Raw genomic sequence first — 56,191 nt, 5'->3', positions numbered from 1 at the left:
CACCCCGAAGGCCTTGGCGCGTTCCTTGGGTTCGGCGAAGGTGACCGCGAGCAGGGACAGGCCCGCCGGTGCCAGCAGGGCGCCGAACGCGCCCTGGAGGGCCCGTGCGGTCAGCAGCATGCCGGCGTCGGCCGCCAGGCCGCCGAGGGCGGAGGCCGCTCCGAAGCCGATGACCCCGATGAGGAAGGCGCGCTTGCGGCCGATGGTGTCGCTGATCCGGCCGCCCAGCAGCAGCAGTCCGCCGAAGGCGAGCATGTAGGCGGTGACGACCCACTGCCGGTTGCTGTCGGAGATGCCGAGCGCGTGCTGCGCGGACGGTAAGGCGATGTTCACGATGGTGCTGTCCACGGAGACCATCAGCTGGGCGAGGGCGATGTAGACCAGGGCCTGCCAGCGCCGGGGGTCCGGGGCGGCGGCGCCCGGCGTACCGGACGCGGTGAGGTGCTCTTGAGCCATGACGGGGTTCCCACTTCTGTGACGGCAGGACGCCGGGTCTCGGGCAGGTCCGACGTGCGGGGGCGGGCCGGTCACATATGTTGTGCCGACCAATGTTGTTCGACATAACAATAAGCATGAACCGTTGGTCGGCACAACACTGTCGCGTAGACTTCCGGGCATGACCCTGTACGGACGCCTTGCCGAACTGGATGTCTGGCTGCTCTCGGGGGCCGCACTGCGCGCCCAGCGGCTCCTCTGCGACCACCTCGACACCACCGGGCTGCGGATGCAGCACTACCGCGTGATGGCGGGCCTGGCCGAACTGGGCGAGTGCACCCAGGCCGACCTGGGGCGCGCGCTGGGCCTGGACGCGGGGAACCTGGTCGCGATACTGGGCGACCTGGAGGGCCGGGGAGCCGTCACCCGGCGGACGGACCCCGCCAACCGCCGTCGCAACCTGGTCAGCAGCACCGAGGACGGCCGCACGCTGTTCGAGGAGATGGACCGGGCCGTCGAGAAGGCCAACGAGACCATGTTCGCGGCCTTCTCCCCCGCCGAGCGCGAGCACTTCCACAAGGTGCTGACGCGTCTCGCGCAGGGCGAGGAGTAGGGCCGGGGCGGGTTTCCGCCCGTGGGCCGCCGGTCCGGCCGGCGACCCGCGGACGAGGGACGTTACGCCCCGTACGGGCGCTGCGCGCGGGCCTCGCGCAGCGAGACGCCCCACCACACCAGCTGGTCCAGCAGGGCCTTGGCGGCGGTGGCCGCGGCGGTCGGGTCGGTGAGCGCCCCCGACTCGTCGAACTGCCCCCACACGTTGTGGAAGCTGACGCAGTCGCGCACGGTCACCGCGTGCAGCTCGGCGAAGACCGGGCGCAGGTGCTCCACCGACCGCAGGCCGCCGGCCAGACCGCCGTAGGAGACGAAGCCGACCGGCTTGGCCTGCCACTGGGTGGAGTGCCAGTCGATGAGGTTCTTGAGCGAGGCCGGGTAGCTGTGGTTGTACTCCGGCGTCACCACGACGAAGGCCTCGGCGGACGCCAGGCGCGGCGACACCCGGGCCAGCTCCTCGGCCACCGCGTCACTCGGGGCGTGCGACATCGCGTGCGGCAGCGCGTGCTCGGTGAGGTCGATCAGGTCGACCTCCACGTCCGCGCGCTGACCGGTCTGCGAGACGAACCAGTTGGCGACGGTCGGGCCGAACCGGCCTTCCCGCACACTGCTGTTGATCACGGCGAGGCGCAGGGGTGTGGCGGACATACATCTCCTCTAGTACCTGTCCGGGCGGAGCCGGCCGGGGCCTCTCCGTCCGGGTCCGAAGGTCGGACCGCGGCTGACGTCAGGACCGGCCCGGTGATCCCATCCGGCCCGGGGAGCTCGCCGCGGGGATGCGACCCGTGCCGTGCTCACGGCCCCAGCCGCGGGCGCCGCTGTGGCGGAGCGCGCGTTCCAGACGGTGCCAGTTGGGTGAGCGGCGGCGGGACGGCCGAAGGGGCTGGGACGCGGCGGACCGAGCCATCAACACCACGACAAGAGCAGCGAGTTCCTCGGAAGTAGCGTAACCGCGGATGACCCGGATGTCCGACATGATTCTCCGTCACAGAGGGGGGTTGCCGTGTTTGCGGGAGGGAAGTTCGGCGTGCTTCTCGCGCAGCATCGCCAGCGATCCGATGAGGATGGAGCGGGTGTCGCGGGGGTCGATGACATCGTCGACGAGACCGCGCTCGGCGGCGTAATAAGGGTGCATGAGCTGGGTGCGGTACTCCTGGATCTTCTGCTGCCGCACCGCTTCGGGGTCGTCGGCGGCGGCGATCTCGCGGCGGAAGATGACGTTGGCCGCACCCTCCGCACCCATCACCGCGATCTCGTTGCCCGGCCAGGCGAGGGCCAGGTCGGCTCCGATGGATCTTGAGTCCATCACGATGTAGGCCCCACCGTATGCCTTGCGGATCACGACCGAAACGCGAGGAACGGTGGCGTTGCAGTACGCGTAGAGCAGCTTCGCGCCGTGCCGGATGATCCCGTTGTGCTCCTGGTCGATGCCCGGGAGGAAGCCGGGCACGTCGATCAGCGTGACGATCGGGATGTTGAAGGCGTCGCAGAACTGGACGAAGCGGGCGGCCTTCTCGGAGGCCTCGATGTCCAGCACACCGGCGAGGGACTGCGGCTGGTTGGCGACGATGCCGACGACCTCGCCGCCCAGCCGGGCCAGGACGCAGAGGCTGTTGCCCGCCCAGCCGGCGTGGACCTCGAAGAACTCCCCGTTGTCGACGATCTCCTCGATGACCGCACGCATGTCGTAGACCCGGCCGGGATCGTCCGGGACGAGGTCGAGCAGGGCCTCGCTCCGCCGGTCGTGCGGATCGTCGACCGGGACGGCCGGGGGCAGCTCCCGGTTGTTCTGGGGGAGGAGGGAGAGGAGGTAGCGGACTTCGGCGATGCAGGTCTCCTCGTCGTCGTACGCGAAGTGCGCGACGCCCGAGGTCTCGGCGTGGACGTCGGCGCCGCCGAGCCCGTTCTGCGTGATCTCCTCGCCCGTGACGGCCTTGACGACGTCGGGGCCGGTGATGAACATCTGCGAGGTCTCACGGACCATGAACACGAAGTCGGTCAGCGCGGGGCTGTAGGCGGCGCCGCCGGCGCACGGGCCGAGCATCACGCTGATCTGCGGAATGACCCCGGACGCCCTGGTGTTGCGCTGGAAGATCCCGCCGTACCCGGCGAGCGCGGAGACACCCTCCTGGATACGGGCCCCCGCACCGTCGTTCAGCGAGACCAGCGGGGCACCGGCCGAGATGGCCATGTCCATGATCTTGTGGATCTTCGTCGCGTGGGCCTCGCCCAGCGCCCCGCCGAAGATCCGGAAGTCGTGCGCGTAGACGAACACCGTCCGCCCCTCGACCGTCCCCCAGCCGGTGACCACACCGTCCGTGTACGGCTTCTTCGCCTCCAGACCGAAACCCGTCGCCCGATGCCGCCGCAACTGCTCGATCTCCTGGAACGAACCCTCGTCCAGCAGCAGCGCGATCCGCTCGTACGCCGTCAGCTTGCCCTTCGCGTGCTGGCGTTCGGTGGCGGCGGGGTCCGGGCCGTGCCGGGCCTCGTTCCTGATCAGGCGGAGTTCCTCCAGGCGCTCGTAGAGCGTCCAGTCGGAACGCCGGGCCGGAGTCGTATCGATAACGGACATCAAAGCCTCACTCTTCTGTGGTTGGTGTCGCGCCCCGGGCCGGACGGGTCCGCAGACCGCCGAGCCCGGCCGCCAGCCCGGCCACGGCCACGGCGGTGACGAGCAGGAACGCCGGGCGGTCGTCGGAACGGCCGACGGCCAGGGCCGCCACCAGCGCCGGTACGACGGCGGCGGCGAGCTGGACGGCGCTCTGGTAGAGGCCGACGGCGGCGGGCCGGTCGACGGCGGCCAGCCGGGACGTCGCCTGGGTGTTCAGCGCGGCGAAGGACAGGACGAAGCCCGCACCCACCAGCAGCAGCGTCGGCAGGACGTCCGTGACGTAGCGCTCCGGGGCCGGATGCCGCAGGCACAGTGCCGCGCCCAGGACCGGGCCCAGCGCCCCCAGGGCGATCAGCCGGGCCGTGCCGTACCGGGCGATCAGCCGCCGGGAGAGCAGTGCCGTGACGGCCAGCGGCACACTGGCGGGCAGCAGCGCCAGCGCGGTGCGCAGCGGGGACCAGCCCAGACCGGTCTGGAGCCGTACGGTCAGGATCAGCAGCAGCCCGAGGTTCACCCCGTTCAGCGCGGCGGCCCCGGCCATCGAGCGGACCAGGGTGCGGTTGCGCAGCAGCCGGCCCCGGATCAGCGGCCGTGCTCCGGTGCGCTCCACCACGGCCAGCACGGTGCCCAGCACCGCGGCGAGCAGCAGCGGCCCCGCGGTCCGCGCGTCGGACCAGCCGTGGTCCGGCACCGAGACGATCCCCAGCACCAGGCAGAGCAGGGCACTTGTCAGGGCGAGCGCCCCGGCCGTATCGAAGCGGCGCGGTTCGCCCGGGGGCGGGGCGGCGGGCGCCGTGCCGCGCGGGATCAGCCGTACCGCGCAGACGAACAGCACCAGGACCACCGGCGCGGGGAAGGCGACGGTCCACCGCCAGCTCACCTCCGTCAGCAGCCCCGACACCAGCAGGCCCGCGGCGAACCCGGACCCGCCGAACAGCGCGTAGACCGACACCGCGCGCTCGCGACTGCGCCCCGCCGGGAACTCCGAGGCGATGATGGCCAGTCCGGTCGGCGCGGTCAGCGCGGCGAAGAAGCCCTTCAGCACGCGGGCGGCCACCAGTACGGCCGGCTCGTCCGTCACCCCGCCCGCCAGCGAGGCCGCGGCGAAGCCGAGCAGCGCCCACAGGTAGACCCGCCGCCGGCCGAGCAGTTCCACCAGGCGCCCGCCGAAGAGGGTGAGCCCGCCGAAGCCGACGGCGAAGCCGGTGATCAGCCACTGCGCCCCGGTCAGCGAGAGCCCGAGCGCCTGTCCCGCCACCGGCACGGCCACGACCATGGCCGACACCTCAAGGGCGTCGATCAGCATGTTCCCGGCCAGGACGAACAGCAGCCCCCACAGGCGCGGGCTCCACCGCCCGGCACCGGCCGCAGGGGCGGCGGAACCGAGGGATTCCTGAGGTGGTGCCACGGGTTTCATCGCGCTCCTTCACTCCGTCCTGTCCCACTGCCGTACGGTGCCGGTGCCGGTGCCGTTCAGCCGAGGAGCGTGCCCCCGGTGGCGTCGAGGAACGCTCCGGTGATCCAGCGGGCGTCCTCGCTCGCCAGGAACGCGACCACGTCGGCGACGTCCCGGGGTTCGCCCACCCGTCCGAACGCCGAGAGCGCCGCCATCTGCTCGACGGCCTCCGGGATGCCGAACACGGGGTTGTCGTTGCGCGTGATGCCCGGCGCGACGCTGTTGATGGTGATGCCGCGCGGTGCGAGGTACTTCGCGAAGTGCAGGGCCAGTTGCTCGACGGCGCCCTTCGTCATCGCGTAGGCGATCTCCTCCGGATTGGCGAAGTGGGTCAGCCCGGAGGTGATGTTGACGACCCGGCCGCCGTCGGTCAGGTTCCCCAGCGCCCGCTGGATGAGGAAGAACGGCGCCTTGGCGTTGACGGCGAAGAGCCGGTCGAACTGCTCGGGCGTCGTGGCGTCGGCCGCGACACCGCCGCCCATGATCCCGGCGTTGTTGACCAGGATGTCCAGATCGGTGGTGCCGGTGCGCTCCTTCAGGCCCTGTTCCAGGTCGAGGAAGAGCGCGTCGGCGTCGCCGGGCACGCCCAGTTCCGCCCGGACGGCGAAGGCCCGCCCGCCGTCCTTCTCGATCGAGGTGACCACGTCGTCGGCGGCCTCGCCGCCCCGGGAGCTGTGCACGGCGACCAGGGCGCCTTCCCTGGCCAGCCGCAGGGCGATGGCTCGCCCGATGCCCCGGCTGGAACCGGTCACCAGCGCCGTCTTGCCCGTGAACCTGCTCATACCTGCGTCTCTTTCCTGTGAAGGGGTCGGTGAGGGTGCGCCGGCGGCCGGGGACGGGGATTGCGCCCGCGCCGGGGTGCGGGCCGGTGCGCCGGTGAGGGCGTACGGGCCGTCCGGGGTGGCCGGTGCGCCGAACCAGCGCCGCAGCGCCGTGCGCAGCCCTGCCCCGTCGTCCTGTCCGCCGCCCTCCGGGCCGGCCCAGACGACGTGGCCGTCCGGCCGGACCAGCACGGCGGCGCCCGGCTCCGGGACCGCCGTGCCCGCCCCGCCGCCGGGGACGAGGTCGACCCGGTCGCTCCACGGGGCCAGCGCGCGCCGCCAGGTCTCCGCCGGGCCGGGGGCGCCGGGGTGCGGCAGCAGCAGGCCGTGGGAGCCGTGCCCCCGCTGCCCGTGGGCGAGCCGGTGGCCGAGCAGCGGATGGTCACCCGGGCCGGTGTCGTAGCGGATGTCGAGGCCGCAGATCATCGCGGCCAGATGGGCGCGGACCGGTTCCTCGCGGACGAGTTCGGCCACGACGGCCCGGACGGGCTCCACCTCGGGGCCGCCCATGAGCAGCATCGCCTGGGCCCGGATGTTGCCCAGGGCCCGGGAGCCCACGGCGTGCCGTTCGGTGTGGTAGCTGTCGAGAAGGCCGTCGGGGGCCCGTCCGGCGACCTGGAGGGCGAGCTTCCAGCCGAGGTTGGCGGCGTCCTGGAGCCCCAGGTTGAGGGCCTGGCCGCCGATGGGCATCTGCTGGTGGGCGGCGTCGCCCGCGAACAGCACCCGCCCGTCCCGGTAGTGGGCGACCTGCCGGGCGGCGTCCGCGAAGGTGTTCACCCAGAGCGGGCGGCCGTGCCCGATGTCCTCGCCGGTGAGCCGCTGCCACAGATCGCGGATCTCGGCGAAGACGGGCGCCCCGGTCCGCTCCCCGACCGCGCTGCCGAACTCGTGCGCCATCACCCGGGTCACGCCCTGGGCGTTGCGGGCCGCGACGGCCAGCCCCCGGGGCAGCCGCTGGAAGCGACGGGCCGGGATGTCGATGCCGGCGACATCGGCCCGGACCAGCTCCCGGCGCGCGGCGTCGCCGGGGAACGCGGCCCCGGTGAGCCGTCGTACGGTGCTGTCCTCGCCGTCGCACGCGACGAGGTACCGGGCCCGGACCCCGACGGTCCGGCCGCCGGTCACCGCCTCGGCCGTCACCCCGTCCGGGCCGGTGCGCACCCCGGTCACCTCGTGGCCCGTCCGCAGCTCCGCGCCCAGCGACAGCGCCCACTCCCGCAGGGCCGCCTCCGTCCCGGTCTGCGGGATCTTCCACTGCCCCGGATACGGGGTCGGCAGCGTCAGATCGAGCGGGATACCGCCGAAGTGGCCCCGTACGTCGTTCGGCAGCTCCCCCAGCGCGTCCAGCAGGCCGCGGCTGTCGAGGATCTCCATCGTGCGGGCGTGCAGGGTCGACGCGCGTGACTCCGTCCCCGGCTCCGTGCGGCGCTCCAGCACCACCACGGCCGCCCCGCCGAGCCGCAGCTCCCCGGCGAGGAGCAGCCCGGCCGGGCCCGCTCCGACGACGACGACATCGCAGTCCAGGGCGGTCACGGTCAGCCCGTGCTCTCGGCGTGGTCCTTGGCGTGTCCGAGCGTGGCGCGGCTGTTGGTGCTGAGCGCGCCGTGGACGTAGGCACGGGCGTCCGCGACGGTCGCGCCGGCGCCGAGGACCTTCTCGATGGTGGCGGTGTTGAGCACCACGGTGTGCTGGGAGACGGCGGTGACGGAGCCGTCGTCCTCCTCGGTGAAGGTCCAGCAGCCGGTGTGCAGGGTCATCAGCGCGGGCAGCGTGATCTGCTTGTACGCGATCTTCTGGTGCGGGAACGCCACCCGGTAGGACTTGGTGGTGTGGGTCGAGCCGTCCCGGGCGCGGGTGTCCATCTCCAGGGTCTGGAGACCGGGGACGTCCTCGTCGAAGCGTACGGACGCCACGTGCGGAAGGCGCTCCGCCCAGAGTCCGGCCTCGTTGATGAAGTCGAAGGCGTCCTTGGCGGAGCCGTCGATGCGCACGCTGTCCTCGAAGGAGAACGTCAGTTCCTTGTCGGCGTGCGCGCGCTCCACATTGGTTTTGAGGGCGGCCAGTTCGGAACGGGAGTTGCGGTCGACGGCCTCCTCGATCCACTTCAGGCCCTCGGCGTCGTCGTCGACGGCCCGGTAGTCGTGCAGCAGCCGGACGCGGGAGTCCCCGCCGGGCAGCGGTTCGATGATCCAGGTGCCGCCCATCGCGGCGACCGGAGGCGTGGACACCTCCTGGCGGAAGTCGATCCGCAGCCCCTCGGGGTCCAGGGTGCGGCGCGAGGTCCAGTTCTTGGCGGCGCCGTTGGCGGTGGCCCAGATCCGGATGCGCTCGCTGTCGCCGTCCCGGTCGGCCACGTCGACGTGGATGGTGGGCGGGAAGATCTGCGGCCAGTTCTCCACCTCGGCGATCAGGCGGTAGACGTCGGCCGCGGGCGCGGCGACGGTGATCTCGTGCTCGACGTGCTGGGTCGTCATGTCGGTGTCTCCTCGCGAGGGGGGTCCGGGACGGTCAGAAGTTGCCGAGTCCGCCGCAGACGTTCAGTGCCTGGGCCGTGATGGAGGCCGCGGTGTCGGACGCCAGATAGCCGACGAGACCGGCCACCTCCTCGGGGGTCGAGTAGCGGCCGAGCGGGATCTTCGCCGTGAAGCGCTCCATGATCGCGGCCTCGTCGGTGTCGTACGCGGCCGCGTAGCCCTGGCGCACCCGCTGGGCCATGGGGGTCTCCACATAGCCGGGGCAGACGGCGTTGACGGTGATGCCGGTCGGGGCCAGCTCGTTGCCGAGGGCCTTGGTGAAGCCGACGACACCGTGCTTGGACGCCGAGTACGGGGCGCCGAGGACCACGCCCTGCTTGCCCGCCGTGGAGGCGACGTTGATGATCCGGCCGCGGCTCTTCTCCCTCATGCCGCCCGCGTTGAGCACGGCACGGGTCATCCGGAAGACGCTGTTGAGGTTGGTGTCGATGACGTCGTCCCACAGCGCGTCGTCGATGTCGGCGGTGACGCCGCCGCCGCTGCGGCCCGCGTTGTTCACCAGCACGTCGACGGTGCCGTACCGCTGCACGGCGGCGCGGACGAAGCTCTCGACGCCCTCGGCGGAGCGCACGTCGAGCGGCGCCCCGTCGACGTCCAGGCCCTCCTCGCGCAGCTCCTTCACGGTGGACGCCACGTTCTCGGCGGTGCGCGCGCCGATGAAGACCCGGTGCCCCTGACCGGCCAGCAGCCGGGCGGCGGCGAGCCCGATTCCGCTGGTGGCGCCGGTGACGACGGCGACCCTGGTGTCCTGGCTGTTCTGTGGCATGGCTGACTGCTCCCGTGATCGGTGGGGTGAGAGGCGTACGGAAGTGCGGGTGCGGTGGGGGCCTGTCCGGCTGGTCCTCGTGGGACGGGCCTCAGGCCGCCGCGTCCTGGATCAGGTGCTCGTTGACGGCGCCGACCAGGGCGCGCGGGGTCGTCGCGTCGGCCAGGATGGTGTCGGAGATGGTGATGCCGTAGGCGCGCTCGATGCGGCTGCTGGTCTCCAGCAGCGCCAGCGAGTCGTAGCCCAGGTCCTCGAACTCGTGGTCCGCGATGTCGGAGTCGAGGTCCACGTTCTCCGCGGCGCCGGAGCCCTCCAGCAGGATCCGCTTGAGGTCGTCGATCGTGAACGGCTGTGTGGTCATGCGTCCGCCCTGCCTTGTGTCGGGGTCTGAACCGGTGGAATGGGAAAGGAGAGAACAGAGAAGGGGCCGCCCGCCCGGTCAGGCGGTGGCGGCGCGCAGCAGCACGGCCGAGTTGAACCCGCCGTGGCCGCGGGCCAGCACCAGTGCGGTTCGGATCCGGGCCGTCCGGGCCGTGGTGACGAGGTCGAGGCCGAGCGCCGGATCGGGGTCGGTGTTCGTGCTGGGCGGGATCAGCCCGGACCGCATCGAGAGCAGTGCGGTGGCCAGGTCGAGCGGCGCGGCCCCGGAGTAGAGGCGGCCGGTCATGGTCTTCGGCGCGGTGACGGGGACGCCGTGCCGCCCGAAGACCGTGCGGAGCGCCTCGGCCTCGGCCCGGTCCAGCTCCGGTACGGCCGCCGCGTCGGCGAAGACCACGTCGACGTCGCCGGGGGCGGCGCCGGCCTCGGCCAGGGCCAGTTCGACGGCCTTGCGCAGCGCGGGCTCGCCGCCGCTGCCGGGCCGGGGGTCGAAGGTGGCGCCGTACCCGGCGACCTCGCCGTAGATCCGGGCACCGCGCCTGCGGGCCTTTCCGGCCTCCTCCAGGATGAGCATCGCGCCGCCCTCGCCCGCCACATGGCCGCAGGCCCGGCGGTCGAAGGGCAGATAGGCGCGGGCGGGGTCGTCGACCGTGCTCAGCCGGCCGCTCGCCAGCTGCGCCACCCAGCCCCAGGGGCAGACGGAGGCGTCGATGCTGCCGGAGACGATCATTCCGGTGCCCTTGCGGATCTGGCGGCGGGCGTGGGCGACGGCGTCGAGGCCGCCCGCCTGGTCGCTCACCAGGACCCCGCTGGGCCCCTTCATCCCGTTGCGGATGGAGATCTGGCCGCTGTTGACGGCGTAGAACCAGGCGAAGGACTGATAGGCGCTGACGTGCTGGCTGCCCTTGCTCCACAGCTTCTGGAGCTCGTTCTGGCCGAATTCGAAACCGCCGGAGGAACTGGCCGTCACCACGCCCATGTCGAAGCCCTCGGCCTCCTGCGGCTTGATGCCGGCGTCGGCGAGCGCCCAGTCGGTGGCGACCAGGGCGAGCCGGGTCATCCGGTCGGTCTGCGGCAGCAGCCGGCTCGGCAGGTGGTCCTTCGCCTCGAAGCCGGGCACCTCACCGGCCAGCCGTGCCGGATAGCCCGAGCCGTCGAAGCGGGTGAGCGGGCCGATCCCGCCGCGGCCGGCCCGGGTGGCCGCCCAGTAGTCCTCCTTGCCCAGGCCGTTGGGGGCGGCGACGCCCAGTCCGGTGATCACGACCGACGCGGTCATCGTGTGCTCCCTTCGACCCGTTCCAGCACCATGGCGCTCTGGAATCCGCCGAAGCCGCTGCCCACGGTGAGCACGGTGTCCGTGCGGTGGTCGCGCGCGGTGAGCGGCACGTAGTCCAGGTCGCATTCGGGGTCGGGTGTGTGCAGATTGGCCGTGGGGGGCACGACGTTGTGCTCCATGGCGAGGGCGCAGGCGGCGATCTCGATCGAGCCGATGGCGCCCAGTGAGTGGCCCACCATCGACTTGATGGAGCTGACCGGGGTGCGGTGGGCGTGGTCGCCGAGGCTCTTCTTGAACGCGGCGGTCTCGTGCCGGTCGTTCTGCTTGGTTCCGGAGCCGTGCGCGTTGATGTAGTCGATGCGGTCGCCGGGGATCCGGGCCTCGTCGAGCGCCACCGTGATGGCCTCCGCCATCTCGGCCCCGTCCGGGCGCAGCCCGGTCATGTGGAAGGCGTTGCAGCGGGAGGCGTAGCCGGAGATCTCGGCGTAGACGTGTGCGCCGCGCCGCCGGGCGCTCGCCAGCTCCTCCAGGACGAAGACGGCGGACCCCTCGCCCAGGACGAATCCGTTGCGGGTGCCGTCGAAGGGCCGCGAGGCCTCGCCGGGCGCGTCGTCGCGCGGGGTGGTCGCCTTGATCGCGTCGAAGCACGCCATGGTGATCGGGGAGATCGGCGCGTCCGAGGCCCCGGCGATCATCACGTCCACCGAGCCCTCGCGCAGCAGTTCGACCGCGTAGCCGACGGAGTCCAGGCCCGAGGTGCAGCCGGTGGAGACCACGGTGCTGGGGCCCTGGGCGCCGACCGCCCAGGCGACCTCGGCGGCGAAGGAGCTGGGGACGAAGTAGTTGTAGAGGTGCGGGGCGGCGTAGGCGGGGTCGACCAGGTCGAGCCGGCCGCCGTCGCTGACGATCCGGTACTCCTCGTCGAGTCCCATGGTCGCGCCGACCGCGCTGCCGATCGTGACGCCGAGGCGGTACGGGTCCAGGGCGGTGGTGTCGAGACCGCTGTCCGCGACGGCCTCCCGGGTGGCGACGATCGCGAGCTGGGCGGCCCGGTCCATCCGCCGGATCTCCTGGGGGCTCAGCCCGCTCGCCTCGGCGTCGAAGTCGATCTCGGCGGCGACCCGGGACCGGAACGGCGCGGGGTCGAAGAAGGTGATGCCGCGGGTGGCGGTGCGCCCCTCGCTGAGCAGGCTCCAGAAGTCCTTGACGCCGATGCCGCCGGGGGCGACCACGCCGATGCCCGTGATGACGACCCTGCGCCCGGTCACGCGGAACCGTCCCAGTGGTAGAAGCGGGTGGCCATGGCGTCGGCGGGCGAGCGCCAGGTGGCGGGGTCGTAGGCCTGGATGAACGGCTTGAGATCGTCGCTGATCCCGATGAACCGGGGGTCGGTCTTGGCCTGTTCGATCAGCTCGCCGCCGTTGTCCTCGTCGAACTCCTGGAGGTGGAAGTACAGCCCCCGGTAGGAGAACAACTGACGGCGCCGGGTGCCCATCAGGTGCGGCATCTCGGTCCGGTCGAAGGCGTCGAACAGCCCGGCGACTTCGGATCCGGTGCCCGGTGCCATCCGGGCGACGATCAAGGTGCTGTGCATGGTCTCTTCTCTCTCTTCTCGGGGGGTGTACGGGAGTCAGCGCGCCGGTCCGAACCAGCGCTCCAGGGCCATCGGCAGATCGCTGTGGCTGCCCGGTGCGGCCCAGGCCACATAGCCGTCGGGGCGGACGAGCACGGCGGCGGTGCCGTCCAACGCCCCGTCGCCGGGAAGCTCCTTGGGCGCCGCGGTCACCACGTCCACCCGGTCCGTCCAGCCGGACGCGCGGCGGCGCAGTTCGGCGTTGTCCGCGAGGTCCAGGAGCACGCCCCGGCCGCCGTGCAGGGCTTCGGTGGAGCTGCCGGGGGACGTGGTGCCGGTCAGTTCCAGATGCGGCATCCGGCGGCCGAGCAGGGGGTGGGCGCCGCCGTCGACGGCGTAGTGGATCTCCAGTCCGCTGACCATGGCGGCCAGGTGCCGGCTGACCGGCTCGTAGCGGATGAGTTCGCTGAACACATCGCGCAGCGGCTGTACTTCGGCGCCGCTGAGGAAGAGGAGACCCTGGGCGCGGGTGTTCATCAGCAGGCGCTGTCCGACGGGGTGGCGTTCGTCGTGGTAGGTGTCCAGAAACGTTTCGTCCATTCGGCCCCGGGCCACGGCCGCCAGCTTCCAGCCGAGGTTGACGGCGTCCTGGATGCTGGTGTTCATGCCCTGTCCGCCGGCCGGCAGATGGATGTGCGCGGAGTCGCCGGCCAGCAGGATGCGGCCCTGCCGGTAGTGGGTGGCCTGGCGGGTGGCGTCGCCGAAGGAGGAGACCCAGACGGATTCGCCGTGACTGATGTCGTCCCCGGTCAGCCGCTTCCAGGCGGCGGCGACCTCGTCGTACGAGGGCGGGGTCTCGCGCCGCTGGGGCGGGGTGCCGCGCTCGCACACGATCAGCCGGGTGATGCCGTCCGGGAGCGGGCCGACCATGACCATGCCGCCGGGCAGGGTCTCGCCGATCATCCGCGGGGGCAGGTTCAGCCCCTTCACGTCGGCCAGGAACATCTCCATGGTCGAGGCGGTGCCGGGGAACTCGAATCCGGCCTGTTTGCGCACCAGACTGCGGCCGCCGTCGCAGCCCACGAGGTAGGGGGCGGTGAGCCGGTGGACCCCGTCGGGGCCGCGGACCTCCGCCTCGACGTGGTCCCCGGCGTCCTTGACGGAGAGCAGTTCGTGGCTGCGCCGGACGTCGGCGCCCAGCGAGGTGACCCACTCCTCCAGGACGGTCTCGGTCTGGGACTGGGGGATGGTCTTGGCGGCCTGGTGGGCCCCGTCCAGGACGGCGAAGTCGATCGGCAGCCCGCCGAAGTGGCCCTGGTTGCTGACCTCGATGTCGCCGAAGCGGGAGAGCAGGCCGCGCTGGTCGAAGACCTCCATCGTGCGGGCGGTGAACCCGAGCCCGCGTGATTCGCCGGTGCGCCGGGCGAGCTTTTCGAGGACGACGACGTCGACCCCGGCCAGCCGCAGTTCCCCGGCGAGCATCATTCCGGCCGGGCCGGCCCCGACGACGATCACTTGAGTGTCCATGCACCCTCTCCATGCTCGATGCGTACGAATGACCTGAAGGAATTTGACCTGCACCTGACAAAGCCCGGGACGCGGTGGTGCGCCACCGGAAACGTGACGGGAACGGCGAACGGCCCAGGTCATCGACCTGGGCCGTTCGGGAGGAGCTACGGTCTCCCGCGTCAGCGGGTCACGGCACCCGCGAGGACGTACCGTTTGCCACCGATGCCGCGCACACCCGGCATCGTGATGGCCTCCAGGCACTCCTTGGGACGGCTGCTCTTCATGAAGCCGACATGGGCGTCCTCGTCGACCCACTCCGCCCAGTTCATGACGCGGGTGCCGTCGAGGCTGATGTGGAAGTGGGAGGCGACCAGACCGGGGAACGGCGTGCCGAGCGGTCCGTCGATCAGATTGTCGATCGAGCGCCGCTGCCGGTCCCGGCCGTCCACGTCGAAGACCGGCGCCACCAGCGCGGTGGGCACGCTGCCGGGCTCCAGGACCCGGCCCCGGTAGAGCCGGTAGCGGACCGGTTCGGTGGTGTTCTCGTCCGGTTCGCCGAGACCGCCGCCCGCCACGAACGCGCGGTAGGCGTCGTCCGAGGTCCACTGGGCGTACGTGAGGACGTTCTCGCCCTCGGTGCTGGTGAAGACGCTCACCGAGAGGAAGCCCTCGGGCAGCGGCCCCTTCCGGTACGGCGCGAGGACCCGCTCCGCCTCGGCCCGCTGGTGCTCCGGCCCGCCCACGTACAAGGGGGTCACGAGCGCGACCCCCGCATCGGCGCGGGCGACGTCCGGAAAGGGGCTGGGGGCATCGGCCATGGGGCTTCTCCTTCGTACCGTCACTGTCGGACCGTCAACCATCATGGCAAGGTCCGCAGTTCGATGATCGGACAGTCACCCTGTCGGCCGGGACGTCACCCGTCGATGGCGCGATACAGGTGGTAGCGGGTGAAGCCGATCGGCCGGACGCCCGGGGTGCGGGTCGCCAGCCGCAGCGAACGGTGCCGGGTGGCCCCCTCCAGGAACGCGATGTGCTCCTCGTCGCTCGTCCACTCCGCGTAGTTGATGACCCGGGTGCCGTCCACGCTGAGGTGGAAGTGGGAGGCGATCAGCCCGGCCTGGTCGGAGCGCGGGGACGCCTCGATGTTCGCCGTGACGGAGGAGACGATGTGCTCCTGCCGCTCCCGCCCGTCCACATCGAAGCTGGCGATCACCACCGAGGCCGCCGGACCGCTCTCCGGGGCCAGCGGCACGCTCCGGAACAGGCGGTACTCCACCGGCTCCACCCGCGCCGCCGCCGACGGCAGCGAGCGGACGAACGGCCGGTAGGCGTCCGGGCCGGCGCACTGGGCGTACGTCATCACCGTGACGTCGTCGCCGCCCGTGCTGAGGTAGCAGGAGAAGGACAGGACGTCCCCCGGCCGCTCCGCCGCCTCCCAGGCCTCCGCGATCTCGTCGAGGACCGCACGGCCCTGCTCCTCCCCCGCCACGTACCAGTGGCTCATGAAGACGGCGCGGGAGTCCGCGCGGTCGATGGCCGGTACGGCGGCTGCCTGCCGGGCTCCTGTGCTGGTCATGTCGTCTCCCGTGGTCTCGTGGGGCGGGCCCGGCTCAGTGCGCGGGCTCCCCGAAGCTGCGGTGCAGGGCAGTGGCGAGGTCGCCGGAGCCGGACACCCAGGCCACATAGCCGTCGGGGCGGACCAGGACGGCGTCCGCGTCCACCTCTTCGCCGTCCGCGCCCCGCGCGCCCGGCCGTGCGGAGCGGACGTCCACCCACGGCGCCCACCGGGCGGCGAGACGCGCGGGCTCCGGATCGTCGCCCAGGGACAGCAGGACGCCTCGGGCCGGATGCAGCAGCCGCAGGCTCCGCGTCTCCTCCCCGTCCTCCAGCACCAGGGGGACGTCCGGCAGCCGCCGGCCGAGCAGCGGATGGTCCCCGGCGCCGACGTCGTAGCGGATCTCCAGACCGCTGACCATCCCCGCCAGCAGCAGCGCCGCCTCCGGGCCGCGGAACACCTCGGCCAGCACCTCGCGCAGCGGCTGCGTCTCGGGCCCGCCCAGGAAGAGGGAGGCCTGCGCCCGGGTGTTGCGCAGCAGCGCCGCGCCCACCGGGTGGCGTTCGTCGTGGTAGCTGTCCAGCAGCGTCTCGGGCAGCCGCCCGGTGACGACCGCGCCCAGTTTCCAGCCGAGGTTGACGGCGTCCTGGATGCTGACGTTCATCCCCTGCCCGCTGGCCGGCAGATGGACATGGGCGGAGTCCCCGGCGAGCAGGACCCGGCCCCGCCGGTAGGCGTCGGCCTGCCGGGCCGCGTCCCCGAAGGAGCTGACCCAGACCGGTGAGGCACCGGAGATGTCGTCGCCGCTGACCCGCTTCCAGGCGTCGGCGACCTCGCTGAACTCCGGCGGCCCGGTGCGCTCCCGGGGCTTCCTGCCGTGTTCGGAGACGACGACGCGGACCATGCCCCCGCCCAGCGGGGCGGCCAGCAGCATGCCCGCCGGGCGCCGCTCCCCGGACCACTTCGGCGGGAGTTCGAGGTCCTTCACATCGGCCAGCAGCAGTTCGGCGGTGGCGTCGGTGCCGGGGAACCCGAAACCGCCCGCCCGCCGGACCGTACTGCGGCCGCCGTCGCACCCCACGAGGTACGCGGCCGTCAGCCGCACCTCGCCGTCCGGGCCCTCGGCCCGCACCTCGACGCCGTCGCCGAGGTCGGTGAACCCGGTCAGCCGGTGACCGCGCCGGACGTCGGCGCCCAGCTCCGCCGCCCACTCCCCCAGCACGGCGACCGTACGCGCCTGCGAGACGCCGGTGACACTGGCGTGCCGCCCGTCGCCGACCGCGAAGTCCACCGGCACACTGCCGAAGTGGCCGCCCGGCGACCGCTTCAGCTCGCCGAAGCGGGGCAGCAGCCCGCGCTGGTCGAACACCTCCAGCGTGCGGGCGGTGAACCCCATGCCGCGCGATTCGGCGGTCGGCCGGCTCTCCTGCTCCAGGACCACGACCCGCGCGCCGGCCAGCCGCAGCTCCGCGGCCAGCATCAGCCCCGCGGGTCCCGCTCCTGCCACGACGACGTGGGTGTCCCGTTGTGCGGACTGCGCCTGCATCCCGTCCCTCACTCCCTGCTCTCGTGTGCGTTCTCGCGTACGGGGGTGCCGGGTTCCCCCGAGACGACGGTGATCGCCCCGGTCGGGCAGCACTCGGCGACGGCGCGCAGCAGCCGCGTCCGCTCCTCCGCGTCGCCCGCCGGGACGCCCCGAGGGGTCGCGGCGATGCCGTCGTCGTCCAGCAGGAACAGGTCCGGCGCCATCGACTCGCACAGCCCCGTGCCGAGGCACAGCGTGCGGTCGATCCGGGCGGAGACGGTCATGACGGCCGCCCCGGGCCGCTCGCGGCGGCCACCTCAGGCCTCCTGGGCGGCGCGCGCGGCGGCCTTCGGCGAGGCGGCGACGGGCAGCGCGACCAGGCGGCGGATCGCCCAGTTGTCGATGTAGCGCACGGAGTCCCGGGGCGCGTTCAGGACCAGCTCCGGGAAGCGCTCGAACAGGGCGGGGATGGCGATGGCCCCTTCGAGGCGGGCCAGGGCCGCGCCCAGGCAGTTGTGCAGCCCGTGGCCGAAGCCGACGTGGCGGGGGCCCTCGCGCCGCAGGTCCAGCACGTCGGGCCGGTCGAAGCGGCGGGGGTCGCGGTTGGCCGCCAGCAGGCCGACGATGACCGGGGCGCCGACGGGCAGGACGGTGCCCGACAGCTCGATCTCCTCGGTGGTGACCCGGAACAGGGCGGTGCTCAGCGCCCCGTCGTAGCGGAGCAGTTCCTCCACCGCCGGTTCGGCCAGCTCCGGTTCGGACCGCAGCAGGTCGGCCTGGGCGGGGTGGTCCAGCAGGGAGAGCACCGCGTTGCCGATGAAGCCGCGCACGGTGTCGCTGCCGCCCATGATGACGGCCGCGACCAGACCGGTCAGCTCGTCCTCGGTCAGCCGGCCGTCGTCGTCGTCCCGCAGCAGCGCCGAGGTCAGGTCGTCGGCGGGCCGGGTGCGCTTCTCGGCGACCAGCTCGGCGGCGTACTCGCAGATCCGGCCGAACGCCCCGGGCACCTTGTGCATGAGCGCGGGGTCCGACGGGAACGCCTCGTTGAGCGCGCTGACCAGCTCCCGGTGGCGTTCGATGCGCATCCCGAGGATCTCGCCCAGCACCCCGGCGGAGACCTCGCCCGCGTAGTCGTCCATCACGTCGAAGGTCTCGCGCAGCGCGCAGTCGGCGAGGACGCGCTCGACGTGCTGCCCCACCGTGGTGCGCCACCGCTCCACCTGACGGGTGGTGAAGGCGCCCATCGCCCGCCGGCGCAGCCGGGTGTGGTACGGCGGATCGACCACCGATATGCCCCGCCCCAGGATGGTGCCCTCGGCGGCGACGAGCCCGGCGGCCCGGAACTCGTCGTTGGCCCAGGTGGCGGCCTCCGCGCTGTAGCGCGGGTCGGAGAGCACGGTCCTGACGTCGTCGTAGCGCGTGACGAGCCAGGTCCGTACGTCACCGGCGGGGAAGCGGAACTCGTGGACCGGGGAGTTCTCCCTGAGCCGGGCGAGCGTGGTGTGCGGGTCCTGGTAGTAGGCGGGCGAGAACAGGTCCGCGGGCGCCTGCGTCCGCGTCGACAACGTCATGACGGTTCCTCTCGGGGTCAGAGTGCGTTCCACACGTCGGCGGGCGGGGCGAAGAACTCGCGCAGCGGGGGCGGGAAGAGCCCGGCGTCGGCGGCCGTCTCCACCAGGTCGCGTACGTACAGGGCCAGTTGCTCGACGTGCTCGGCGCCCAGGGCGTCGTAGGGCCGGCGGTCGAGCCAGGTCGTCTCGGCCTCGACCTCGTCCCTCAGCTTGGCGCCGCGCGCGGTGAGCAGGCCCGCCGCGTCGACCAGTCCCCGTTCGGCGAGCCGCTCCCGTCCGGCCGCCCACTCCTCCTCGGTCCAGCCGCGCATCGGCATGACGATCTCCTTGGCCATGCCGTGCGTGCTGGCGCAGTCGATGACGAGGGAGTCCACGCCGGTCAGCCGGTAGTGGCCGAGTACGGCGACGTGGCCGTCGCCCCGGTGCTCGCGCAGCATCGTGGCGGCGTGCCACAGGGCCGCGTGGGGGCGCTCCGGCTGCGGGAGCACGGAGTTGGCCGCGTACAGCGGGCGGCCGGGCAGGGCGCAGGCCCCGGCGGCGACCGTCGCGAGCTTGGCCGCCTCGGCGAGCTTCGGGGAGTGGACGGTCTCGGCGCCCAGCAGGCGTTCCAGGGCCGCGGCGGAGGCGTCCTCACGGGCACGGAGCGCCCGCTCGGGCGACACCCGGTCCCAGAGCGCGGGAATGCGGTCGGCCACGAGACGCGGGGCGAAGGAGTTGAAAGCGGCGGTCACCACGGCGGGGTCCACGATGCCCAGGGGGGACGCCCGCCCGGCGAGGTAGACACTGGAGTGGTCGTCGATGCCGAACGGCGCTACTTCGTCCGCCAAATCGCTGGTGAAATAGGGAATGGAATGGAGCGCGTTCAGCACCTGGGCGCATTGCCGCGCGTATCCGTTTTTTCTGTGCTGGTGATCCATGAAGCCCTCAAGGCTGGGTGTCGTGGTCGGCATGAATGCCGCTGGAGTCCGGCCTGAATACCGCTTGAGCGGCTGCGGACGGGGCACGCAAGGGGTGCACCGGAAAGCGTGAAGGCCACCGAAGAGCTAGGGATGGCCGCACAAGGGAGAGGGCCCTGGTGTCTGCTCCGCAATCGCTTGCCGATCGGGATTTGCGCAGACCAGTGGCCCGCGAGAAGTGTGACAGTCGGCCGCTGCAGATGTCAACAGCCGTTTTTCCACGCGATGTTGAGTGGCTCTCGATAAACCGTGCGAGGGTGACGCGACCCACATGAGATCTCCTTGACACTTCTGAGCCGACGAGCGCGACAATTGGTGAACAAATTGACCAACGACGGGCCGACGGAGCAAATGCGCCGTTCGCCCGATTTGGTTATGCCGCGATTACTGTAGTGCACACGTATGGGCGTCACCGCAAGGCGAACGGACAGGCAGGGAAACTCTCCGGCCGATACGAGAACGCCGGCCGAAGGAAACGGATGCTCGGTCTACAGGAGATGCGAGGCCAGAACGTGCAGCAGCAGGGTTGCTCGGAATCATCGGAACGATTCATACGTCATCCCCCCGCACCCAGGGCGGAATCCGCCACCGGTTCACCGGTCGAAAGACTGAGCGCACGGCTGCGGGACGTCGGAGAGGTCTACCGGGAGAGCGAGGAGGAACTGACCGCCACACGCACAGGCCCGGTGGAACGTGTCAGCGGGACGCAGTCGGTGGGCATCCGCCTCGACGACCGGATGCTGGCGCTGCGCTCGCAGATCGCCGACTTCCTGTGCTCCTGGGCGGGGCTCGTGGTCTCCGAACGCGGGCTGCCGTCGGTGCCCGGCACGGAGGTCCCCGCCCTGCTCCGCTTCCTGGCCGGCCAGGCCGACTGGCTGGCCGCCCACCCCGCCGCCCAGGACCTGGACGCCGAACTGACGGCGCTGCTGGACTCCGCCCGCTCCCTGCTCGGCCCCCGCGCGTACGAGGTCTCGCTGGGAACCTGTTGTCACCACGGCTGTACGGCGCATCTGCGCGCGACGCTGAGAGGCACCAGCGACACGGTCTACTCCCGGGTGGCCTGCGACGCCGGGCACACGGTGCCGCCCCGGGACTGGCTGCTGCTCTCCGGCCGGGCGAAGCCGGCGACGGAGGGCGGCCGGGCGAACGGTCCGGCATGACGGAGCAACGGCGCCGCCGCACCGTACCGACCGAACTGGCCGCGCTGGCCGCGGGGGTCAGCCCGGCCACCATCCGCAAATGGGCGAGCCGGGGAAAGATCACCCGCCTCGGCACCCCGCAGCGCGCCGAGTACGACCTCGACGAGCTGTACGAACTGCTCTCCCGCTCCCCCAAGGCACCCGAGAGCGGCTGAACCGGCACCACGCGGCCCCCTGGCGGGCGCCCGTCCGGGGCGCCGGCCCCGGTCACGGCACATCCCACGCGGAGACCACGGAAACCGCCTGCCCCGGGGTCAGCCGGGGGTCGCAGAACGAGGTGTAGCGCTCACCGACGGCGGACAGCTCCGCCTCGGTGTCGGCGCACTCCGTGACATCGTCGGGCGTCGTCTCCAGATGCAGACCCCCCGGCACACCGCCCGCCCCGCGCACGGCGGTCACGAAGCGCGAGACCTCCAGCGCGACGGTCTCCACGATGCGCGTCTTGTGGCCGCCGGGCGCGGTGACGGTGTTGCCGTGCACCGGATCGGTCAGCCAGATGGCCGGGTGCCCGGCCTCGCGGACCGCCTCGACCAGACGCGGCAGCCGTTCGGCGACCCGGTCCGCGCCCATCCGCGCGATCAGCGTGAGACGGCCCGGCTCGCGCCAGGCGTCCAGCCGCTCGCACAGCGCCACCAGCTCCCCCGGCTCCATCGACGGACCGACCTTGCAGGCCACCGGGTTGGCGACCTGCGAGAGCAGCGCCACATGGGCGTCGTCGATCTGCCGGGTCCGCTCCCCGATCCACGGCCAGTGCGTGGACCCCAGGAAGAGCCGCCCCTCGTCGTCGGTGCGCAGCAGCGGCACCTCGTAGTCGAGCAGCAGCGCCTCATGGCTCGTCCACACCTGCGTGCCCGCCGCCCGGTGCCCCGTGCCGCGCTCGCGCCAGCCCAGGTGGTCCACGGCGTCGCCCGCCGCCATGTAGCCGGTGAGGATGCGCAGCGGGTCCAGGCGGCGGCTCTCCGGGTCCGGTTCCGGACCGTTGACCATATGGCCCCGGAAGACGGGGAGTTCGACACCGCCGACGACCTCGGTCGGCCGCGACCGGGGCTTGGCGAACTGCCCGGCGATCCGCCCCGCCCGCACCACCGGCCGGCCGGTGATCAGACCGAGCGCACCGGCGAGCAGATCGAGCACCGCCACCTTGCGCGCCACGTGCTCGCGCCCGCACTCCCGGGGGTCCTCGGCGCAGTCACCGGACTGCACGACCAGCGCCCGGCCCGCCGCCACGGACCCCAGCAGCGTCCGCAGCGCGGCCACGTCGTCGGGCCGCACCAGGGCGGGACGCGCGGCCAGCGCCTCCCTGACCCGGTTCAGCTGGGGCAGGTCGCTCCATTCGGGCTGCTGCCGTGCCCCGCGGACGCTGACCTCCCGGATCACGTCCTTCACGACGTCCTTCATTGCGTACTCCGATCCAACGGTGCTCTCGCTCGTGACAGGAACGTCGTCGTGCCGCGCCCCGCGGCGGGCTCGAACTCCGGCCGAGGGGTCATCGGGAGTATCGGCGCGCGCACTTGAGACCCGGTCGATTTCCTGTCGGGACCGCGGCGCGGCACACCGGGCCGTCAGTCGATGCCGCGTACCACGTGCGGCTCGGCCAGATCGTCCTCGTCGATGCCCGCGAGCAGCAGCGGCGGGACCGCGCCCGGGGAGAACTCCGCCGCCTCGTAGCTGAACCGGGCTTCCTGTTCCATGGTGTCGTGCACGTGCTCCTCCGCTCTCAGCAGGTCGGTGGAGCGTCAGCCGTGGAGCAGTTCCACGCGCCGGCCGCTCCTCGATCCGGTCACGGCACGGTGGATCTCGGGTGCCGCCGTCGACCGGTTGAGCGTGATGTAGTGCAGTCCTGGTGCGCCTTCGGCGAGCAGCCGCTCGGCCATGGCGGTGGCGTACTCGACGCCGATGCGGTATCCCTGCGCGGGATCGTCGCGGGCGGCGTTCAGCCGGTGCGCCAGCTCCTCGGGGAACGCCGCACCGCTCAGCGCGGCGAAGCGGCTGATCTGGCGGGCGTCGGTGGCGGGCATGATCTCGGGGATGACCGGGATGTCGCAGCCGGCGGCGGCCACCCGGTCGCGCAGCCGCAGATAGTCCTCCACGTGGAAGAACATCTGCGTCAGGGCGTAGTCGGCCCCGGCGCGGCATTTGGCGACGAAGTGCCGGATGTCGCTCTCCCAGTCCGGTGAGCGCGGGTGCCGCTCGGGGAAGGCCGCCACCCCGATGCTGAAATCGCCCAGCTCCCGGACGAGTGACACGAGTTCATGGGCGTGCCGGAAGCCGTCGGGGTGCGGGATCCAGGGTGCGTTCGGGTCGCCGGGAGGGTCCCCGCGCAGCACGAGGACGTCGCGTACGCCCGCGTCGGCGTACTGGCCGATGATGTGGCGCAACTGCGCGACGGAGTGCCCGACGGCGGTGAGATGGGCGACCGGGCGCAGGGTCGTCTCGGCGACGATCCGCTTGGTCACCTCGATGGTGCGGTCCCGCGAGGAGCCGCCCGCCCCGTAGGTGACGGAGACGAAGTCCGGTGCCATGCGCTCGATCCGGCGGATCGTCTGCCACAGCCCGTGCATCCCCGCCGCGGTCTTCGGCGGGAAGAACTCGAAGGAGAACGTCGGCTCGGGCCGCGCCAGCGCCTCACGCAACGTCGTCACGTCCGGCCCCTCCGGCCTCGGGAGTACCGGTCACCACCATCAGCACGGGGACTCCTTCACTCGCTTCGGATCCTCCACCATGCGGCCCGCCGGACGAGGTTCCCTCGGGAAGCACTCGAATCCCCGTCGAGACCACCTCTCCCCCGCCCCGCTCCTCCCCCGCCCGGACGGAACCGGTCCATCAGAATCAGCCCCCCGGGATCCATCAAGATCAACTTCTGTGAGAGCGATTCTCCCGCCCGCCGCCCCACCGCGAGAACCGCCCCTCAACGGCTCCGAACAGCCCCTCCACCCCCGGTCCACGCCCTCGCCCCGCCCCCTCCCTCTCCCCCGACGGCCCCGCCCCGGTCCCCACTCCCCCACCACGACACCACCGCGAACCGGCACCCCACCCCTGCCCCTTCCACCCGAAACGGACATGCCGCACCACACGTCCCCACCTCGGTCCCGGTGCCCGCCGACTCCCCCACCACCCGAGCCGATCCCTTGACGAGCCGCGACACGACCCACGCCACCACCGCACCCGAACACGACGACCGCAGACCGAAGCCACCCCCGACCAGCACCGCCCGGCGACATACCCGCGCTGCCTCGACGCGCTCGCCGGCATCAGCGCGGCGGCCCACGGACGCGTACCGTCCCGCCCCCTACGGCACACCGGTCTCGCTGCTCGGCGGGCGAACCGCCCGGAGGGTCGCCGGTGATGCCGCCGCCCGGGACCGGTGTGCGGAGGCGGGACGCGGAGGAGAGAAGGAACGTCGGGTGGAGCGGGCTTGCGGCGGGCGGGGGTCTGCGTTCTGGAGGTGGGGTGCCAGGTTCCTGGCTGCTTCGCTGATCGGTGCTTCGTGGCTGTGAGCGACAGCGCTCCTGACTCCGATTCGTCCGTTCCCGGAGTGGCGTGGTCGGTCACTCCAGGGGTACGTGATGCCCGCGCTGAGCGTTCCGGGCAAGGGATTGCGGACGTACGAACAGGTGATGTGCCGACGAGAGCCGGGCATTCTGCGGGCCGGAGAAGCTGATCTTCGCGGCGTCGCATCCGTGCGGAGCGTGGTCGGAACTGTGCAGTGGGCGGGGTGGGTGCTTGAGCATCGGAGACGTATCGAGCCTCTTGACCTGAGGGCAATGAGTTGATCATGGACGAAACGAACGAGCGAGGAGGGGTGCTCGGGACGCGTGAGCGAAGGGTCGGCTGTCGGCGTACGGGGCGTGCGAGAACAGACTCCTTTATGAGCCTTGCTGGGCACTGTCCGACAGGGTTGGGGTAACTCCGAATGTGGTGATAAGAGCGGGCAGGGTGGTGCTGATGCTTGCTCTGATCTGACACACCTCTTCGGCTAGCTCCGGTGCGAGAGGGCAGGTGACAGGTCCTTTATCCCTCCCCTGATGATCGGCACATGTGAGGCGACGTCGACAGGCTGAACTGGGAGAACGGTGACCTCACTCAAAGCACCCAAGATGCCCAAACCCTTGCCATCGCAGGGCATCAACAGAGAGCGGCTAACAGTGCACCATCGAGACAATCCCGTCCGATGCATCGCTGTGCTGAAGATCCGCATCGGGAGGCTCGGGTCAGTACAGAGGGTCCGCGCAGGGCGTTCTGGCGCCAGCAAGTCATCTACTGAGAGTGGACCACCTGCAAGAGCCGCTGAATCAAGATGGGTTCTCGTGCATGACGAAAGAGATGCAGATGTGAGACGTCGATCCCCCGAGCAGCACCACTCGACCGAAGAGGATCAGGTACTCACACGGCGAGGTGCGATCACGCTAGAGTGCAGGTATCAGAACGCCGGAAGCGGCCTCTGACCTGGGGAAACAAACATCTCTGCAAACATCGATGCAAGCTTGTGCGCAACTGGGAGGGCATGCATGTACAACCGCATGGACTCCGGCGTGATAAGCGGCATGAGTCTGCACTTTGACTCCCGCTCACTCAGCAGTTGTCTCAGAGGCTTGCTTATCTGCTGTGACTCCACCACGAACGCACACCGTGGCGCCTGCCAGCATCAAGGCAGGCTGACAAGCGCGTCACTCAGCTTGGTCTCCCACCCCTCTACACCCATGCGGGTACACCCGGCCGCACGTCTGCTTCTCCACACCTTCAAACGTGTCTCCATCAGCAGGCCAATCATCATGTTTGCCCGCCTCTCCGCATGCGCCTCGGCACGTGTGACCGAGAGTGCGAGGACGAACGGGCCCGGCAGCCCACCAGACGGCAGGCATGCGCGTACGTACGCACAGAGGTCGGCCAGCACGGCTGAAGGCAGGCCGCTCCACCTCCCAGCGCATGGGCATGCAGGGGAGAGAGGTGACGCGCCCGCCCACCAGAGGGCTTGTAGGTGTACCGGCAGGCATGTCGACCAGTCAGCACGCAGGCCACCGAACACCGTGCCCAGCAGGCCCGCACCCCGCCCCGCACACCGAGCGGCAACCCCGCCCGCACATACCCCCGCAACCAGCTCCGCCATCACCCCGGCCCACAGCACCGCACACATGCGGACAAGCCAATTCACCAGCCTGAGGGACAACCAGGTCACCCACCAGCAGCTCCACCTGACGGCCCGCCTGTAGCCGAACAGGACGCCTGACGGGACCGCGAGCAGACGACCTGGCCGCCCCGCACACAGGCCTTGCCACTGGCCAGCCGGTGCGGCGGCGTACACGAAGGTCGGCGTGTACGCCCATGGCACTGCCACGAGGCCCACCACCCGCACCGCCCATACAACTTCAGGTCCACGGGTCACCGGGCGGACACACCGGTACATCTAGTGAGTGCCCTGCGGGCGGCCGTGTCTGCCGTGCGGTGGGCCGGGGGACAGGGGTGCAAGCGGATCCATGCGTGTGGGTGCCCGTTCATCTCATGATCGTCGTGCTAACTTGGGTCCCGCCCTCTTCTCCTGCTTCTCCGGAGGTGATGATGCTCGCCGGGATGTCACCAGGCTTCTCCGCTGCATGGTCAGCGTCGGTTGCGGCAAGGAGGCGGGCGTGAGATCAAGCAAGGGCCACAACGTGGGGCCATGCGGGACCACTTGTGGGGGACACCACCCCAAGTACCCGTATGAGCTGCGACGACGAGGGGGCAGCAGGACGATTCGATGCCGTGGAGGACGGGTTCGGGCCCTACCCGACACCCTCTTCGGCCGCTTCGGAGCGGAGAATCGTTCTGAGCGAACTGCGACCACCCGTATCAGCTCAAAAGGGGCACCACGCGCCCTGTATGCGGGCCTGAACCAGAGTGAGAGGATCCATGGCCAGTCCCTTCGAAGCGCCTGACGCTCATGCGCAGGCCCACGGCATCCCCTGGGAGTCGCTGTCGCACATCTTCATGTTCGGCAACGGCAAGGGGGGCGTCGGCAAGTCGTCCATCTCCGCCAACGCTGCGGGCAAGGCCGCCCGCAGCGGGCTGCGCACCCTCATCATCGACTGCAACGCGCAGGGCAACATCGCGCGTGAGCTCGGGTACAAGCGCGCCGAGTGGAACGACGGGGGAGCGGCGCTCATCGAGTCGCTGCGCACCGGCGCGCCCCTGACCCCGGTCGAGAACGTGCGGGAGAACCTGGACGTCGTGCTCGGCGGACCGGCGCTCGGCGACGAGTTCGGGATCTTCTTCCACACGCTGCTCGCCAAGGAGGGCCCCCAGGCCTATCTGCGGCTGCTGACGTGCCTGCTGCCCATCGCGGACCGGTACCAGATCATCGTCCTGGACACCCCGCCGGAGAACCCGTCGCTCCAGCGCCTGGCGCTCTCCTGTGCGCGATGGCTCGTCATCCCGGTGAAGAGCGACGGCGGCGCGGAGGACGGGCTGGCCCAGATCGGGCTGGAGTTCTCCTACGTCAAGTTCGTCAGCCAGATCAACCCGCACATCGCGCTGCTGGGGGTACTGCTGTTCGACACCGGGCGCAACTACAGCGGCATCCACGCCGATGTGCGGCTCCAGGTGCAGAAGGTGCTGGGCAAGGAAGCCCATATGTTCAAGCACCTCATCGGGCACACGGAGTCCGTGGCCCGGCTGGTGCGCAAGCGGGGTCTGCTGGTCCATGAGCTGGCCGACCAGCGGTCGGGCGGTGACCGTTCGATCCCCGAGGCCGTGGTGGGGCTCGACTCGGACTACGAAGGATTCACCGAAGAGATGTTCGCTCGGGCTCTGGAGCTCAGGAAGGATGCCGCGGCATGACACCGCCGAAGAACAAGAGGACCGAGGCCCAGGACGACGAGCAGAGCATGTCGGACGAGGGCGTCGGCAACCTGTTCAGCGGGGGAGGGGCGCCGTCCGGCGCGCTCGCCGGCTGGGCCAAGCCGCAGAGCGCGGCACCCGCCGCCGCGCCCGCCCAGCCCGTGCCCACGGCCGTCGCCCGCCCCGTCGTCGTCCCGCAGCCCAGCCGTGAGCCCGCCGAGGAGCAGGCCCCCTCGGTCGCGGACGCGGACACGGCGAAGCCGGTCGGGTTCTACGTCTCGACCAACGTCGCCACCCGCTTCCGCAAGCTCCGCAAGACCAGCGATCTGACGCACACCCAGATCGTCTTCCTCGCGGTCGAGGCCGCGGTGGAGAAGGGGCTCGCCCAGGTCGTCGAGGAGGCCAGGCGCGCCCCCAAGTTCCAGTCGAAGCTGTTCGCCGTCGCCCCCGACAACACGGACCTGCGCGGGCTCGGCCCCGTACAGCTGCAGTACAAGCCGACGCGGGCCCAGCGCGGTGTCATCGACGGACTGGTGACCGAGGCCGGGCTGCCCGACCACACCAAGTTCCTGGCCATCGTGCTCGACCAGTACCTCCCGGGGCGCAGGGACGCCTGAGCACGGAAACCTCGAAGCGCCGGAACACCGGCGCGCGAACGGGCGCCGGTCCTGTGGGGGAGTCCCCGGGACCGGCGCCCGTTTCACCTTCTGGGTGCCGGTACGAACGCTGTCGCCGGCGACTGCTCGGTCATCGGCTGACGAGAAGGCCGTCCACCAAGGCCTGGAGCCCGTCCCGGTAGGTGTCCTCGGCGGTCAGCGGGGCCCAGCGGTCCGCGGCCTCGGTCAGGCGGGGCAGCTCGCGCGGGTCGAGATCGGCGAAGACCTGCTCCCGGTAGGTGGCACGGTCATCGGCTGCGCGCCGTCGGGCCGCTGTTGCCCTGACCACGATCTCTCCGGCGGTGTAGTACCAGATCGCGCGGTAGCCGTGCACGGCCCGGTCGAGGGAGAGACCGCAGTCGACCAGACCGTCGACGATCTGCTCGACGAACCACAGCGCGTTCGTGGACAGCAGGTCGTCGGCGGTCAGTACCTCCACGATCCAGGGGCAGGCGGCCAGCGCCTCGTGCACGGCGGCGGCCGCCGCGATGATCCGCTCGCGGGGGTGGGCGGGCAGTTCCGGCCGGCGCAGGCTCCGGGCCGCGTAGTCGTCCAGCAGGAGGACGAGCAGTTCCTCCTTGTCGCGGACGTGGTGGTAGAGCGCCATCGGCGTACTGCCGACTTCCGTGGCCAGCCGCCGCATGGTCAGCCGGTCCACGCCTCCCTCGTCCACGATCCGGCGGGCTGTCCCGATGATCTCCTCGCGAGAGATACGGGGAGGCCGGCCCAGGGTTTTGCGCGGTGCGGACGGTTGCGGCATGCCCCCCATCATTCCCCAGGCGTCGACAACGGCGAACCCTGACGCTACTTTTCTTACATGTATAGAAACTCTCGCGGGAGACCCGGAGTGGTGCTGGCGGCTGCCGCCGTCGCCCAGTTCGTCGTCGCCCTGGACATGTCCGTGGTCAACGTCGCGTTACCCGCGATCCGCACCGCGCTGGGGTTCGCGCCGCTCGATCTGTCCTGGGTCGTGCATGTCTACGCGCTCACGTTCGGCGGGTTCCTGCTGTTGGGGGGACGCGCCTGCGACCTGTACGGCCGGCGCCGGATGTTCGTGCTGGGGCTGGCCGTCTTCGGCCTGTGCTCCCTGGTGGGCGGACTGGCCCAGACCCCCTGGCAGTTGATCGCCGCACGCGCCGGTCAGGGCCTCGGCGCCGCCGCGGCCGCGCCGGCCGCGCTGGCGATGCTCACCACCACCTTCGCCGAAGGCCCGAAGCGCGTCCGGGCGTTGGGGGTGTGGAGCGCGGTGAACGCTGCGGGCGGCGCGCTGGGCGTGCTGGCGGGTGGACTCCTGACCGAGTACGCGGGCTGGCGCTGGGTCATGCTGATCAACCTGCCCATCGTCGCGGCGGCTCTCGTGCTCGTCCCCGCAGGGGTGCCCGCCGATGCGGCACCCGCCCGGCGCGAGCGGCTGGACGCACTGGGCGCCGTCCTGGCGACAGGCGGAGTCGGGCTGCTGGTGCTCGGCGTCGTCCGGACCGACACCCTGGGCTGGGGCTCCCCGGCCACATGGACGACCCTCGCCGCTTCCGCGGTGCTCCTGGGCGTCTTCGCCGTCACCGAGGCGAGGGTCGCCGCGCCGCTGCTGCGTCTCGGTCTGCTCCGCAGCCGTTGGGTCGCCGGTGCGAACGTGCTGGTGTTTCTGGCCGCGGCCGGGCAGTTCACGGCGTTCTACTTCGTGTCCCTGTACATGCAGCAGGTCCTGGGCATGGGCGCCGCGGCCACCGGCACCGCCTTCCTGCCCTTCTCCGTGGGGCTGGTCGCGGGAACCGTCGTCGCCACGCGCCTCACCACGTCCCGCACCCCCCGCGCGTCCCTGGTGCCCGGCGCCCTGCTGGCCGCCGCGGGCCTGGCCTGGTTCGCCCTCATCAGCCCCGACGGCAGCTTCCTCGCCGACGTACTCGGCCCGTCCCTCGTCACCAGCGTCGGCGCGGGGCTGGTCCTGGCCCCGGTGGCCGCCGCCGCGACCACCGGCGTTGCTCCGCACGAGGCCGGTATGGCCGGTGGGCTCATGAACAGCTCCCGCCAACTCGGCGGCTGCATCGGTCTGGCCGTTCTGGCGACCGTCGCCGCGCACCACACCGGCACGGTCACCGGTCCCGCCGCGCTCAACGACGGCTACGCGCTGGGCCTGGCCCTCGCCGCCGCCGTCTTCGTACTGGCGGCGGTCGTGGCCATCGGCATCCTGCCGCGCCGCCGCGCCGTCACCTCGGCCCCGCGCTCCGGCGCCCCCACAGAGAACCAGTTGGAAGGAACACCGTCATGACGACCACCACCGTCGACCTGTTCGCCTCGGCGCTCCACTTTCACCCCGCCGGCGATGTCCGAGCCGGCGAACGGCAGATGACAAGCAGCGACTCCGGCGCCTGGCAGATCGCGGCGTTCCACGTGGAGACCGACGCCGACCACTGGGAGATGCACCCGGAGGCCGAGGAAGCGGTGTGCTGCCTGTCGGGCGGCATCCGCCTCCACTTCCGCCCCGATGCGCCCGGAGACGCCGAGGACATGGTGCTGCTGCGCCCGGGCGCCGCCGTGATCGTCCCTCGTGGCCGCTGGCACCGCCTGGAACTGGACGCCCCCAGCGACCTCATGTCGATCACCCGTCGTCACGGCACCCGTCTCGAAAAGCGCACCGGCACCCCATGACCGGCAGGTGGCCCGGCAGACGGCTGCCGGACCACCACGCGCATCGCCCGGCGGCTTGGCGGCCATACCTAGCGCGATCGCCTCATACATCTGTCTTGCACAAGTGCCCAAATCCTCGTTAGAGTCCTTCCCATCGCAACCGAGATGGGGGATCCGCCATGAGTGACATCACCGCGAACGCCACCGCCACCCGCGCCGAGCTCGTCATTGACGGCCGCCGGCTGTCGTACCTCGACTTCGGCGGGACGGGGCGCCCGATCGTCGCGCTGCACGGTCATCTGTCCGAGGGCGCCACGTTCGCCCACCTCGCCCGGGCGCTCGGACCCGAGTGGCGGCTCATCGCTCCGGACCAGCGCGGGCAGGGGGAGTCCGACCGCGCCGCCGACTACGCGCGGGAGGGGTATCTCGCCGATCTGCTGGCCCTGCTGGACCACCTGGAGCTGGACCGGGTCGTGCTGCTCGGCCACTCCCTCGGCGGTGTCAACGCCTACCAGTTCGCTGCCCGCCACCCCGAGCGGGTCCGCGCGCTCGTCAACGCCGAGGGCCCTGTCGCCTTTGGTCTGGACGGGACGAACCCCTTGGGGTTCCTGCTGGAACTGCCCTACGAGGCGCCCACCCGTGACGCGCTCGTCGCGGGCCTGGGGGCGGCCGCGCCGTACTTCTCCGACCGGCTTCGGGAGAACGCGGACGGCTCCTGGAGGCTGCCCTTCCACCCCCAGGACATGTACCGGTCCGAGGAGCAGGTCCACGGTGACCACTGGAACGACTGGACCGCCACCGCCTGCCCGGCCCTGCTGGTCCACGGCACCAGGGGAGTCATCCCGCCCGAGCAGGTCCGCGCCATGGCCGGGCGCCGCCCCGGCACGGTGTCGGCCGAGCTGGACGCCGACCACTTCGTCTGCACCGCGGACCCCGATGCCTTCGCCGCCGAGGTCCGGGCGTTCCTCACCACGCTCCGGACCGACTGACCGCGCGTCGCCCGCCCTTAAGGAGTGATCCAGCCCGGCTCAACGATCAGCCCGGCCCGGCTGCAGCTTCCCACGGGACCGCACGGGTCTGAACGGGCCCGGGGCTCAACGGGCCTGAACGGGACTCTCAGTCCCGTCCCGGTAAAACCGCAGGTCAGAGCGGTTTTGCTCTTTTCCCACGGGACTGACGGGGCTCAACCTCGTAGTTATCAGCTGTTCAAGAACAAGGGAACACATGTGCGCGCGCGTACGACGTCTGTTTCTCTATGCTGGTGATAACTACGAGGTTGAGCCCCGTCAGACCCGTAGTTCTCCAGGCCAAGGCTGTGACCTGCACTTTTGTGCAACGGGACTGAACGGGTCCAAAGGGCTGGGGGCCCGCACGGGACTGAACCGGCCGTGGGGGAGGCGCCTTGCCCGAGGGGTACGGGACTGACGGGACTCAATTTTCCCGACACGTGAGTCTTCCCGTTCCGGAGGCCTTCGGTGGGCTACGCTCTGCTTGGTCAACTCAGAAGCTCAGTCCCTTCGGTCCCGTAGTCCCGTCGGCGCGGGCCTCGGACACGCGGGGGACCCGACCCGCAGCTGTCCTGTCCCTCGGCGCGCAGCGCCCGTTCTCCCGACGAGGATGCTCATGAGCGCAGAACCCGTGCGCTTCGACGCTGTGGCCGCGGCCCGGCAGATTCATCAGCAGAGCCTCGATCTCGCCCTGCACGAGCAGCCCAGCCTCCCGGCCCAGCAGAGCGAGGCGGCCGCCGCGCCGCCCCCGGCCCGCGCCCTGGGCCTGCTGCCGACCTCCCTCACCGACCGGGGCAACGCCAAGCTGTTCGCCCGCCTCTACCGGGACCGCTTCCGGTACGTCATCGGGATGGGCTGGCACTGCTGGGACACCTACCGCTGGAAGCTGACCGGCGGCGAGGAGGCCGCCGTGTGGGCCGCGGGGGAGATGGCCGAGCGGTACGCCGAGCACGACCCGAGCGGCCGTTTCACGGACCGTCAACTGGCGGGCCACAGCAGGCATTCGGAGTCGACCGCCGGAGTCAAGGCGCTGCTCTTCCAGGCCCAGGCCGCACCCGGTCTGCGGCTGGACCCCGACGTCCTGGACGGCGACATCTACGCCCTGTGCACCCCGACCGGCGTGGTGGACCTGCGCACCGGCGAGCTGCGCAAGCCCGATCCGCTCACCGACATGCACTCGCGCGCCACCACCGTCGCCCCGCTCAAGATGCCGGTGCCCCGCTGGGACAGCTTCCTGCGCGACACCTTCGGCGCCGACGACCAGGGCCTGGAGACCACGCGCTTCCTCCATCTGCTGCTCGGCTACTCCATCACCGGGGACGTCGGCGCGCAGGTGCTGCCCTTCCTGTACGGCTCCGGGGCCAACGGCAAGTCCGTGCTCCTGGAGGTCATGACGCAGATCCTCGGCGACTACGCGAACGCCGCGCCGCCCGGCTTCCTCATGGAGAAGGGCAAGTTCACCGAGCACTCCACCGAACTGACCGAGCTGCACGGCCGGCGGATCGTCGTGTGCAGCGAGCTCAAGCCGAACGACAAGTTCAACGAGGCGCGCGTCAAGCTGCTGACCGGTGGCGACACCATCACCGCCCGCCGGATGCGGCAGAACTTCTTCACCTTCACGCCCACGCACAAGCTGTGGCTGCTGGGCAACCACCGCCCCGAGGTCGGCACCGGCGGCCACGCCTTCTGGCGCCGGATGCGCATCATCCCCTTCGAGCGGCGGGTGCCCGACGAACGCAAGATCGACAACCTGGCGGCGGAGCTCGTCGCCGACGAGGGCCCCGGCATTCTCCAGTGGCTCATCGAGGGCGCCCAGCGCTATCTCGCCACCCGGGACTCACTGGCCGGTCCGGCCTCCGTCCGGGTCGCCACGGCCGCGTACGAGACGACCGAGGACCACGTCGGACGGTTCGTCACCGAGCGGTGTACGAAGGGCGAGGGGGACGGGCCCAACCCGGAGCTGCGCGTCGAGCAGAAGCTGCTGTACGAGACCTACAGCCGCTGGTGTCTGGACGAGGGGATCCGCGCCTCCACACCGCGCGCCTTCGCCAGCCGCATCCGCCAGGAACTCGGCCTCGCCTCGCCCGCCGACATGATCAAGAACAACGCGACCAAGCTCTATCCGGGAATCGCCCTGCTTGCGGAGAGCATGGAGGGGGGCGCACGATGACGCACTGCGCCCTGCCCGCTCCCGTAGGGCACCCGTACGATGGGGGCGGAAGTTCCGGACGGCTTCGTTCCACCTGTCCGGACCCCGGCTTCGCGAACGACACACCACCAGGCCGACCCGCGGCCGCCCACACGCAGGAGGGCCGACGATGAGCGCGCTGCCCCAAGAAGGCGATGTTGCCCAGGAGGTCGAGATCGTGTGGCTCGAGGACCCGAGGGGTCTCGACTACGTCCGCCAGTCCCTGGACAAGGTCAACACCCGCAAGGGCAGGCCGCGGTACGAGCGGGACGGCCGCCTCATCGGCTATTCCAACCTCGCCCCGAAGGCCCCCCGCTCCCTCGGCAGCGGGCTGTTCGCGCGGCGTACGTTCTATCTGCTGCCGCACGACCGCCCCAACCGGCCCGACGACCCCGAGTGCCCCTACAAGGTGGGTTCGCCCCTTGAAGCCGTCGACCCGCGCACACTGGCGCCGGGTGCGGTCGGGGAGAAGACCAGCCGCTCGCAGGGGACCGCGGAGACCGTGCCGGCGGGTTCCTGACTGAGGGTATGGCGCAGGGACCGGGCCGGGCTCACCAGTCCTGTACGGGCCCGGTCATGGTCGAGGTGAAGACGGGCTCGCCGTCCTGCCGGCCCACCACGCGGACGGTCATCAGATCGCAGTGCTCGGCCGACAGCCGGTCCACCTCGATCCAGCACGGGCGGTCGAGTTCGGCGTAACGGTGGAAGTACGTGGCGGCGCTCGACGGGCGCATCACCAGCGGTGCGGCGAGCGAGCAGGCGGCCTGGCGGGCGCCTTCGAGCAGCACCATCCCCGGCAGATGGTCCCCGGCGTGGTCGAAGAGGATCGGGTGGTTCAGATCCGGGGTGAGCAGCCAGCGCGTGGAATCGGCGGTCGGGGTGAGCGCCACATCGGCGGGGGAGTGGCGGCCGACGGAGGCCGGGGTGATGGGCGGGAGGTCCGGCGGGGTGAACGGCGTGCCGGAGTCGTCCCGCTCCGGGCGGCTCGCGCGCAGCCGGGCGTAGACGCCCGGGGTGATGGCGGAGAAGTGTCCCGCCGCATGGGCCAGGGTCGTCCCGTCCCTGCGTATCTCGAACTCCATGTGGAGCTTGCTGACTCTTCGTCCGCTGTACGTCACGTCCGTACAGCGCGCGTCCATCTCGAAGTCCGTCGGGTGCGGGCCTATGCGTAGATTTTCTTGGAACGTCGTGTAGTTGAGGTTCCACATCACGAAGTGGTGTCCGAGCGGGACGCCGAGTTCGGCGTGGGCGAGGAACATGCCCGCCTGCCGGAAGGTCTCGGCGACCTGGAGCGGATCGTGGCTGCGCCCGTCCGGGCTGCTGAAGAGCGTATGGGCCCGGGGCCATTGGCCGGTGAGCGTGAAGCGCAGATCTCCCTGAGCTGTACAGCCGGTGAGGAACACCTCGGCCAAGGACGCGCGGTGCACGTACTCCTTGGGAACCGTCGTGGTGAGCTGAGGCATTTCGGGCACTTCGGTACTTCCACCGGCGATGGACAGAGCCATGAGGACCTCCATCTTGAACGTGCGGTCAGCGACGACGACTATAAGATACGGACCTACCGGTTTTCTTCGCGTGAGCCCTAAAGTAAAATCTTCACCAAGTGCGGCCCGGTTACTTGAGGGGAGCATTCCGCTTAGTGCCGTCCTGGGCGGCCTCAAAAGGGGAGTAAACGCTGAGATAAGCGGACGTAACGGATATCCGTTGATCCTGGAGCGAGTAAAAGCGTCAGTAAAGAAACCCGGTGCGCGTGTTGTTTTCCGTAATGAAGCCGGGGCGACCGTCAGAACAGACAGGGAGATCACTAGATGAACGCACCCCTCTGCACGCTCCGTCTGGCCGCTGTGAACATCGACGGCGTTCTGCTCAACGACACCTTCAGCCCCGTACTGCATCAGCTCGTGGTCGAGTGGGGCGGCACCTATACCGCCGATCTGGAGAGGCGGCTGCTCTCGCAGACCCAGACCATGGCGGCGCGCGCCGCGGCCGAGGCCACCGGGATGAAGGCGACCGAGGAGGAGTTGATCCGCGCCTACTTCGCCGCCCGGGAGCGCTACGTGGAGCACCACCCCGTCCAACTCCTCGACGGCGCGGAGTGGTTACTCGAACGCCTGCAGGGCATGGGTCTGGACCTGGTGTGCTACGGAGGCCTCGGCGCCGCCCACTTCGAACGCCATCTGGGAGAGCGGGCGTCCTGGTTCGCCGCCCCCGGATACGTCTGCACCAACGACTTCCGTCCCGGGATCCGCGAGATCGTCGAGGACGTCTTCGGCCTCCGCCGCGAACAGGTCCTCTTCATCGACGACGCGGCCTCCTTCGCCGCCCGCGCCCGGGAGCTGGACGTCCCCTTCATCGGGCACCCCAGCGCCTTCGAGCACGGATTCCAGCCGGCCCTGATGCGCGAGACCGGCGCCCGGCACGTGGTCGGCTCCCTGGACGAGATCGACGAGGACCTGCTGCGAAGACTCGATCACGAGGCGGCCGAGGGCACGGTGTGGCGGGACTCCGCCGAGGCGGTGTACGCATGAGCGGCACGGTGACCCCCGTCCTGGAGGGGCGGGTCGCGCTGGTCCACGGCGCCAGCAGCGGCATCGGTGCCGCCGCCGCCCGCGTGTTCGCCCGGCACGGCGCCGCCGTCGTCCTGACGGCCCGTCGCGAGGACCGGCTCCGCGCCCTGGTCGAGCAGTTGCGCGCCACCGGCGCCGACGCCTCCCACCATGTCCTGGACGTGCGCGACGGCGAGGCCGTGCGGCGCGTCGTGGAACGTACGGTGGAACGGCACGGCCGCCTGGACGCGGCCTTCAACAACGCCGGCGTCGGCCTGCCCAGAACCCCCATGCACCTCATCGAGGACGCGACGTACGAGCACGTGGTGGGGACCAATGTCACCGGCGTGTGGAACTGCATGCGCCATGAACTCGCGGCGATGGTCGAGGGCAAGGGCGGCGCGATCGTCAACACCAGCAGTGTCGGCGGGCTGGTGGCCTCCTCCACCGGGGCGCCCTACATCGCCTCGAAACACGCGGTGATCGGCCTGACCAAGGCGGCCGCCGTCGAATACGCCTCTCACAACATACGGGTCAACGCGATCGCCCCCGGGCTGACCCGCTCCGAGATGATCGACGCCTGGTTCGCGAGCTCGCCGGAGGCGGAGGAACGGGCCCACCGGTCCGCTCCCCAGGGTCGTGCGGCCGATCCGGAGGAGGTGGCGGAGACGGCGGCCTGGCTCTGCAGCGATCTGGCGAGCTTCGTGACGGGGGCGACCGTGCCGGTGGACGGAGGCAGGACGGCCTGGTGAGCCCGGAGCGTGGCGCTGCTCCCTGACTCCGACCTTCCCAAGGAGCAGCGCACGCAGGCGGGTTCGGGGTAGAGTACGACCCGTTTGGTTTTGTTCGCCGTCGGAGGAGGGTCATGGCACAGCAAGAGCGTGCAATACGGACCCGGCGGGCTGTTATCGAGGGTGCTGCCGGAGTCTTCGCCGAACGGGGCTACACGGCGGCGACGATGGCCGAGATCCTCCAGCGGGCCGGAGTGACCAAGGGCGCCCTCTACTTCCACTTCGATTCGAAGGAAGCGCTGGCGCGCGGCGTCATCGAGGCGCAGATCGAAGCCGGGCAGTGGGCCCCGCGCGATTTACGGCTCCAGGAATGGGTCGACGTCGGGATGACGCTGGCCCACCGCATTCCCCGTGACGTCATCCTGCTCGCCGGTATCCGCCTCTCGGCCGACATGCACGGGCGGAAGATGTTCGGAAGCGCCTGGCCGGCCTGGGCCGAGCTGGGCACCAAGCTCCTCAGTGAGGCCAAGGAACAGGGCGAGGTGCTGCCGCACGTCGACCCCGAGCAGACCGCTCAGTGCTTCCTCGGCGCGTGGATCGGCACCCAGGTCGTCTCCGAGGCGGAGTCCGGCTTCACCGATCTCGACGAGCGCGTCTCCGTGCTCTACAACCACATACTTCCCGCTGTGGCCACGCCCGCGGCGCTGATCAGACTGGACACCGCACCCGACCGGGGCGCCCGGGTCCTCGCCGAGGTCCAGGGCGTGACCGTGAAAGAGTTCGTGGCCGCCGAGGCGTGACAGCACGCCCCGCTCGAGAGCGCCTCGAATTCCGCTGCCGCCGACCCCACCGTGATCCGGTGCGGTCGGCGGCGGTATCGGTGGCGGACGGTGGTCCGTCCGGCCGCCGTACCTGCGTGAATCCGCCCTTTCCCCCAGTTCAGGCGTTGATCGCGGTGGACCTGGGTCCAGGATCCGGCACCCCGTCATAAACCAACCAGACGTGCGGTTTGCTATTCTTCCGGGGTCAGGACACCGCTGTCCGCGGAAAACCGGAGTGGGGGACTCGGCGTGCCGCTCAGGGCGGATTGAGGAGGAACCCATGGTCAAGCAGGAGCGGGCCGCCCGCACCCGTAGTGCGCTCATCATCGCGGCCGCGGAGGTCTTCGCCGAGGACGGATACGCCCTCGCCTCGCTCCCTGCGATCAGCAAGAAGGCCGGCGTGAGCACGGGGGCGCTCCACTTCCACTTCGCCAACAAGGACGCGCTGGCGGCGGCGGTCGAGGAGGCGGCGGAGCTGGCCCTGCGGAACCTGGTCGAGGAGTGCGGCGCATCAGCGACGACGCACCTCCAGCGACTGGCCTGCACGATCAACCGGCTGCTCGACGCCGTCGTCTCCGACCCCGTGACACGGGCGGGCCTGCGGCTGGGCGGCGACCCCTCCCGCAAGTCCGGTGGCGGCGTCCTCGCCTGGTGGTACGGATGGGTCGGCGAACTGCTCGTCCGGGCCGGGGAGAGCGGCGAACTCCCCGAGCAGCACTCCCCGGAGGGCGCGGCGGCGGTGATCTCCGCGGCCCTGGCCGGGGTGGTGCTCCTCGACGGAGTCCGCGGATCCGAGCACGGGTCGTGCGCGGGCATGGTCCCCTTCCGGGAGTTCCTGCTCTCCTGGCTCGCCGTGTCGCTGCCGCAGCGGCCGGGCGTGGGCCGGGGGATGCCCGACCGGGCGTTCCCCCCGGGCTGACGCGGCGTCGGATCAGGCAGGCCTTGAGCCGTACTCCAGCACGACACCGCATCCTTGGTCCGCTGATCCGGGCCGTTGGAGAGGGGGCCAGCACGGATGTCGTCGCACCCAGCACAGGGGGCCGAGTACGCGATCCCGGTCGCGGCTCCCGTCGGCGTGGTCTACGGCCTGCTCGCGGACCCGCTCCGATGGCCCGTACTCTTCCCGTCGTACGTCCATGCCGAACGCATCGACACCGACGGCTCCCGTGAACTGCTCCACCTGTGGGACATGACGAGCGACGGGCCGCGCGCCCTGCACGTACGCCGTCGTCTGTACCCGCACGAGCGGACCATCACGACCGAACGGATCGACCCCGCCACCCAGCAGACCGTCGGACGCGGCGTCTGGCGGGTGACGACCGACGGGAACGGCGGCAGCGTCCTGAGCCTGCGGCGCGAACGGGTGGCCACCCCGTTCCCCGCGCCCTGGACGCCGGGGGCCGACCAGCCGCCGGACACCGAGGTCAGGTCCCGGCTCGACGAGGTCAGAGCGGTCGCCGAACGCTGGGAGCGGCTGGACGAACTGCTGCTCGCCTTCTCCGACAGCGTCCGCACCACGGGCCCGCCCGAACTCGTCTACGACTTCCTCCAGCACATCGAGAACTGGCCCGATCTGGTCCCGCACATCGACCGGGTCCAGGTCGGGACGGACGCCCCGGGCGTCCAGATCGTCGACATCGACAGCACGGCCTGGGACGGCGGCGACACCGTCACCTCGGGCGCCGTCCGGCTCGGCTTCCCGGCCGCCGGATACCTCGTCCACAAGGACGTGGTGGCGCCCCAGATCCTCGCGGGGCACACCGTCCGGTGGTCCCTGCTGCCGGACGGTTCGGGACTCACGGTGGCCTGTACGCACTCGGTGATGCTCAGGGAAGAGGCGCTGGCCTCGTTCCTCGGTGCCGGTGCCACCCTCACCGACGCGCGCCACGAGGTGCGTACGGGGCTGGGGCAGACGGCCACCGAGATCCTCGGGCTGGCCAAGTGGCATGCGGAGAGCGCCCTGCGCCACGTGGGGTGATCACAGCGACCGCACCGGCAGGACCGACGAGGAGGAGCACGCCGATGGGCAGGGTCTTGCGCTTGCAGCAGCCCGGAGCGAGGAACCGCGGCGGCGCGGCCGTGCCCGCCGACGGTGCCCCCCGGCACACCGACGCCGCCGACGGATCCGGCCAGGTCCACCCGCGGACCCCGGCGGGCCGCGGCGCGCTCCTGGCGGACGAGCGGCCGGCCGGACCCGTGCTGCCGCCCTTCCACGTGGCGGAGCCGCTGCCGGCCGCCGTCCTCCAGCGCGCCCGGCGCCTGGAGGGGCTGCTCGGGGACCCGCGCGACCGGAGCAACCCGTACGGCCACCACGCCCTCGCCCACGGGGCCGGGCGCCGGCCGTTCGACGGGCTCGGCGGACTGGTCGAGTCGGAGATCCTGCCGGTCGCCAAGGGCGGCCACTTCACCGGGGGCGAGGCGCTGGCCGCCGCGCTGCGGCCGCTGCTGCGCCGCGATCCCGAGCTGGGCCACACCCTCGTCACCTCCACCCTGGCCGCCGTGCCCGGGGCCCCGCTGCCGGACCGGTCCGTGGAACTGGCCCGGCTGCTCGGGCCCGCCGCGCTGGGCGCCGCCGCCGGAACCGCGCTGCGGGCCGCCGTGCGCGCCGTCGCCCAGGGGGAGCGCAGAACGCCGGGGCTGTCGCGCTGGCGCGCCTCCCTCGCCCGGAGCTTCGCCGACCTGCTGGCCTGCGAGAGCCTGACGGCCGTGGCGCTGCGTTCGCTGAGCCGTCCGTCCGGCACGGGCGACGCCGTGCTGCGGGCCGCCGCGGGCTGCGTCGTGCCCGCGCTCGCCGCCGAGATCCTGGACGAGGCCGTGCTCACGCTCGGCGAATGCGGCCACGGGCGCGACAGCGCCGCCCTGCGCTGGTGCCTGCGGGCGGCGGACGGGACGGCCCGGGTACGCGAGGCGAGCGGTACGGCCGAGAGCAGGGCCCAGCTGCTGCGCGCGCTGCCCTCGTCGGCCGGTCCCGGCGGCGGCCGCGCGGCCGCCCGCCCGGCCGGGGAGTACTCCGGCCGAACGGACGACGGCACGCTCTCCACCGACCCGGTCGCCGATCTGCACGGACTGCTCGACGCGGCCGCCGCCGGCCGGGACGGCTCCGGCGCCTCGGACGGCCCCGAGGCGGGACGGGACCGCGCCGCGGGACGGCTGCTGGCCGAACGCCGGCTGCTGACCGGACCGGAGCGCAAGGTGCCCGGGACGGGGGCCGCCGCGGCCGAGCGGTACGCCCAGCTCCTCACCGCCTGCGTGGTGCTGGCGGTCCGCCGGGACACGGCCCGCTACGGCCGCAGCGGCTTCCTCGCCTCCGGGGGATGGACACCGCTGGCGCTGGCCCGCGCCGTCCAGCGCCTCGGGCTGCCCCCGGTCGGCCCCTTCGACCGGGCCCAGGCCGGGGTCGAGGCGGAGCTGGACCGGCGCGACCGGATGGGCGTCGACACCGATCTCCACGCCACCAGGATCCTGTGGTGAGCGCCGTGAGCACGGAGCCGCTGTACGTGGGCGGCCCGGACGGTCCGTGGGATGCCGTGCAGGACCGTTTCAGCAGTGCGGGTCACGTGGTCGTCCACACCACCTGGGGCGTCTGGGCGCCGTCCGCGCTGCTCGATCCCGATCTGCGCCAGACGCTGGGCCGGGACTGGCCCCGCTACCGGCAGTTCCCCGCGACCGGTCAGCGGCTGGGCTTCGCGGCCTCGCGCTACGTCATGAAGTACACCGTGGCGGAGGCCCTGGAAGTGCCCGTCGGAGCCATCGACTTCACCTTCCGGCCCGGCGGCCGGCCCGGGGTGCGGGGATGGGACGAGCTCTCGCTGAGCCTCGCGCACACCGACGAACTCCTCGTTGTCGCGGTCAGCCGCACCGGACCGGTCGGCGTGGACATCGAACGCGCCGACCGCTCCATCCCCTTCGACCTGATGGGCGAGGAGATGTGCACACCCCGCGAGGTGCGGCGGCTGACCCAGCTGCCCCCGGAGCGGCAGCAGGCCGAACTGCTGCGGCTCTGGACCCTCAAGGAGGCGTACACCAAGGCGCTCGGATACGGCCTGCGCCACAGCTTCTCCCGGGTGGGCTTCGAGTCGGACGCCGAGGGGCGGACCCGGCTGGCCGCACCCGCTCCGGACACCGGCACCTGGACGTTCGGCACCCACGAGGTCCAGGAGCGGTATGTGGTGAGCGAGGCCCACCGCGGCCCGCTGCCCGGACCGGCCGCGGACCCGTCCCCGGCCGACGGCGGCCGGGACGCGGGGGACGAGGGCGCGCGGGACCGGGAATGAGCGGCGGACGCCCGAGCCCGGGAGGCGTGCTCTGCGCGACGCACACGGCGTCCGCGAGGTCCTCCGACGGCTCCCATGTGATCGAGCTGCACGGCGCGCTGGCCCCCGCCGACGCCGACCGGCTCGCGGCCCGGATCGTCGAGCGCCACCAGGCCTTCTCCGTCCTGGTCACCGGTCTCACCGACAGCCGGCACACCCTGACCCTCGTCCCGCGCGACCCCGCCCGGGGCGCGCCGCTGACCCCCGAACTCCTCGCCGATCTCCTGCTGCTGCCCGGCGGGGCGCGGACCGTGCCGCTGTCGGGCACCCAGCTCGACCGGGTCCGGGCCGCCGTCGGCGCGCCCGGCGATCCGGGGCGCCAGGTGGAGCAGGTCGCCCTGCGCTGGACCGGACAGCTGGACCCGCACCGCTTCGTGGCCGCCTGGCAGTCGGTCGCGGCCCGCGAAACGGTGCTGCGCAGCGCCTTCGACTGGGTGGCGGCCCCCCGGCTGGTGCTGCACGACCACGCGGACATCGAGGTCGCCCACCGCTCCCGTTCGGCGCTGCGGTCCTGGAACGACCTGCTGGAGGACGACCGGGCGCGCGGATTCGCGCTGCACCGGGCCGGGCTGCTGCGGCTCACCCTGTTCGAGGACGTCCCGGCCACCCCGGACGCCTCCGTGCCGTGCACCCGGGTCCTGCTGACGTACCACCGGGCCCTCCTGGACGAGCGGGCCGTGCACATCCTGCTGCGGGCCTTCTACCGCGCCTATCTGGCGGGCGGGTCCCTGCCCGGCGGGGAGCGGCGCCCCGACGTCCGTGACCACGCCCGCTGGCTGGCCGCGCAGTCCCCGGACGCCGCGCGCGCCTACTGGGCGTGCGCCGCACCGCCGCCCGACGCCTGGTCGGGCCCCGGACGGCCCGGCGGCTCCACCCGGCAGAGCGGCGACGCCCGCGTACGGCGCCGGCTCAGCCCCACTCAGGCGCTGCGGCTGCGGGCCTGGGCGGCCGACCGGGGCGCCGGTGAGTCCAGCGCGCTGCACCTGGTCTGGGCGCTGTTACTGCACCGGGCCGCGCGGGAGACCCCGGACGGCCCGGCCGAAGTGACCTTCGGCGTACGGCTGTCGGCGCGCGATGTCGCGATGCCCGGCTCCGCCGACGTCCCCGGCCTGCTGGGCGGCCGGGTCCCCCTCACCGTGACGGTCGACCCGGCGGAACGCCTGGACGCGCTGCTGCTGCGGCTGCGGGACGCCGGACTGGACATGGCCAACTACCCCTGGGCGAGCGACGATCTGCTGAACCGGTGGGCCGGGCGCGCGGTGCGTCCGGCCGACACCACCGTGGACTTCGACAGCAGACCGCCGATGGTCCCGGCCGTACGCGCGGAGCTGGAGGCCCACGGCATCCGCGTCGACGTACCGAGGCTCGTCGGCGGCTCGGGCGGCCCGTTCACCCTGGTGGCCCGTCACGAGCCCGACGGGAGCCTCGGCCTGACCTCCCTCTACGACCGCGCGGTGCTGCGCGACGACGACGCGGCCCTGCTGCTGTCGCAGTGCGTGCGGATGCTGCGCGCGCTGGCGGAGTTCCCCGGCTCGGACACCACCGTCGCCCAGCTGGTCGCGGTCCTGGACGACGTGGACGTGCCGAGGGCGGCACAGCCGCCGCCGGGGGCGCCCGGGAGCGGGGCGGCCGGGACCGGCGTCCCGGCCCTGACCACGCTGCGGCGCGGCGAACCCGGGGCGGACGTCATCTGCCTGGTCGCGCAGGAGGGCGTCGCGCCCGGCGCGCACAGCCGCTTCGTCCGGCTCCACGAAGGACCCGAGCGCATCGTCGAACTCCGCTGCCAGGGACCCCCGCTCGCGCTGCCGTCCGCCCTCGCGGAGATGGTGCGCGGGTCCGGGCTGCTGCTCTGCGGGTGCGGTCCGGCCGCGGTGACGGCGTACGAGATCGCGCACACGGTCGCGTCCGGCCGGGATCCGGTCGTGGTCATGGTGGGCACGGGGAGCGCCGAGGCGAGCGCGGACGCGCTCGCGGCCGCGCTTCGGTCCGTGGTGACGGGCCGGGCGTAGCCGGTCCGTCGCGGCGCGGCGCGCCCGGATCCCGGTGGGGCGAGAGCGCTCCGCCGGGCACATCGGAACAGGTCTGAGGAGGCCGTCATGACGAATCCGGAAATCGGCGGGCAGGTGGTGGGCGATCTGCTGCGCGTGGAGCGCGGCCGGGCCGACGCCGAGGAGGTGGCGGCGCTGACCGTCCTGCTGCTCGGGCTGCGCCCGCGGGCCCGGCGGAGCGGCCCCGAGCGGCCGGAGCGGGACCGGCACCGGCTGCCGGAGCCGCAGCCGTACCGCGCGCCCGGCAGCTGGCGGTGACGGGATGTCGCACGCCCTCGGGGAAGGAACGGACATGACGTCGGCAGTGGACTCCGGCCGCACGGAAGCGGGCGCGGGACAGGGCGGCGGGCGGGTCGCCGAGCTGCACGCGATCCGCGCCCAGGCCCTGGGCGGGCCGAGCGAGCGGGCCACCGAGGCCCAGCACGCCAAGGGCAAACTCACCGCGCGCGAGCGCATCGATCTGCTCGTGGACCCCGGCTCGTTCCAGGAGATCGAGCAGTTGCGGCGGCATCGGGCGACGGGTTTCGGTCTGGAGGCGAAGAAGCCGTACACGGACGGTGTGGTCACCGGCTGGGGGACGGTCGAGGGGCGGACGGTGTTCGTCTACGCGCACGACTTCCGGATCTTCGGCGGGGCGCTGGGCGAGGCCCACGCGACGAAGATCCACAAGATCATGGACATGGCCATCTCTGCCGGTGCCCCGCTGGTCTCGCTGAACGACGGTGCGGGGGCACGTATCCAGGAGGGTGTCTCCGCGCTCGCCGGGTACGGCGGGATCTTCCAGCGCAACACGAAGGCGTCCGGGGTCATTCCGCAGATCAGTGTGATGCTCGGCCCGTGCGCCGGCGGCGCCGCCTACAGCCCGGCGCTGACCGACTTCGTGTTCATGGTCCGTGAGACCTCGCAGATGTTCATCACCGGCCCGGACGTCGTCAAGGCGGTCACGGGCGAGGAGATCACGCAGAACGGGCTCGGCGGCGCCGACGTCCACGCCGAGACCTCGGGCGTCGCGCACTTCGCGTACGACGACGAGGAGACCTGCATCGCCGAAGTCCGCTACCTCCTCTCCCTCCTCCCCCAGAACAACCGTCAGAGCCCGCCCTCGGTCGATTCCGACGATCCCGTGGACCGCCGCGGCGAGGCGCTGTACGAGCTGGTGCCCGCGGAGGGGAACCGTCCGTACGACATGCACAAGGTGATCGAGGAGCTCGTCGACGACGGGGACTACCTGGAGGTCCACGAGCGCTGGGCGCGCAACATCGTGTGCGCGCTGGCCCGGCTCGACGGCCAGGTCGTCGGCATCGTCGCCAACCAGCCGCAGTCCCTCGCCGGTGTGCTGGACATCGAGGCCTCCGAGAAGGCCGCCCGCTTCGTGCAGATGTGCGACGCCTTCAACATCCCGATCATCACTCTTCTGGACGTGCCCGGCTTCCTCCCCGGCGTCGACCAGGAGCACGGCGGGATCATCCGGCACGGGGCGAAGCTGCTCTACGCCTATTGCAACGCGACCGTGCCGAGGATCTCCCTGATCCTGCGCAAAGCCTATGGAGGTGCCTACATTGTGATGGACAGCCAGTCCATCGGTGCGGACCTCACCTACGCCTGGCCGACCAACGAGATCGCGGTCATGGGCGCGGAGGGCGCCGCCAACGTCATCTTCCGCCGCCAGATCGCCGACGCCGAGGACCCCGAGGCCATGCGGACCCGCATGGTCAAGGAGTACAAATCCGAACTCATGCACCCGTACTACGCGGCCGAACGCGGCCTCGTCGACGACGTCATCGATCCTGCGGACACCCGTGCGGTGCTCATCCGTTCCCTGGCCATGCTGGGTGCCAAGCACGCCGATCTGCCGTCCCGCAAGCACGGCAACCCGCCTCAGTAGCGCAGGCGCGCCTCCCCTCAAGTCCCTTGCGAGCAAGGGTGGGTGGAGGCTGGCCTGATTGACAAACCGCCTGTGCTGTTTTTTAATGTGAAGCCTTGTGCACCAGAACGGAAGCCAGGGAGGCGAGCTGCGTGGACATAGATGCTCTGGGGGCGCTGGAGGTCCGTGAGAACGGGGTCTCCATCACGCCGACCGCGCCCAAGCCCCGTCAGGTTCTCGCCCTGCTGGCGCTCCACGCCGACCAGGTCGTGCCCGTTTCGGTCCTCGTCGAGGAATTATGGGGGAGCAAGCCGCCGCGCAGTGCGCGTACGACCCTGCAGACCTATGTGCTCCAGGTGCGCGACCTCATTGCCGTGGCGCTTCTCAAGGATCCGCCCGACCGCCCCGCCAGGACGTCCAAGGAGGTCCTGGTCACCGCGCCCGGCGGCTACATGCTCGTCAGCGGTGACGGGGTCAGCGACGTCCGGGAGTTCGACCGGCTCGCCGGCATCGGCTACCGCGCCATGGACGCGGGGGACTTCCCGCGCGCCGCGGAGACCCTGCGCCAGGCGCTGGACCTGTGGACCGGGGAACCCTTCTCCGGGGTGCAGGCCGGTGCGCAGCTCGGGATGGAGGTCAAGCGTCTTGAGGAGACCCGTCTCTGCGCGCTCGACCAGCGCATCGACGCCGATCTGCGGCTGGGCCGCCACCGCGAACTGCTGGCGGAGCTGACGGTCCTGGTGAGCCGTTACCGGACCCACGAGAACCTGCACGCCCAGTTCATGATCGCCCTGCACCGCTCCGGTCGCCGGGGCGAGGCGCTCGGCCTCTACCGCCGGCTGCGCAACACCCTCGTCCACGAGCTGGGCATCGAGCCCTCGGCCCGTCTGGCCCGCCTGCAGAAGTCGCTGCTGGCCACGCCGGTCGACGACGGCCGCAATCCGCTCAACGGTTCGGTGATGCCGATGGGCGGCGCGGGCGCCGTGCCCATCAGCTGACGGGCACGGCGCGGGCCGTTCCCGTCGGTGCATTTCACTGGAAGAATTTATAGGAAGAGAAAGAAAGAGCGTTTGTGTAAAGCGATTTATTTGAAGTCCGCTACAGAGTCGCTGGAGAAAATCACTCGGTGAGTCCTGACCCGATAGCTTGCTCCCCAGCGCAGCTTTCTGGCCACTGACGGCCATGGGCGAGCGGACGCCAACGGGGAGGGCGAATGAGGGTTCAGCTTCTGGGGCCGTTGTCGGCCGAGGTCAACGGCGGGTCGATCGTCCCGACCGCCGGCAAGCCGCGCCAGATCCTGGCACTGCTTGCGCTGTACCCCAGCCGCGTGGTGCCGGTCCCCACGCTGATGGAGGAGATCTGGGCCTCGGACCCGCCGCAGAGCGCACTCACCACGCTGCAGACCTATATTCTCCAGCTCCGCCGGAGACTCGGTACGGCGATGGGTCCGGACTCGCGCGAAGGTGTCAAGGACATCCTCGCCACCCGGCACGGCGGATATCTGTTCCAGATACCGGAAATGGATATCGACGTCCGTGTCTACGAGAAACTCGCGCGTGAGGGCCAGATCGCCTTCGAACAGGGTGACAACGCCCTCGCCGCCGAGCGTCTGCGTACCGCCCTCGATCTGTGGCGGGGGCAGACGCTCGTCGACGTACGGCTCGGCCCGGTCCTGGAGATCGAGGTCATGCGTCTTGAGGAGAGCCGGCTGGTGGCGGTGGAGCGCCGGATCGACGCGGATCTGCGCATGGGCCGGCACACCGAACTCATCGCCGAACTCATGGAACTGACCGCCCGTCACCCCCGGCACGAGGGCCTGCACTCCCAGGTGATGGTCGCCCTCTACCGGTCCGGCCGGCAGAGTTCCGCGCTCGATGTGTACCGCAGGCTCCGCGGCCGGCTCATCGAGGAACTGGGGGTGGAGCCCTCGCCGCAGCTCCAGCGGCTGCACCAGGCGATGCTCGCCGTCGACCCGCTGCTGGACGTGCTGTCGGGGCCGCGGCGCACCTCGACGTTCGACCTGTTCGCCGCCTGAACGGACGGGAGCCGGGCCGGAGAAGAGCGGGCACGCGACGGAGTCCAGAACCCGGGCCGTCCCGTCGGGGGAGGACGTGGAGGCCCGGGGCCGGATCGCACACCGGGACGGGGGTGCCCGGTTCCGTTCCATCGTGGGCGACGGAAGTCGTGTACGACTGGAGCGTTACCGGAAACGACGGAGAAGGTCACCGCATATGCCGCACCAGGAGAACGCGAGCCTCTGGGCCGTGAGCGATCTGCACGCCGCGTTCACGGACAACCGGGAGCTCCTGGAGCGGATGCGTCCGGAGACGGACGAGGACTGGCTGATCGTCGCCGGCGACTGCGGCGAGATGTCCAAGGACGTCGAATGGGTGCTGACCCGGCTCAGCGGCCGGTACGCCAAGGTGATCTGGACGCCCGGCAACCACGAGCTGTGGACCCCGCGCGAGGACCCGCTCCAGCTCCGGGGCGTGGCGCGCTACGAGCACTTCGTCGCCCTCTGCCGCGGCCTGGGCGTGGTCACCCCCGAGGACCCGTACCCCGTGTGGAACGGCCCCGGCGGCCCGGTCACCGTCGCGCCGCTCTTCCTGCTGTACGACTACACCTTCCTCGCCCCCGGGGTCACCACCAAGCAGAAGTCGCTGGAGCTGGCCTACGAGGCCGGCGTCGTGTGCAGCGACGAGTTCATGCTCCACCCGGACCCGTATCCCAGCCGTGACGCCTGGTGCCGCGACCGGGTGCGGGAGACCGAGGCCCGGCTCGCCGCGCTCGACCCCGATGTGCCGCTCGTCCTCGTCAACCACTATCCGCTGGTGCGGCAGCCGATGGACATCCTGCGCTACCCGGAGTTCGCGCAGTGGTGCGGCACCGCGCGGACCGCCGACTGGCACACCCGGTTCCCCGTGCACACCATGGTCTACGGCCATCTGCACATCCCCCGGACCACGTGGTACGACGGCGTCCGCTTCGAGGAGGTCTCCGTCGGCTACCCCCGTGAGTGGCGCCGTCCGGGCCATCCGAAGGTCGGACCGCGCAGAATTCTCCCCCGGGGCTGAACCGACCGTCAGGGCCACCCGATGTCGTCATCGGACTTCTCCGGTCCCGACGCGTTCACCAGGGCTTTCATCAGCGACCCCCCTACGAGGACACGCGCTCCGGCACGGCTGCTCGACATACTGCCTCGAAACGCTCGTGATCGGCTCGGGCCCCGCTCGCGGGACGGTCGAGCGGGGCCGAAGCGCCAGGTGAGCCGGGTTGGAGACCGGGTCGTGAGGGCTGGCAAACGTTTGCCCGGACCTTGGCAGCGGCCGTACGCTCATGGTCCGATCGTGGCCCCGGCCCGCGTGTCCCCCTCCGCGGCCGCTCCCGCTCGTGCACGCGTCCCGACCCGCTGCTCTCCTTGAGGAATTGGTCCATGTTGCGACAGCCCGCGTTCGGTAGCCGGTTGAAGAAGATCCGTCTGGCCCGCGGGCTGTCGCAGACCGCGCTGGCCGGGGACGGCATGTCCACCGGCTACCTCTCCCGGCTGGAGTCCGGCGGGCGCCAGCCCACCGAACGCGTCGTGGCCTATCTCGCCGAACGGCTCGGGCTGCAGCCCTCCGAGTTCGAGGAGCCCGCAGCGGGCTCCCTCGCGCACGCCCTCACGCTGGCCACCTCCACCGGGGCCGGCAGCGCCGTCGACGTGCTCCGCGAGGCGTACGACGCCGAGAGCCACGAATCACCGGCGCTGCGCTGGCAGGCGCTGTGGCTGCTGGCCCAGTCCCGCCGGATGGAGGGTGACCATGTGGGGGAGCGGGCCCTGCTGGAGGATCTGGTCCGGCTGGGCGACGAGGTCGCGCTGCCCGAACTGCGGGTGCGCGGGCTGACCCGGCTCGCCCGCTGTCTGCGGTCCGTCGGTGAGATCCAGTCGGCGCTCGCCCTGGGCGAGGACGCCCACCGGCTGGCCTGCGAGGCGGACCTCGGCGTCGAGGACCGGGCCGCCGTCCTGCTGGCCCTGGCGTCCGTGGAGACGGAGGCGGGCCGGCTGCCCGACGCCCGCGTCCACGTCGACGAACTCCTCGACCTGGTCGAGGGGCGCTCCGACAGCCTGTGGGCGGAAGCGCTGTGGACGGTGGCCGCCGTACGGGTGCGGCAGGGCGACTACGAGAGCGCGCGGCGCATCCTGGAAGAGGCCCTGGCCGGTTTCTCCAGCGCCGAGGACCTGACCCTGTGGGTGCGGCTGAGGATGGCGGCCGGGCGGCTGTACCTGCAGCGGTCCCCGGTCGATTCGGCGGCGGCCGAACTGCGCATCGCCGAGGCGGAATCGGCGCTCGTCTTCGTGCGCACGGAGGCGCTCGACCAGGAGATGGCCGGTCTCAAGGCGGACCTGGCGTTCGTCACCGGCCGCTACGACGACGCCCGAGCGCTGCTCGCGGAGCTGGCCCGCGGCGAGCTGATGACGTACCGGGACCGGGTGCGCTTCGACGTCCTGCGCCATCAGCTGGGGGTGCTGGAGGGCGACGAGAGCGGTGTCCAGGGCCTCGGTGCCCTGGCGGCGGAGGCGCAGTCCAGCGGGAACATCGATCTGGCCGCGGAGATCTGGCGGGTGCTGGCGGAGGCGCTGACCCAGTTGCGGATGTCGTCCGCGGCCGCGGCCCCCGGGCTCGTGAAGGAGTCCGACAGCGCCTGATCCGGCGCGGAGCGGAGGCCGGCCGCCCGTCACGCACCGATGACGGGCCAGCCGATGGTGCCGTTCGTCGTGTCCGTCGTGCCGGTGGTGGCCGGGGCGACCGGCCAGCCGATCGTGCCGTTCGTCGTGTCCGTCGTGTCGCTCGTGTCCGTCGTGCCCGGTGCGACGGGCCAGCCGATGGTGTCGTTCGTCGAGTCCGAGGCGGTCGGGGCGACGGGCCAGCCGATGGTGTCGGCGGAGCCGACCCCGGCCGAGGCGAGGAACGCGGCGGCGAGCGTGGCGGTGACGACCAGACCCCGGGCGAGACCCTTCATGACTGACTCCTCTGTGACTCGGTTCTGCCAGTGCGTGCTGTTCCTTGGCAAGAACATTGACAACTGTGCCTTGGATTCCGGTCGCGATGTGCTCAAGAATTACTGGAGTACGGCAATTCCCTGACCGGAACGCGCCCGGCGGAACGCACACACGATCTGCGCACATCCCAACTGACCTGCGTGGATACCCGTTTGCCCGCGTGGGTGTCCGCACGTGCCCCCGCGTCCTCCTGATGCCGGCCGCCCTTTGCCGCGATGCCGCGTATTGCCAGAACTAGAGCCCCGCTGGAGCGGGCGTTGCCAAATTCCCCGCCCTGTAGGCAATCTATTGCCAACAGCTTGGCAATTTCCTGGCACAGGGGAGGCCCTGAACATGATTCACCTGAATACGGCAGGTCAGGGCCGGATGCCCGCCTCGGTCCGCACGGTTCTCACCGAGTGCGTCCGCGTCGAGGACCGCTTCGGACCGCACGAACTGGAGGAACGGGTCGGCGACCTCGTGCACGGAGAGGTCCACCACCGGCTGGAACGGCTGCTCAACACCCCCGACGGACACACCGAACTGTTCACCGGCGGCGCCGCCGCGTACGAGGCCCTGGTGTCGGGCCTCACCCTCGGCCGGGGCGACCGGGTCTGGACCACGCCGTACGAGAGCGCCGCCCACCTCGCCACCCTCAGGTCGCTGCGCGACCGCACCCGCTGCCGCATCGAGGTCGTCCCGCTGCGCCCCGACGGCGACCTGGACCTCGCCTGGATGGGCGCCCACCTCGACGACACCGTGGCCCTCGTCTCCGTTCCGCACGTCCCCGCGAGCCGGGGCATCGTCAACCCGGTCGAGGAGATCGGCCGCCTCCTCGCCCCGCACCGCTGCCTGTACGCGGTCGACGCCGCGTACGCGCTCGGACAGGTGCCGGTCGACGTGGCGCGCATCGGCTGCGATCTGCTGACCGGCGACGGCTGGCGGTTCCTGCGCGGCCCGCGCGCGGTCGGCTTCGCCTACGTGGCGCCGGCGCTGCGCGACGCGCTGACCCGGGCGGACGCGGGCGACCGGGCCCCCCGGGCGACCACCGTCGTCTCGCCCGTGCCGACGACCGCCGCCGTCGCCGCGTTCGCCTCCGCCCTGGTCCACCGCGCCGAGCGGCCGGCCTCCTCGTACGACGAACAGGCCCGGACGCTGCGCACGGCCGTCGCCTCGGTCGGCGGGGTCGAACTGCTGGCGCCCGGCCGCCACCAGTCGGCGATGGTCGCCTTCCACCACCCGGAGCTGTCCGCCGCGCTCATCCGCTGCGGACTCGCCGAACGCGGGGTGGCGGTGCGCAAGACCGTCGCCGACGAGACACCGCTGCTCCCCCTGCCGGGGGCGGCCACCACCGCGCTGTGCGCCTCGGTCGGCGAAAGCACCACACCGGCCGACATCGCCGAGTTCGCGCGCGCCCTGGCCGCCACGGTCACCGAACTCCGCCGGCGGAACGTCGTCACGCACACCCGTACCGCCCGCATCGCCCTGGTCGGCAGCTGATCGCCTGCCCCGCTCCACCGGCCGTCCGGCCGGATCGAGCACTCTTCGAACCGTTCTCAAGCCCCGGGCACGACCGTGGGAGGCGCGATCGCCGTGCGCACCTTCGGGTGACCGGCGGCTGCTCCAGTGATCCAAGCCGCCGCGGAACGTGCGGGAAGAGCCCACGCACGACCACCGTCCGACCACGCACCCTTCTGGAGAGCCATGTCCCGTCGCCTGTTCACCTCGGAGTCCGTGACCGAGGGCCACCCCGACAAGATCGCTGACCAGATCAGCGACGCGATCCTCGACGAACTGCTCCGGCAGGACCCGTCCTCCCGCGTCGCCGTGGAGACGCTCATCACCACGGGCCAGGTGCACATCGCGGGGGAGGTGACGAGCCGCGCGTACGCCGACGTCCCCACCCTGGTCCGCGACAAGATCCTGGACATCGGCTACGACTCCTCGGCCAAGGGCTTCGACGGCGCCTCCTGCGGCGTCTCGGTCTCCATCGGGGCGCAGTCCCCGGACATCGCGCAGGGCGTCGACACCGCGTACGAGAAACGCGTCGAGGGCGCCTCGCGGGAGGAGGAGGACGAGCTGGACCGGCAGGGCGCCGGTGACCAGGGCCTGATGTTCGGCTACGCCACCGACGAGACGCCGAACCTGATGCCCCTGCCCATCGAGCTGGCCCACCGGCTGTCCCGCCGGCTCACCGAGGTCCGCAAGGACGGCACCGTCCCCTATCTGCGCCCCGACGGCAAGACCCAGGTCACCATCGAGTACGACGGCAGCCGCCCGGTCCGGCTGGACACCGTCGTCGTCTCCTCGCAGCACGCCTCCGGCATCGACCTGGACGAGCTGCTGGTGCCCGACATCCGCCGTCATGTCGTCGAGGTGGTCCTGGCCCGGCTCGCCGAGGACGGCATCAAGCTGGAGACCGACGACTACCGACTCCTCGTCAACCCGACCGGGCGCTTCGAGATCGGCGGCCCGATGGGCGACGCCGGCCTCACCGGCCGCAAGATCATCATCGACACCTACGGCGGCTACGCCCGCCACGGCGGCGGCGCCTTCTCGGGCAAGGACCCGTCGAAGGTGGACCGCAGCGCCGCGTACGCGATGCGCTGGGTCGCCAAGAACGTCGTCGCCGCCGGACTCGCGTCCCGCTGCGAGGTCCAGGTCGCGTACGCCATCGGCAAGGCCGAGCCGGTCGGCCTGTTCATCGAGACCTTCGGCACGGCCACGGTCGACGAGGAGCGGATCGCGCAGGCGGTCTCCGAGGTCTTCGACCTCCGCCCGGCCGCGATCATCCGCGACCTCGACCTGCTCCGCCCGGTCTACTCCCTGACCGCCGCCTACGGCCACTTCGGCCGGGAGCTGCCGGAGTTCACCTGGGAGCGCACCGACCGGGCCGCCGCCCTCAGTGCCGCCGTCGGCGCCTGACCGGGGACCCCCGGCACCGTCTTCGCCGCGGCCCGGATGCGGGCCGCACTACAAGAGTTCAGGAGTCAGTGTGCGCATCGCGGTGACAGGGTCCATCGCCACGGACCACCTCATGGCCTTTCCCGGCAGGTTCGCCGACCAGTTGATCCCCGATCAGCTGGCCCATGTCTCGCTCTCCTTCCTGGTCGACGGGCTCGACGTCCGCCGGGGCGGGGTCGCGGCCAACATCGCCTTCGGTCTCGGCAGCCTCGGCCTCTATCCGCTGCTGGTCGGGGCCGTGGGCCCCGACTTCGCCGAGTACGAGGTCTGGCTCAAGGAGCACGGGGTCGACACCGGCGCCGTGCGGGTCTCCGCCGAGCACCAGACCGCCCGCTTCATGTGCATCACCGACCAGGACGCCAACCAGATCGCCTCGTTCTACGCCGGCGCCATGGAGGAGGCCCGCGAGATCGACCTGTGGCAGCTGGTCGGCTCCTGGGACCGCCCCGATCTGGTGCTCGTCTGCCCGAACGACCCGGCGGCGATGCTCCGCCACACCGAGGAGTGCCGCCAGCTCGGGCTGCCCTTCGCCGCCGACCCGTCCCAGCAGCTCGCCCGCCTCGACGGCGAGGAGGTCCGGGACCTGGTCGCGGGCGCCCGGTGCCTGCTCACCAACGAGTACGAGTCCGCCCTGCTGCTGGAGCGCACCGGCTGGACCCGTGAGGAGGTCCTGGAGCGCGTCGACACCTGGGTCACCACCCTGGGCGGCGGCGGTGTCCGCATCGACGCCGTGGACGAGCCGACGCTCACGGTTCCGGCCGTGCCCGGTGTCGAGGTCGCCGACCCGACCGGCGGCGGCGACGCCTTCCGCGCCGGGTTCTTCGCCGGCGTCGGCGCGGGGCTGCCGCTGGAGGCGGCGGCCCGGCTCGGCTGTGTGACCGCCGCGGCCGCCCTGGGGGCCGTCGGCTCGCAGGCGTACCGCGTCGACCGCGACGCTCTGCTCGCCGCGCTCGCGGGCGCCTACGGCAGCGCGGCCGCGGACGAGATCGCCCCCGCCCTCAACGCCGTTCCGTGACCGGTGGTACGGCCCCGACCAGCCCTTTCCCCTCCCAAGGAGTAGTACGCATGCCCGCTCAACCGAACGCCGCCTTCACCGATTTCAAGGTCGCGGATCTCTCCCTCGCGGCGTTCGGCCGCAAGGAGATCACGCTCGCCGAGCACGAGATGCCCGGCCTGATGTCCATCCGCAAGGAGTACGCGGACGCCCAGCCGCTGGCCGGTGCCCGGATCATGGGCTCGCTGCACATGACCGTGCAGACGGCCGTGCTCATCGAGACGCTGGTGGCCCTGGGCGCCGAGGTCCGCTGGGTCTCCTGCAACATCTTCTCCACCCAGGACCACGCCGCCGCCGCGATCGCCGTGGGGCCGAACGGCACGCCCGAGGCCCCCGCCGGCGTCCCCGTCTTCGCCTGGAAGGGCGAGACGCTGGAGGAGTACTGGTGGTGCACGGAACAGGCCCTGACCTGGCCCGGCCACTCCGGTCCGAACATGATCCTCGACGACGGCGGCGACGCCACCCTCCTCGTCCACAAGGGCGTCGAGCACCAGAAGACGGGCGTGCTCCCCGCCGCCGAGAACGAGGAACTGGCCGTCGTCCGCGCCCTGCTGGAGAGGAGCACCCTGGACTGGTCCGTCCTCGCCTCGGAGATCCGCGGGGTGACGGAGGAGACGACGACGGGTGTGCACCGTCTGTACGAGATGCATCGTGACGGGACGTTGCTGTTCCCGGCGATCAATGTGAACGACGCGGTGACGAAGTCGAAGTTCGACAACAAGTACGGCTGCCGTCATTCGCTGATCGACGGGATCAACCGG

General features: G+C 71.6%; 53 protein-coding genes (1 of these 53 cut by a window edge). 28 read left to right on the top strand and 25 right to left on the bottom strand.

What is annotated here, in order from left to right; all coding sequences use genetic code 11:
• A protein-coding gene (locus tag ACZ4FH_RS29580; protein WP_467308711.1) for an MFS transporter crosses the window boundary here: on the bottom strand, window positions 1–456 show its 5' end (the start). 1,050 nt of this gene lie to the left of the window's left edge; only the first 456 of its 1,506 coding nucleotides appear in the window; it begins with the start codon at window positions 454–456; the stop codon falls past the left edge of the window.
• 160 nt (window positions 457–616) lie between these two features.
• Here ACZ4FH_RS29580 and ACZ4FH_RS29575 point away from each other — a divergent pair, with 160 nt between their 5' ends.
• Window positions 617–1,048, top strand: coding sequence for a MarR family winged helix-turn-helix transcriptional regulator (locus ACZ4FH_RS29575; RefSeq protein WP_383641314.1), 432 nt, complete (start codon window positions 617–619; stop codon window positions 1,046–1,048).
• 62 nt (window positions 1,049–1,110) lie between these two features.
• Here the strand turns inward: ACZ4FH_RS29575 and ACZ4FH_RS29570 are convergent, their stop codons facing one another.
• The 18 genes from ACZ4FH_RS29570 to ACZ4FH_RS29485 all read right to left on the bottom strand — a co-directional run bounded on the left by ACZ4FH_RS29570 (window position 1,111) and on the right by ACZ4FH_RS29485 (window position 19,542).
• Window positions 1,111–1,695, bottom strand: coding sequence for an NADPH-dependent FMN reductase (locus tag ACZ4FH_RS29570; protein WP_383641317.1), 585 nt, complete (start codon window positions 1,693–1,695; stop codon window positions 1,111–1,113).
• Between the two features lie 79 nt (window positions 1,696–1,774).
• Window positions 1,775–2,023, bottom strand: coding sequence for an acyl-CoA carboxylase subunit epsilon (locus tag ACZ4FH_RS29565; RefSeq protein ID WP_467308710.1), 249 nt, complete (start codon window positions 2,021–2,023; stop codon window positions 1,775–1,777).
• Window positions 2,024–2,032: 9 nt separating this feature from the next.
• Window positions 2,033–3,613 (bottom strand): acyl-CoA carboxylase subunit beta, encoded by a 1,581-nt coding sequence (locus ACZ4FH_RS29560; protein ID WP_467308826.1) that lies wholly within the window; start codon window positions 3,611–3,613, stop codon window positions 2,033–2,035.
• A gap of 16 nt (window positions 3,614–3,629) precedes the next feature.
• Window positions 3,630–5,069, bottom strand: coding sequence for an MFS transporter (locus tag ACZ4FH_RS29555; protein ID WP_467308709.1), 1,440 nt, complete (start codon window positions 5,067–5,069; stop codon window positions 3,630–3,632).
• 65 nt (window positions 5,070–5,134) lie between these two features.
• Window positions 5,135–7,471 carry an SDR family oxidoreductase gene (locus ACZ4FH_RS29550; protein ID WP_467308708.1) on the bottom strand — a complete coding sequence of 779 codons (2,337 nt, stop codon included), beginning with the start codon at window positions 7,469–7,471 and terminating at the stop codon, window positions 5,135–5,137.
• Between the two features lie 2 nt (window positions 7,472–7,473).
• On the bottom strand, window positions 7,474–8,412 hold the full coding sequence (locus ACZ4FH_RS29545; protein ID WP_467308707.1) for an aromatase/cyclase: 939 nt from the start codon (window positions 8,410–8,412) through the stop codon (window positions 7,474–7,476).
• A 34-nt stretch (window positions 8,413–8,446) separates the two neighbouring features.
• Window positions 8,447–9,238, bottom strand: coding sequence for a 3-oxoacyl-ACP reductase FabG (gene fabG / locus ACZ4FH_RS29540; RefSeq protein WP_467308705.1), 792 nt, complete (start codon window positions 9,236–9,238; stop codon window positions 8,447–8,449).
• 91 nt (window positions 9,239–9,329) lie between these two features.
• Window positions 9,330–9,599, bottom strand: a complete 270-nt coding sequence (locus ACZ4FH_RS29535; protein WP_385110576.1) for an acyl carrier protein — start codon at window positions 9,597–9,599, stop codon at window positions 9,330–9,332.
• Window positions 9,600–9,677: 78 nt separating this feature from the next.
• A complete protein-coding gene (locus ACZ4FH_RS29530) occupies window positions 9,678–10,892 on the bottom strand; it encodes a ketosynthase chain-length factor (protein WP_467308704.1) in 1,215 nt (404 codons plus the stop codon).
• Window positions 10,889–12,160, bottom strand: coding sequence for a beta-ketoacyl-[acyl-carrier-protein] synthase family protein (locus tag ACZ4FH_RS29525; RefSeq protein WP_467308703.1), 1,272 nt, complete (start codon window positions 12,158–12,160; stop codon window positions 10,889–10,891). Before ACZ4FH_RS29525 ends, ACZ4FH_RS29530 begins: the two co-directional genes overlap by 4 nt.
• Window positions 12,157–12,486, bottom strand: coding sequence for a TcmI family type II polyketide cyclase (locus ACZ4FH_RS29520; RefSeq protein WP_467308702.1), 330 nt, complete (start codon window positions 12,484–12,486; stop codon window positions 12,157–12,159). Before ACZ4FH_RS29520 ends, ACZ4FH_RS29525 begins: the two co-directional genes overlap by 4 nt.
• 36 nt (window positions 12,487–12,522) lie before the next feature.
• Window positions 12,523–13,992 carry an FAD-dependent monooxygenase gene (locus tag ACZ4FH_RS29515; RefSeq protein ID WP_467308701.1) on the bottom strand — a complete coding sequence of 490 codons (1,470 nt, stop codon included), beginning with the start codon at window positions 13,990–13,992 and terminating at the stop codon, window positions 12,523–12,525.
• 161 nt (window positions 13,993–14,153) lie between these two features.
• A complete protein-coding gene (locus tag ACZ4FH_RS29510) occupies window positions 14,154–14,792 on the bottom strand; it encodes an antibiotic biosynthesis monooxygenase family protein (protein WP_467308700.1) in 639 nt (212 codons plus the stop codon).
• A 95-nt stretch (window positions 14,793–14,887) separates the two neighbouring features.
• The gene (locus tag ACZ4FH_RS29505; RefSeq protein WP_467308698.1) at window positions 14,888–15,550 is read right to left on the bottom strand and encodes a hypothetical protein; all 663 of its coding nucleotides are present in this window, start codon (window positions 15,548–15,550) and stop codon (window positions 14,888–14,890) included.
• A gap of 34 nt (window positions 15,551–15,584) precedes the next feature.
• On the bottom strand, window positions 15,585–17,075 hold the full coding sequence (locus ACZ4FH_RS29500; protein WP_467308696.1) for an FAD-dependent monooxygenase: 1,491 nt from the start codon (window positions 17,073–17,075) through the stop codon (window positions 15,585–15,587).
• 8 nt (window positions 17,076–17,083) lie between these two features.
• On the bottom strand, window positions 17,084–17,338 hold the full coding sequence (locus ACZ4FH_RS29495; RefSeq protein ID WP_467308695.1) for a ferredoxin: 255 nt from the start codon (window positions 17,336–17,338) through the stop codon (window positions 17,084–17,086).
• 33 nt (window positions 17,339–17,371) lie between these two features.
• On the bottom strand, window positions 17,372–18,625 hold the full coding sequence (locus ACZ4FH_RS29490; protein ID WP_467308694.1) for a cytochrome P450: 1,254 nt from the start codon (window positions 18,623–18,625) through the stop codon (window positions 17,372–17,374).
• A gap of 17 nt (window positions 18,626–18,642) precedes the next feature.
• Window positions 18,643–19,542, bottom strand: a complete 900-nt coding sequence (locus ACZ4FH_RS29485; protein ID WP_467308693.1) for an SCO6745 family protein — start codon at window positions 19,540–19,542, stop codon at window positions 18,643–18,645.
• A 725-nt stretch (window positions 19,543–20,267) separates the two neighbouring features.
• Here ACZ4FH_RS29485 and ACZ4FH_RS29480 point away from each other — a divergent pair.
• The gene (locus ACZ4FH_RS29480; protein WP_467308692.1) at window positions 20,268–20,741 is read left to right on the top strand and encodes a hypothetical protein; all 474 of its coding nucleotides are present in this window, start codon (window positions 20,268–20,270) and stop codon (window positions 20,739–20,741) included.
• A complete protein-coding gene (locus tag ACZ4FH_RS29475) occupies window positions 20,738–20,935 on the top strand; it encodes a hypothetical protein (protein ID WP_467308691.1) in 198 nt (65 codons plus the stop codon). Before ACZ4FH_RS29480 ends, ACZ4FH_RS29475 begins: the two co-directional genes overlap by 4 nt.
• A gap of 52 nt (window positions 20,936–20,987) precedes the next feature.
• On the opposite strand, the gene ACZ4FH_RS29470 is transcribed toward ACZ4FH_RS29475, so the two are convergent.
• The 3 genes from ACZ4FH_RS29470 to metF all read right to left on the bottom strand — a co-directional run bounded on the left by ACZ4FH_RS29470 (window position 20,988) and on the right by metF (window position 23,422).
• On the bottom strand, window positions 20,988–22,178 hold the full coding sequence (locus ACZ4FH_RS29470; RefSeq protein ID WP_467308689.1) for a 3-deoxy-7-phosphoheptulonate synthase: 1,191 nt from the start codon (window positions 22,176–22,178) through the stop codon (window positions 20,988–20,990).
• A gap of 164 nt (window positions 22,179–22,342) precedes the next feature.
• Window positions 22,343–22,483 carry a surface protein gene (locus tag ACZ4FH_RS29465; protein ID WP_467308687.1) on the bottom strand — a complete coding sequence of 47 codons (141 nt, stop codon included), beginning with the start codon at window positions 22,481–22,483 and terminating at the stop codon, window positions 22,343–22,345.
• A 33-nt stretch (window positions 22,484–22,516) separates the two neighbouring features.
• On the bottom strand, window positions 22,517–23,422 hold the full coding sequence (gene metF, locus ACZ4FH_RS29460) for a methylenetetrahydrofolate reductase [NAD(P)H] (RefSeq protein WP_383641382.1): 906 nt from the start codon (window positions 23,420–23,422) through the stop codon (window positions 22,517–22,519).
• 3,244 nt (window positions 23,423–26,666) lie between these two features.
• Here metF and ACZ4FH_RS29455 point away from each other — a divergent pair.
• Window positions 26,667–27,593 (top strand): ParA family protein, encoded by a 927-nt coding sequence (locus ACZ4FH_RS29455; RefSeq protein ID WP_467308686.1) that lies wholly within the window; start codon window positions 26,667–26,669, stop codon window positions 27,591–27,593.
• Window positions 27,590–28,210, top strand: a complete 621-nt coding sequence (locus ACZ4FH_RS29450) for a hypothetical protein (protein ID WP_467308684.1) — start codon at window positions 27,590–27,592, stop codon at window positions 28,208–28,210. Before ACZ4FH_RS29455 ends, ACZ4FH_RS29450 begins: the two co-directional genes overlap by 4 nt.
• 130 nt (window positions 28,211–28,340) lie before the next feature.
• Here ACZ4FH_RS29450 and ACZ4FH_RS29445 read toward each other — a convergent pair whose 3' ends face one another.
• Window positions 28,341–29,009 carry a TetR/AcrR family transcriptional regulator gene (locus ACZ4FH_RS29445; protein ID WP_467308683.1) on the bottom strand — a complete coding sequence of 223 codons (669 nt, stop codon included), beginning with the start codon at window positions 29,007–29,009 and terminating at the stop codon, window positions 28,341–28,343.
• Window positions 29,010–29,066: 57 nt separating this feature from the next.
• On the opposite strand from ACZ4FH_RS29445, the gene ACZ4FH_RS29440 reads away from it, so the two are divergent.
• From ACZ4FH_RS29440 to ACZ4FH_RS29420, 5 genes are all read left to right on the top strand, one after another.
• A complete protein-coding gene (locus ACZ4FH_RS29440; RefSeq protein ID WP_467308681.1) occupies window positions 29,067–30,515 on the top strand; it encodes an MFS transporter in 1,449 nt (482 codons plus the stop codon).
• On the top strand, window positions 30,512–30,895 hold the full coding sequence (locus tag ACZ4FH_RS29435; RefSeq protein WP_467308680.1) for a cupin domain-containing protein: 384 nt from the start codon (window positions 30,512–30,514) through the stop codon (window positions 30,893–30,895). Before ACZ4FH_RS29440 ends, ACZ4FH_RS29435 begins: the two co-directional genes overlap by 4 nt.
• Before the next feature lie 158 nt (window positions 30,896–31,053).
• Window positions 31,054–31,863 (top strand): alpha/beta fold hydrolase, encoded by an 810-nt coding sequence (locus tag ACZ4FH_RS29430; protein WP_467308679.1) that lies wholly within the window; start codon window positions 31,054–31,056, stop codon window positions 31,861–31,863.
• A 634-nt stretch (window positions 31,864–32,497) separates the two neighbouring features.
• Complete coding sequence (locus ACZ4FH_RS29425) at window positions 32,498–34,051, top strand: DNA primase family protein (protein WP_467308678.1); 1,554 nt, start codon at window positions 32,498–32,500, stop codon at window positions 34,049–34,051.
• Window positions 34,052–34,199: 148 nt separating this feature from the next.
• Complete coding sequence (locus tag ACZ4FH_RS29420) at window positions 34,200–34,589, top strand: DUF6009 family protein (RefSeq protein ID WP_383641409.1); 390 nt, start codon at window positions 34,200–34,202, stop codon at window positions 34,587–34,589.
• A gap of 31 nt (window positions 34,590–34,620) precedes the next feature.
• Here ACZ4FH_RS29420 and ACZ4FH_RS29415 read toward each other — a convergent pair whose 3' ends face one another.
• Entirely contained in the window at window positions 34,621–35,532 is a 912-nt protein-coding gene (locus tag ACZ4FH_RS29415) for a ScbA/BarX family gamma-butyrolactone biosynthesis protein (protein ID WP_467308676.1), read from the bottom strand.
• Window positions 35,533–35,877: 345 nt separating this feature from the next.
• On the opposite strand from ACZ4FH_RS29415, the gene ACZ4FH_RS29410 reads away from it, so the two are divergent.
• From ACZ4FH_RS29410 to ACZ4FH_RS29345, 14 genes are all read left to right on the top strand, one after another.
• On the top strand, window positions 35,878–36,597 hold the full coding sequence (locus tag ACZ4FH_RS29410; protein WP_467308674.1) for an HAD family phosphatase: 720 nt from the start codon (window positions 35,878–35,880) through the stop codon (window positions 36,595–36,597).
• Entirely contained in the window at window positions 36,594–37,367 is a 774-nt protein-coding gene (locus ACZ4FH_RS29405) for an SDR family NAD(P)-dependent oxidoreductase (RefSeq protein ID WP_467308672.1), read from the top strand. Before ACZ4FH_RS29410 ends, ACZ4FH_RS29405 begins: the two co-directional genes overlap by 4 nt.
• A 113-nt stretch (window positions 37,368–37,480) precedes the next feature.
• Entirely contained in the window at window positions 37,481–38,146 is a 666-nt protein-coding gene (locus ACZ4FH_RS29400; RefSeq protein WP_467308671.1) for a ScbR family autoregulator-binding transcription factor, read from the top strand.
• Window positions 38,147–38,447: 301 nt separating this feature from the next.
• The gene (locus ACZ4FH_RS29395) at window positions 38,448–39,086 is read left to right on the top strand and encodes a ScbR family autoregulator-binding transcription factor (RefSeq protein WP_467308670.1); all 639 of its coding nucleotides are present in this window, start codon (window positions 38,448–38,450) and stop codon (window positions 39,084–39,086) included.
• A 96-nt stretch (window positions 39,087–39,182) separates the two neighbouring features.
• Window positions 39,183–40,145 carry an SRPBCC family protein gene (locus ACZ4FH_RS29390; RefSeq protein ID WP_467308668.1) on the top strand — a complete coding sequence of 321 codons (963 nt, stop codon included), beginning with the start codon at window positions 39,183–39,185 and terminating at the stop codon, window positions 40,143–40,145.
• 44 nt (window positions 40,146–40,189) lie between these two features.
• A complete protein-coding gene (locus tag ACZ4FH_RS29385) occupies window positions 40,190–41,638 on the top strand; it encodes a hypothetical protein (protein WP_467308667.1) in 1,449 nt (482 codons plus the stop codon).
• Window positions 41,635–42,441, top strand: a complete 807-nt coding sequence (locus ACZ4FH_RS29380; RefSeq protein WP_467308665.1) for a 4'-phosphopantetheinyl transferase family protein — start codon at window positions 41,635–41,637, stop codon at window positions 42,439–42,441. Before ACZ4FH_RS29385 ends, ACZ4FH_RS29380 begins: the two co-directional genes overlap by 4 nt.
• Window positions 42,438–44,489 carry a condensation domain-containing protein gene (locus ACZ4FH_RS29375; RefSeq protein WP_467308664.1) on the top strand — a complete coding sequence of 684 codons (2,052 nt, stop codon included), beginning with the start codon at window positions 42,438–42,440 and terminating at the stop codon, window positions 44,487–44,489. Before ACZ4FH_RS29380 ends, ACZ4FH_RS29375 begins: the two co-directional genes overlap by 4 nt.
• A gap of 87 nt (window positions 44,490–44,576) precedes the next feature.
• Window positions 44,577–44,786, top strand: a complete 210-nt coding sequence (locus tag ACZ4FH_RS29370) for an acyl-CoA carboxylase subunit epsilon (RefSeq protein WP_467308662.1) — start codon at window positions 44,577–44,579, stop codon at window positions 44,784–44,786.
• 34 nt (window positions 44,787–44,820) lie between these two features.
• The gene (locus tag ACZ4FH_RS29365) at window positions 44,821–46,413 is read left to right on the top strand and encodes an acyl-CoA carboxylase subunit beta (RefSeq protein WP_467308661.1); all 1,593 of its coding nucleotides are present in this window, start codon (window positions 44,821–44,823) and stop codon (window positions 46,411–46,413) included.
• A gap of 131 nt (window positions 46,414–46,544) precedes the next feature.
• On the top strand, window positions 46,545–47,390 hold the full coding sequence (locus tag ACZ4FH_RS29360) for an AfsR/SARP family transcriptional regulator (RefSeq protein ID WP_385115617.1): 846 nt from the start codon (window positions 46,545–46,547) through the stop codon (window positions 47,388–47,390).
• Window positions 47,391–47,605: 215 nt separating this feature from the next.
• Window positions 47,606–48,427: an AfsR/SARP family transcriptional regulator gene (locus tag ACZ4FH_RS29355; protein WP_383641450.1), complete on the top strand. Its 822-nt coding sequence runs from the start codon at window positions 47,606–47,608 to the stop codon at window positions 48,425–48,427.
• Between the two features lie 196 nt (window positions 48,428–48,623).
• Window positions 48,624–49,466 carry a metallophosphoesterase family protein gene (locus ACZ4FH_RS29350; protein WP_467308659.1) on the top strand — a complete coding sequence of 281 codons (843 nt, stop codon included), beginning with the start codon at window positions 48,624–48,626 and terminating at the stop codon, window positions 49,464–49,466.
• A gap of 359 nt (window positions 49,467–49,825) precedes the next feature.
• Complete coding sequence (locus ACZ4FH_RS29345) at window positions 49,826–51,079, top strand: helix-turn-helix domain-containing protein (protein WP_467308657.1); 1,254 nt, start codon at window positions 49,826–49,828, stop codon at window positions 51,077–51,079.
• 29 nt (window positions 51,080–51,108) lie between these two features.
• Here the strand turns inward: ACZ4FH_RS29345 and ACZ4FH_RS29340 are convergent, their stop codons facing one another.
• Complete coding sequence (locus ACZ4FH_RS29340; RefSeq protein ID WP_467308656.1) at window positions 51,109–51,393, bottom strand: hypothetical protein; 285 nt, start codon at window positions 51,391–51,393, stop codon at window positions 51,109–51,111.
• Window positions 51,394–51,766: 373 nt separating this feature from the next.
• Between ACZ4FH_RS29340 and ACZ4FH_RS29335 the strand changes: the two genes are divergently transcribed.
• The 4 genes from ACZ4FH_RS29335 to ACZ4FH_RS29320 form a co-directional block, all read left to right on the top strand.
• Window positions 51,767–52,912 (top strand): aminotransferase class V-fold PLP-dependent enzyme, encoded by a 1,146-nt coding sequence (locus ACZ4FH_RS29335; protein ID WP_467308655.1) that lies wholly within the window; start codon window positions 51,767–51,769, stop codon window positions 52,910–52,912.
• A gap of 204 nt (window positions 52,913–53,116) precedes the next feature.
• Entirely contained in the window at window positions 53,117–54,337 is a 1,221-nt protein-coding gene (metK, locus tag ACZ4FH_RS29330; RefSeq protein WP_467308653.1) for a methionine adenosyltransferase, read from the top strand.
• Window positions 54,338–54,407: 70 nt separating this feature from the next.
• Entirely contained in the window at window positions 54,408–55,391 is a 984-nt protein-coding gene (locus ACZ4FH_RS29325) for a carbohydrate kinase family protein (RefSeq protein WP_467308652.1), read from the top strand.
• A gap of 50 nt (window positions 55,392–55,441) precedes the next feature.
• On the top strand, window positions 55,442–56,191 hold a 750-nt coding region (locus ACZ4FH_RS29320; RefSeq protein ID WP_467308650.1), incomplete at its 3' end, for an adenosylhomocysteinase.

This window comes from Streptomyces sp. NPDC024555 (assembly GCF_055559335.1).
Note: the sequence above shows the minus strand (reverse complement) of the source record. Positions and strands in the feature narration are given on the sequence as shown.

Bases quoted from the DNA above. Each gene is read 5' to 3' on its own strand.
- ACZ4FH_RS29495 (WP_467308695.1), bottom strand. From the start codon at position 17,338: ATGACCGTCTCCGCCCGGATCGACCGCACGCTGTGCCTCGGCACGGGG.
- ACZ4FH_RS29355 (WP_383641450.1), top strand. From the start codon at position 47,606: ATGAGGGTTCAGCTTCTGGGGCCGTTGTCGGCCGAGGTCAACGGCGGG.
- ACZ4FH_RS29420 (WP_383641409.1), top strand. From the start codon at position 34,200: ATGAGCGCGCTGCCCCAAGAAGGCGATGTTGCCCAGGAGGTCGAGATC.
- ACZ4FH_RS29425 (WP_467308678.1), top strand. From the start codon at position 32,498: ATGAGCGCAGAACCCGTGCGCTTCGACGCTGTGGCCGCGGCCCGGCAG.
- metK (WP_467308653.1), top strand. From the start codon at position 53,117: ATGTCCCGTCGCCTGTTCACCTCGGAGTCCGTGACCGAGGGCCACCCC.
- ACZ4FH_RS29515 (WP_467308701.1), bottom strand. From the start codon at position 13,992: ATGGACACTCAAGTGATCGTCGTCGGGGCCGGCCCGGCCGGAATGATG.
- ACZ4FH_RS29470 (WP_467308689.1), bottom strand. From the start codon at position 22,178: ATGAAGGACGTCGTGAAGGACGTGATCCGGGAGGTCAGCGTCCGCGGG.
- ACZ4FH_RS29565 (WP_467308710.1), bottom strand. From the start codon at position 2,023: ATGTCGGACATCCGGGTCATCCGCGGTTACGCTACTTCCGAGGAACTC.
- ACZ4FH_RS29385 (WP_467308667.1), top strand. From the start codon at position 40,190: ATGGGCAGGGTCTTGCGCTTGCAGCAGCCCGGAGCGAGGAACCGCGGC.
- ACZ4FH_RS29375 (WP_467308664.1), top strand. From the start codon at position 42,438: ATGAGCGGCGGACGCCCGAGCCCGGGAGGCGTGCTCTGCGCGACGCAC.
- ACZ4FH_RS29350 (WP_467308659.1), top strand. From the start codon at position 48,624: ATGCCGCACCAGGAGAACGCGAGCCTCTGGGCCGTGAGCGATCTGCAC.
- ACZ4FH_RS29535 (WP_385110576.1), bottom strand. From the start codon at position 9,599: ATGACCACACAGCCGTTCACGATCGACGACCTCAAGCGGATCCTGCTG.
- ACZ4FH_RS29335 (WP_467308655.1), top strand. From the start codon at position 51,767: ATGATTCACCTGAATACGGCAGGTCAGGGCCGGATGCCCGCCTCGGTC.
- ACZ4FH_RS29405 (WP_467308672.1), top strand. From the start codon at position 36,594: ATGAGCGGCACGGTGACCCCCGTCCTGGAGGGGCGGGTCGCGCTGGTC.
- ACZ4FH_RS29505 (WP_467308698.1), bottom strand. From the start codon at position 15,550: ATGACCAGCACAGGAGCCCGGCAGGCAGCCGCCGTACCGGCCATCGAC.
- fabG (WP_467308705.1), bottom strand. From the start codon at position 9,238: ATGCCACAGAACAGCCAGGACACCAGGGTCGCCGTCGTCACCGGCGCC.
- ACZ4FH_RS29520 (WP_467308702.1), bottom strand. From the start codon at position 12,486: ATGCACAGCACCTTGATCGTCGCCCGGATGGCACCGGGCACCGGATCC.
- ACZ4FH_RS29530 (WP_467308704.1), bottom strand. From the start codon at position 10,892: ATGACCGCGTCGGTCGTGATCACCGGACTGGGCGTCGCCGCCCCCAAC.
- ACZ4FH_RS29490 (WP_467308694.1), bottom strand. From the start codon at position 18,625: ATGACGTTGTCGACGCGGACGCAGGCGCCCGCGGACCTGTTCTCGCCC.
- ACZ4FH_RS29395 (WP_467308670.1), top strand. From the start codon at position 38,448: ATGGTCAAGCAGGAGCGGGCCGCCCGCACCCGTAGTGCGCTCATCATC.
- ACZ4FH_RS29575 (WP_383641314.1), top strand. From the start codon at position 617: ATGACCCTGTACGGACGCCTTGCCGAACTGGATGTCTGGCTGCTCTCG.
- ACZ4FH_RS29510 (WP_467308700.1), bottom strand. From the start codon at position 14,792: ATGGCCGATGCCCCCAGCCCCTTTCCGGACGTCGCCCGCGCCGATGCG.
- ACZ4FH_RS29345 (WP_467308657.1), top strand. From the start codon at position 49,826: ATGTTGCGACAGCCCGCGTTCGGTAGCCGGTTGAAGAAGATCCGTCTG.
- ACZ4FH_RS29390 (WP_467308668.1), top strand. From the start codon at position 39,183: ATGTCGTCGCACCCAGCACAGGGGGCCGAGTACGCGATCCCGGTCGCG.
- ACZ4FH_RS29340 (WP_467308656.1), bottom strand. From the start codon at position 51,393: ATGAAGGGTCTCGCCCGGGGTCTGGTCGTCACCGCCACGCTCGCCGCC.
- ACZ4FH_RS29450 (WP_467308684.1), top strand. From the start codon at position 27,590: ATGACACCGCCGAAGAACAAGAGGACCGAGGCCCAGGACGACGAGCAG.
- ACZ4FH_RS29500 (WP_467308696.1), bottom strand. From the start codon at position 17,075: ATGCAGGCGCAGTCCGCACAACGGGACACCCACGTCGTCGTGGCAGGA.
- ACZ4FH_RS29430 (WP_467308679.1), top strand. From the start codon at position 31,054: ATGAGTGACATCACCGCGAACGCCACCGCCACCCGCGCCGAGCTCGTC.
- ACZ4FH_RS29410 (WP_467308674.1), top strand. From the start codon at position 35,878: ATGAACGCACCCCTCTGCACGCTCCGTCTGGCCGCTGTGAACATCGAC.
- ACZ4FH_RS29365 (WP_467308661.1), top strand. From the start codon at position 44,821: ATGACGTCGGCAGTGGACTCCGGCCGCACGGAAGCGGGCGCGGGACAG.
- ACZ4FH_RS29435 (WP_467308680.1), top strand. From the start codon at position 30,512: ATGACGACCACCACCGTCGACCTGTTCGCCTCGGCGCTCCACTTTCAC.
- ACZ4FH_RS29475 (WP_467308691.1), top strand. From the start codon at position 20,738: ATGACGGAGCAACGGCGCCGCCGCACCGTACCGACCGAACTGGCCGCG.
- ACZ4FH_RS29455 (WP_467308686.1), top strand. From the start codon at position 26,667: ATGGCCAGTCCCTTCGAAGCGCCTGACGCTCATGCGCAGGCCCACGGC.
- ACZ4FH_RS29445 (WP_467308683.1), bottom strand. From the start codon at position 29,009: ATGCCGCAACCGTCCGCACCGCGCAAAACCCTGGGCCGGCCTCCCCGT.
- ACZ4FH_RS29570 (WP_383641317.1), bottom strand. From the start codon at position 1,695: ATGTCCGCCACACCCCTGCGCCTCGCCGTGATCAACAGCAGTGTGCGG.
- ACZ4FH_RS29545 (WP_467308707.1), bottom strand. From the start codon at position 8,412: ATGACGACCCAGCACGTCGAGCACGAGATCACCGTCGCCGCGCCCGCG.
- ACZ4FH_RS29400 (WP_467308671.1), top strand. From the start codon at position 37,481: ATGGCACAGCAAGAGCGTGCAATACGGACCCGGCGGGCTGTTATCGAG.
- ACZ4FH_RS29370 (WP_467308662.1), top strand. From the start codon at position 44,577: ATGACGAATCCGGAAATCGGCGGGCAGGTGGTGGGCGATCTGCTGCGC.
- ACZ4FH_RS29485 (WP_467308693.1), bottom strand. From the start codon at position 19,542: ATGGATCACCAGCACAGAAAAAACGGATACGCGCGGCAATGCGCCCAG.
- ACZ4FH_RS29440 (WP_467308681.1), top strand. From the start codon at position 29,067: ATGTATAGAAACTCTCGCGGGAGACCCGGAGTGGTGCTGGCGGCTGCC.
- ACZ4FH_RS29415 (WP_467308676.1), bottom strand. From the start codon at position 35,532: ATGCCTCAGCTCACCACGACGGTTCCCAAGGAGTACGTGCACCGCGCG.